The sequence below is a fragment of the Amycolatopsis sp. NPDC005961 genome, from assembly GCF_040629235.1.
Classification (GTDB): domain Bacteria; phylum Actinomycetota; class Actinomycetes; order Mycobacteriales; family Pseudonocardiaceae; genus Amycolatopsis; species Amycolatopsis camponoti.
The window spans coordinates 57,036-112,446 of the sequence record NZ_JBEXVF010000013.1; the positions used below are offsets into that span (position 1 = coordinate 57,036).

Here is a 55,411-nt window from a genome sequence, read left to right on the forward strand (position 1 = left end):
GTCGTCACGCAGAACGGCCAGGCCGTCGGGTCGTCGCTGATCGGCGTCGACCCGGTGCCCGCCGACCCCGCGCACGACCCGTGGTTCCACAACCGGCCCTCGGCGCTCTCGAAGGACGCGCTCGGCCCCGGCGACCCGTCGACGTCCGGCGCGTCCAACAAGGGCCCGTACAACGAGGACCTCGTGAAGACCATCGGCGAGCGCAAGGACGCCATCGCGAAGCGCGAAGGCGTGTCACCCGGCCAGGTACCGCCGGACGCCGTCACCGCGTCCGGCTCGGGCCTCGACCCGGCGATCAGCGTCGCCTACGCCGATCTTCAAGCACAGCGCGTCGCGCGCGTCACCGGCTTGCCGCTCGACCGGGTGAAGCAGCTGATCGAAGCGAACACGAGCGGCGCGGGAATCGGGGTCCCGGGCGTGAATGTGCTCCAGCTCAACTTGGCCGTGCAAGCCGCGGCCGGAGGGGCACACTGACAGCGTGACCACTGAAGACGCCCCGAAGCCGCGCCGCGGGGAGCTGAGGATCTACCTCGGCGCGGCTCCGGGGGTCGGCAAGACCTTCGCCATGCTCGGCGAGGCGCGGCGGCGGCTCGACCGCGGCACCGACGTCGTCGTCGGGCTGGTCGAGACGCACGGCCGCGAGAAGACCGCGGTGCTCCTGGACGGCTTGGAGACGGTGCCGCGGCGGCACGCCGATCACCGCGGCCGCGAGTTCGACGAGATGGACCTCGACGCGATCCTCGCGCGGGCCCCGGAGGTCGCCGTCGTCGACGAGCTGGCCCACACGAACGTGCCGGGCTCGCGCAACGCCAAGCGCTGGCAGGACGTCGAGCAGCTCCTGGAGGCCGGCATCGACGTGCTGTCCACGGTCAACGTGCAGCACCTGCAGAGCCTCAACGACGTCGTCGAGCGCATCACCGGCGTCACCCAGCAGGAGACCGTGCCGGACGAGGTCGTCCGCCGCGCCGAGCAGCTCGAGCTGGTCGACATCACCCCGGAGGCGCTGCGGCGGCGGCTCGCCCACGGCAACGTCTACCCGGCCGAGCGGATCGACGCCGCGCTCGGCAACTACTTCCGCCCCGGCAACCTCACCGCGCTGCGCGAGCTGGCGCTCCTCTGGGTGGCCGACCAGGTCGACGTCGCGCTGCAGCGCTACCGCGCCGAGCAGCGGATCACCGACACGTGGGAGGCGCGCGAACGCGTCGTCGTCTCCATCACCGGCGGCGCGGAGAGCGAGACGCTCATCCGCCGCGCCAGCCGGATCGCCACCCGGGCCGGCGCCGAGCTGCAGGTCGTCCACATCCTGCGCGGCGACGGCCTGTCCGGGCTCGGCCCGGCCGCGATCGCCCGCTGCCGGACGCTGGCCGAGGAGGTCGGCGCGACCTTCCACACCGTCGTCGGCGACGACGTGCCGACCGCGCTGCTGGACTTCGCCCGCGGCGTCAACGCGACCCAGCTGGTGATCGGCACCTCGCGGCGTTCGCGCGTGGCGCGGCTGTTCGACGAGGGCATCGGGGCCGGCGTGGTCCGGCAGTCGGGGCCGATCGACGTCCACATGGTCACCCACGCCGAGGCGGGCGGGCGCTTGCGGGCGCGGCTGAGCGCGAGCCCGCTGGGGTTCTCGCGGCTGGTCGCGGGCTGGGTGCTCAGCGTCGTCCTGCCGGTGCTGGTGACCGTCGTCGGCTTCTTCATCCCGTCCGGGCTGGACTTCGCCACCGACGTCATCTCCTACGTGCTGGCGACCGTGGTCGTGGCGCTGGTCGGCGGCCTCGGACCGGCGCTGGTCGCGGCCGTGCTCGGCGCCGGGCTGCTCAACTTCTTCTTCACACCACCGCTGTACACGCTCAACGTGCACACCCCGCAGAACCTCGTGACGCTGATCGCGATGGTCGTGGTCGCGGTGCTCGTCGCGCTGGTCGTCGACCAGGCCGCGCGCCGGGCCACCCAGGCGGCGCGGGCGCGGACCGAGGCGGCGCTGCTCGCCTCCTACGCCCGGACCGTGCTCACCCACACCGACCCCATCGAACGGTTGCTGGAGAAGGTCCGCGAGAACTTCGCGCTGACGTCGGTGACGCTGCTGGAGAAGCAGGAAGGCGACTGGCATCGCGTGGCGGTCGCGGGGGAGCATCCGTGCGCCGACCCGGACGAGGCCGACGTGGACATCGCCGTCACCGCCGACGTCCACCTGACCCTGCGCGGGCGTGCTCTGCCGGCGGCCGACCGGCGGGTGCTGGAAGCCGTGGCCGGGCAGGCGTTGCTCTCCCTGCGTCAGCAGCGGGCGGCCGCCGCCGCGGCGCGCGCCGAGCGCAAGGCGGAGGCGACCGAGCTGCGCACGACGCTGCTGTCGGCCGTCGGACACGACCTGCGCACGCCGCTGACGTCGATCAAGGCGTCGATCGGCAGCCTGCGCGCGCCGGATCTGCGGCTGTCCGAAGAGGACACCGCCGAGCTGATGGAGGCCATCGAGCTGTCGGCCGACCGGCTGGCCGGGCTGATCGACAACCTCCTCGACTCGTCACGCCTGGCCACCGGGGCGGTGCAGCCGCTCCTGCGTCCGGTCGGCTACGACGAGGTCGTCGCGCACGCTTTGTCCAATGTGGACTCCTCGGACGCGGTGCGGGTGGCCGTGGACGACCAGCTCCCGGCGGTCCTCGCCGACCCCGGCCTGCTGGAACGCGTGGTGGCGAACGTGCTGGACAACGCCCTGCGGCACGGCGGGGCGCCGGTGTCGGCGCGGGCCAGCGCGCACTCCGGGCACGTCGAGCTGCGGATCGTCGACCACGGCAAGGGCCTGCGCAAGGGGACCGCGGACTCGGCGTTCGCGCCGTTCCAGCGTCTCGGCGGTGACCGGGACACGACGCCGGGCGTCGGGCTCGGCCTGTCCGTGGCGAAGGGGTTCACCGAAGCGATGGGCGGGACGATCCGCGCCGAGGACACGCCGGGCGGCGGCCTCACGGTCGTGATCTCCTTGCCGGAGCACAGCGTCACGTTCGAGGAGGTGCGATGAACGACCTGGGCGCCACCGTGCTGGTGGTCGACGACGAGCCGCAGATCGTGCGGGCGCTGCGGATCAACCTGAACGCCCGCGGCTACAAGGTGATCACCGCGCACGACGGCACGGCCGCGTTGAAAGCGGTGGCCGAGACCAAGCCGGACGTCGTGGTGCTCGACCTGGGGCTGCCGGACCTGGACGGGACCGAGGTGATCGCCGGCTTGCGCGGCTGGACGACGGTCCCGATCATCGTGCTGTCCGCCCGCGGCGACTCGGCCGACAAGGTCCAGGCCCTGGACGCGGGCGCGGACGACTACGTCACCAAGCCGTTCGGCATGGACGAGCTGCTGGCCCGGTTGCGGGCGGCGGTCCGCCGCTCGGCGGTGACGGGCGCGGACGACGTGGACGCGGTGGTGGAGACGGCGTCGTTCAGCGTCGACCTGGCCGCGAAGAAGGTCCGCCTGAGCGACGGCGACGAAGTCCACCTGACGAAGACCGAGTGGGGCGTGCTGGAGCTGCTGGTGCGCAACCGCGGGCGGCTGGTGGCGCAGAAGCAGCTGCTGCACGAGGTGTGGGGGCCGTCGTACGAGCGGGAGTCCCACTACCTGCGGGTGTACCTGGCCCAGCTGCGGCGCAAGCTGGAGCCGGAGCCTTCGCGGCCCCGGCACCTGCTCACCGAACCGGGCATGGGTTACCGCTTCGAGGTCTGACCCGCTGGGTACCCCACGTCCATGGACGGGTCGAAGACGTGGCTGCTCGGCGGTGAGCGCATCCCGCCGGTGATCGTGCTGACGCTGGCGGTGGGGGCGACCTTCGGGGCGTTCGGCTGGATCCTCACGGCCTTCGACGGCGACGAGGTGGGCTGGGCGAGGTGGCTGCGCATCGCGGCCGCGGGCGCCGGAGTCCTGTTGACGGTGTACCTGTGGAGGTTGTTCGCCCACCGCCTCCGGCGCGACGGATAGTCCCGGTGACCGGGGGAAAGCGGCGCCCCGGCGGCCGCTTGCCCGCGAAAGCCGCACTGGGACTGGCGATCTGCTGGACGGTGTGCGCGCTGGGCTTCGGCTTGATCGCTTTCCTCGGGGGAGTGGAGCCGGGGTGGCGGGGGACGCTCCAGGTGGTGGTCGCAGCGGTCGGCGTGCTCGTGGCCGGGTGCTACTGGCTTCGGTACGCCCAGGCGAGCCGGAAGCGCGGATGAGCGAGCCGGAATCGCCGCGCCGCAGCCGGAAGGCGCGAGCGCTGGGGTTGCTCGTCCTGGTGGCGCTCGGTTACTTCGCGGGTGTGGGGGTGGCGGCTTTGTTCGGCCTCGAAGATCCGTGGACCCGCGGTGTCCTCGGGGCCGGGCCGGTGCTCGGAGCCGCCGCAGTGGAGGCGCTGCGGCGGCAAACCCCCAATGGCTAGAACCAGAAGGTCGGCTGCTCGATCCCGAACCGCAGCTTCGCGTACCGCTTCGAAGCCGCCGCCGAGAAGTAGATGTGCTGAGAAGCTGCGTGGAGGTCGCGGAAGCAGCGCTGCAGGGGCTGGTCCGCGTGCAGCGCCCCCGCGCCCGCGAAACCGAACGCCGTGGTCACCGCGCTCAGCGACGCCCGCATCGCCTGCTGGGTCGCCAGCAGGAACTGCCCCCGCGAAGCCACGTCCGGGACGTCGCCGGCGCACGCCGTCTCCCACAGCTCGCCGAGCGCGTCGAAGACGAACGCCCGTGCGGAGCGCAGCTGGCCTTCGGCACGGGTCAGGGCGACCTGGACGTCGCCGTCCTCGGCGATCGGGCCCGGGCCCGGCGGGCGGAACTTCGCCGGCGCGAACGTCGTGAACTCGTCCAGCGCCCGACGCGCGATGCCGAGCGGGACGCCCGCCATCATCGTGCCCACCAGGGTGAAGAACGGGAACCGCCACAGCGGCCCCTCGTGGCGCGCCGGGTTCGTGAACGGGGACGCGGTGTGCTCCGCGCGCACGACCGCCTCGATCTCGACGTCGTGGCTGCCGGTGCCGCACAGGCCGGTGACGTCCCAGTTGTCGAGCACCCGCACCCCGGCGGCGGGGACGAAGGCCAGCCGCCAGTCGCGGGGGTCGCCGTCGGCGAAGGCGCCGCCGAAGAACAGGTCCGCGTGCGGGCTGCCGCTGCAGAACGCCCAGCGTCCGGTGAGCCCGAATTTGCCGTCGCCATCGCTGGTCAGCCGGCCCATCGGCGCGAACACGCCACCGCCGATCGGGTCCGGGACGGCCGCGGTCAGCTCGGCCGCGGCGGCCGGATCGAGCCAGGCGAGGAACGCCGAGCCGTTGCCGATCATGATCGTCCAGCCGGCGGAGCCGTCCGCGCGGCAGAGCTCCTCGACCACTTCGACGATCTCGGCGGGCGGCAGCTCCAGTCCGCCGAGTGCCCGCGGTGTCGCGAGGCGGAAGAGCCCGGCGGCCCGCGCCCGCTCGACGAGGTCGCGCGGCAGCGTCCGCAGCTGTTCGGCTTCGACGGCCCGCGCGCTCAGCTCGGGCGCGAGCTCCCGCGCGGCGGTCACGGCGTCGGTGGTGGCTTGTCCCATCATGGTCAGCGCCCCCTCGGGGTGTCACGATAGATGGACGACTATTAGATAGAGGAGTCTCTACTCAAATGTCCGACCCTGTCAAGCGCCGGTACGACACGTCCCGGCGTCAGGAGCAGGCGCGGGAGAACCGCCGCCGGATCCTGACGGCGGCGTCGGGCCTCTTCCGCGAGAAGGGGTACGCGGGCACCGCGATGCCCGAGGTCGCGAAGGTCGCGGGGGTCGCGGTCCAGACCGTCTACAAGGCGTTCGCGAACAAGGCGACCCTGCTCAAGGCCGTCTTCGACGTCACCCTCGCCGGCGACGACGAGGACATCCCTATCGCCGGCCGCGACTTCATCGCCGCGATCCAGGCCGAGCCGGACGCCGCCCGGAAGATCGGGATGTACCTCGAGCACCTCGCCGCGGTGGCCCCGGCGGTGACGCCGGTGCAGCTGCTCGCCCGCGACGCGGCCGCCGCCGACCCCGCGGCCGCCGAGGTCTGGGCGCAGATGCGCCGCGAAACGCTGACGGCGATGACGTACTTCGCGGCGGACCTGCTCGCCACCGGACAGGTCAAGCCCGGGCTGGCCGCCGACGATGTCCGCGACGTCCTGTGGACCTACCACGGTCCGGAGCAGTACGAGCTGCTGTGCCTGGAGCGCGGGTGGCCGCCGGAGCGCTACGGGCAATTCCTGCGCGACGCGATCGTCGCCGCGGTCCTGGTCTAGACATGCCGGAGGCCACCGCCGCGGCGGTGGCCTCCGGGGGTTTCTCTTGTCGCTACTGCGCGTGCGTGGTGCTGCCGCCCGTCGTCGAGGACGTGCCGGTCCCGGTCGGCGACGGCGAACCCGCGGTGCTGGTCCCGCCTCCACCGGTCGTCGTGGTCGGCGGATCGGCCGTCGTGGTCGGCGGAGGAGTCGTCGACGTCGGCGGCTTCGGTGTCGTGCTGGTCGGCTTCGGCGTCGTCGAGGTCACCGGGGGCGGGTTGCCCGTGTCGTCGCGGGGCGGCGGGGGCGGGTCGGCGTGGGTGACCACCGTGGTCGTGGTCTTGCCGTCCGGGCTGACCGACACGACCGTGCTCGGCGCGATCGACGGGGCGGCCGGCGACGTCGGCGACGTCGGCGCGCCGACGGTCGACGGGCCCGCCGACGAGGGGGTGTTCGACGCCGTCTGCAGGCCGGCCTGCGAGGTGCCCTGGCCGCCGATGCCGCCGGGGCCGCCCGCGGTGGTGGCGGGGTCGGGGCCGGCGAGCTCGGCGACCGCGGCGAACGCGGTCGCGACGACCAGCCCGGCCACCCCGAGCACGACGTACCCGGTGCGGTTCGGTTTGCTGCTCTTCGGCGGGGCGGTGTCGATCCTGGTCACGTGCGAGCTCGATGCGGACCCGTCGGGGCGGGGCATTGCAGGCTCCTCGGGGGGTCGGGAGGCGCGGTGGGAGGTCGTGAATCGATCACTGCTTCCCCGGGCGGGGGAACCCGGGAGGACGACCTCGGCGGCGAGGCTATCACCGTCGGTGCCCTATTCGACCAGGTAGTGAGCCTGCGTGATCACTGTGCGCAGTCGATGTGTCCGGAAAGGATGAAAGCGTGAGTGAGCAACAAACGAACACACGATTGACGGCGTGGGTGCGCGGCCGGGTCCAGGGGGTCGGTTTCCGCTGGTGGACCCGCAGCAGGGCGCTCGAGCTCGGCCTGGTGGGCAGTGCCCGCAACATGCCCGACGGGCGTGTCGAGGTCATAGCGGAGGGTGATCGAGACCACTGTGAGCGGTTGCTGGCCGTCCTGCGGTCGGGAGAATCACCCGGAAGTGTGGAGACCGTCGTCGAGCGCTGGTCCGACCCGAAAGGGGGACTCAGCGGCTTCCTGGAACGCTGACGCGGGCCTTGGTACTTCCGGGGCGGGTGTGGCGCAGGAGGTTGCTGTGACCTCCGAGGATGTGCTAAGGCGCGCCGATGAGGGGGCGCGTCCGGCGGCCCGCGGGGACCCCCGGGTAGCCTGGGACGATTGAATCGCCAGTACCGGCAGCCAGAGGGGTCAGCACCCAGTGCACCTGAAAAGCCTGACGCTCAAGGGCTTCAAGTCCTTCGCCTCGGCCACCACGCTGCGCTTCGAGCCGGGCATCACCTGCGTGGTCGGGCCGAACGGCTCCGGCAAGTCCAACGTGCTGGACGCCCTGCGCTGGGTCATGGGCACCCAGGGCGCCAAGGACCTGCGCGGCGGCAAGATGGAGGACGTCATCTTCGCCGGCACCGCGGGCCGCGCCCCGCTCGGCCGCGCCGAGGTCACCCTCACCATCGACAACGCCGACGGCGCGCTCCCCATCGAGTACGCCGAGGTGTCGATCACCCGCCGGATGTTCCGCGACGGCGCCAGCGAGTACGAGATCAACGGCGACCGCTGCCGCCTGATGGACGTCCAGGAGCTGCTCTCGGACTCCGGCATCGGCCGCGAGATGCACGTCATCGTCGGGCAGGGCCAGCTCTCGGCGATCCTCGAATCCAAGCCCGAAGAGCGCCGCGCCTTCATCGAAGAGGCCGCCGGCGTCCTCAAGCACCGCAAGCGCAAGGAACAGACCCTGCGCAAGCTGGCCAACATGCAGGGCAACCTCGACCGCCTCGGCGACCTCACCACCGAGCTGCGCCGCCAGCTCAAGCCGCTGGGCAAGCAGGCCGAGATCGCCCGGCGGGCCCAGGCCGTCCAGTCCGAGCTGCGCGACTCCCGCCTGCGCCTGCTCGCCGACGACCTGGTCACCCAGCGCAGCGCGATCACCCGCGACGAGGCCGACGAGAAGACCGCCCGCCAGCGCCGCGCCGAGGTCGAGCAGACCCTCGAGATCGTCTCCGCCGAGGAGACCGAGCTGGAGTCGTCGCTCGCCGAGGACGCGCCGCTGCTGCAGACCGCCCAGGAGACCTGGTACAAGCTCTCCGCGCTGGCCGAGCGCCTTCGCGGCACCGTCCGGCTGGCCATCGAGCGGCAGCGCCACCTGTCGGCCGACGTCTCGACGTCGACCGGTGGCCGTGACCCCGAAGAGCTGCTCGAAGAGGCCGAGCGCGTCGCCGAGCAGGAAGAGGAGCTCAACGAGGCCGTCATGGAGGCCCGGGAGCTGCTCGCCCAGACCGTGCTGCGGCGCGAAGACCTCGAACAGCGCGTCCAGGCCGCCGAGCGCGCGCACTGGGCCGCCGTCCGCGCGATCGCCGACCGCCGCGAGGGCATGGCCAAGCTGACCGGCCAGGTCGAGGCGCTGCGCAGCAAGAACGGCGCCACCTCCGACGAGATCGACCGCCTCAGCGTCTCCCTCGAGGAGTCCGCGGAACGCGCGGAGATCGCCGTCGAAGAGCTCGAAGTGGCCAAGGCGGAAGGCGGCGTCGAGGAGTCCGACGATTCCGGCCTGATGGATCGCCACGACCGCGCGGTCGAGGCCAACAACGCGGCCAAGGCGCGTGTCGAAGAGCTGGTCAAGGCCGAACGCGCCGCCGAGCGCGAGATCGCGTCGGAGAAGGCCCGCGTCGAGGCGCTGTCGATGGGCCTGCGGCGCAAGGACGGCGCGGGCGCGCTGCTCGGCGCGTCCCACGAGCTGCCGGGCCTGCTCGGCTCGGTCGCCGCGCTGCTGACCGTCGAGCCCGGCTACGAGGTCGCGCTGGCCGCGGCGCTCGGCCCGGTGGCCGACGCGGTCGCCGTCGCCGGCGGCGAGGACGCCCTGCGCGCCCTGAAGTACTTGAAGGACACCGACTCCGGCCGCGCGGGCATCCTGCTCGGCGGGCCTGAGTCCACTGTGGACACGTACTCGTGGCCGTCGCTGCCGGACGGCGCGCGCTGGGCCCGCGAGGTCGTCACGGCGCCGGCGCAGCTGCGGCCCGCCGTCGAGCAGGCCCTCGACAAGCTCGCCCTGGTCCGCGACCTCGAGTCGGCGCGCCACCTGGTCGCCGTGCACCCGGAGGTCCGGGCGGTCACCGCCGAAGGCGACGTCTTCGGGTCCCGTTGGGCGATCGGCGGCTCGGGCAAGCGCGAGAGCGTCATCGAGGTCCAGGCGGCCGTCGACGAGGCCGGGGAGCGGCTGCGCACGGCCGAACGCTCGCTGGAGCGCTACGCGGCCGAGCTGGAAGGCGCCCGCGCCGAGCAGCAAGCGCGTCGCGAAGAGGTTTCCCAGGCCAAGGACGCCCTCGGCGAGGCCAAGGTGCGCAAGGCACGCTCGTCGGAGCGGCTCAGCCGGCTGCAGCAGGCGGCCCGCCAGGCCCAGGCCGAGGTCGAACGCTTCAGCGGCCAGCGCGCGAAGGTCGAGCAGAGCCGCGAGCAGGCCCTGGCCCAGCTCGCCGAGCTGGAGGAACGGCTCGCCGCCGTCGCCGAGCAGCCCGTCGAGGACGACCCGGACACCGCCGAGCGCGACGCCGCCGTCGAAGAGCTGGCCGTCGTCCGGCAGGAAGAGATGGAAGCGCGGCTCGCGCAGCGCACCGCCGAGGAGCGGGCGCGCAGCATCGCGGGCAAGGCCGAGGGCCTCCGCCGCGCCGCGCACGCCGAGCAGCAGGCCCGCGAACGCGCCGAGCGCGCCGCCGCGAACCGCAAGCGCGGCGCCGAGATCGCCAACGCCGTCGTCAACGGCGGCGAGATCGCCCTGGACCGCATCGAGCAGTCGGTCCAGCGCGCGGCCGCCGAGCGCGACCAGGTCCAGGCCCGCCGCCAGAGCCGCGAGGCCGCGCTGACCGGCGTCCGCGCCAAGGTCCGCGAGCTGACCGGCGAGCTGGAGAAGCTGACCGACGCCGTCCACCGCGACGAGGTCCTGCGCGCCGAGCAGCGGCTCCGGCTGGAGACCCTGGAAGCCAAGATCGCCGAGGACTTCGGCATCGGGCTCACGGAACTGGTGCAGGAGTACGGCCCGGACGTCCCGGTCCCGCCGAGCGCGGGCGAGATGGCCGAGTACGAGGCGGCCAAGGACCGCGGCGAGGACGTCACCCCGCCGCCGCCGATGCCCTACGACCGCGACACCCAGGCTCGCCGCGCCAAGCGCGCCGAGAAGGACTTGTCGTTGCTGGGCAAGGTGAACCCGCTGGCCCTCGAGGAGTTCGCGGCGCTGGAGGAGCGGTACAAGTTCCTCTCCACGCAGCTGGAGGACCTCAAGGACACCCGCAAGGACCTCGAGGCGGTCATCAAGCAGGTCGACGAGAAGATCCTCGAGGTCTTCGCCGGGGCGTACGCGGACGTGGCCCGCGAGTTCGAGACGGTGTTCAGCGTGCTGTTCCCCGGCGGCGAGGGCCGGATGGTCCTGACCGAGCCGGACGACCTGCTGAGCACCGGCGTCGACGTCGAAGCGCGCCCGCCGGGCAAGAAGGTCAAGCGGCTTTCGCTGCTCTCCGGTGGCGAGAAGTCGCTGGTCGCGGTGGGCATGCTGGTCGCGATCTTCCGCGCCCGGCCGTCACCCTTCTACGTGATGGACGAGGTCGAGGCCGCGCTGGACGACACCAACATGCGCCGGCTGATCGGGCTCCTGGAGCAGCTGCGCGACTCGTCACAGCTGATCATCATCACCCACCAGAAGCCGACGATGGAGATCGCCGACGCGCTCTACGGCGTGAGCATGCAGGGCGACGGCATCACGAAGGTGATCTCGCAGCGCCTGCGCACGGCCGATGACGAGCCGGTCGCGGTCGGCTGACGCGTCACATGTCGTCTTCGCGCGGCGCGCGGCGGTCGTCGCCCCGCACGCGCGGCTCGTAGGTGCTCAGGTCGTTGCCGACGCTGCCGGCGTCGCCGATGTTCGGGCGCCGCCCGCCGGGCCGGAGCATGCCGTGCTTGACCCCGCGCTTGCGGTCGAGCCGGTCCATGACCAGTCCGATGACGAGCAGCACGGCGAGGACCACGCCGATGCCGATGAAGAACCCCATGTGAGACCCCCTCTCCCGCTCCCAGGTTACGGGAGCGGGAGAGGGGGTCACATCCCCTTAGTCGGCGACCCAGAAGGCGTAGTCGGCCGAGTAGCGGGCCGCGGTCTGCGCGCCGTCGGTGCAGGTCCCGGCCGGGGCGAGGCCGCCGCGCGTGTTCAGGCGCTGGACGTAGGTCACCTTGCCGAAGATCCCGTCACCCGTGTTCAGGTTCGCCTTGAGCAGCACCTCCGGGATCGCGCCGTCCCGCGGGGAGGTGGCCACCGCGGCCGCGCCGACGGTACTGCCGTCCACAATGGACGTCCACACCGGACCCTTGCTGTGCAGGGCCACCGGCCTGCCGTGTTTCGACAGCACCGCCGCGGGCTGGATCAGCGTCCACGCGCCCGCGGTGCACCCGTAGATCTGCACGCCCTCGGCCGGGAACGTCGCCAGCGCGTGGTTGCCGGCCGGGACCTTGATCGCGTCCGGCACCTTCGGGCCCGCCGGGCTGGCCGAAGCCGTCGCCGCGCCGCCGGCCAGCAGGGCGCCGATCGCGAGCGCCACCGTCATCCGCTTCATGAACCCACCTTCGATTCCTCCCGCCGCTTCTCGGCGGGCTCCCGCACCTCGACACGGGAGCCCGCCGGAAACGGTTCAAAAGGATCAGGCGGCGGGAACCTCTTCCGCTTCACCGACCGCGTTGGCCTCGGCCGCCTTCGGGTCCGGCGTCCGGTGCCGCAGCGAAAGCAACCCGCCCACGACCAGCGTGATCACCACGCCCAGCAGCGTGTACCAGGGGTAGGCGAGAGCCACGCGGTCGCCGGCCGCCTTCGAGAAGTCGATCCCGATGAACCCGCCGGTCTTCGCGCTGAACTTCACCCCGAGGATCACGAACGCCATCACCACGACCGTGGCGACGAACGCGATGATCGCGTCCAGCTGCCGGGCCTTCTTGATCAGCAGGCCGAGCAGGAACGACCCGAGCAGCGCGCCGTAGGTGTACCCGGTGATGGCCAGGCCCAGCTCGATCACCGAGTTCTTCGTGGTGGAGAACAGCGACGCGAAGAGCGCGAACACGACCGCCCAGATCAGCGTCCACATGCGGCCGTGCTGGAGCAGCTTCGAATCCTCCGGCGAGCGCTTGGTGAACCGCTGGTAGAGGTCGGCCACGGTCGACGTCGAAAGGGCGTTGAGCGCCGAAGCCAAAGCGCCCATGGTCGACGCGAGCACGCCCGCGATGAGCAGGCCCGAGACGCCGACCGGCAGGTCGTCGATGATGAACCGCGAGAACACGTCGTCCGGGCTCTGCAGGCCGAGCTGCGCGACCGACTTGCGGCCGTCGAACACCCACAGCATCGCCCCGACCAGCAGGAACAGCGCGAACTGGATGGTGACGATGATGCCACTGCCGATGAGCGCCTTCTGGCCGTCGCGCAGGCTGCGCGTGGCCATCAGCCGCTGCGCGATCAGCTGGTCGGCACCGTGCGAGGCCATGGACAGCGCCGCGCCGCCGAGCACCGCCGTGATGAAGGCGTACGGGCTGGTCAGCAGGTTCTTCGAGAAGTCGACGAGCATGAACTTGCCGTCGTCGGACGCCTGGCTCATCCAGTCACCCGGCAGCTTGTTCAGCAGCACGATCGCGGCCACCGCCGCGCCGCCGAGGTAGAGCGTGAGCTGGATGACGTCGACCCACACGACGGCCTTGATCCCGCCGATGTAGGCGTAGATCAGCGTCAGCGCGGTCAGGATCACCACGATCACCCAGTAGTCCAGGTGGATGTTGTAGTGCCCGAGGATCACCTTGATCGGGATCGCGCCGGCGAACAGGCGGACACCTTCGGCGAGCAGCCGCGTGATCACGAACGTCACCGACGCGGTGCCCTGCAGCCCGGACCCGAACCGCTTGCCCAGGAACGCGTACGCGCTCACGAGGTTGCCCTTGAAGTACCGCGGCAGCAGCACGAACGCGGCGATCGTCCGGCCGATGATGTAGCCGAAAGCCAGCTGCAGGAACAGGAACGCGTTGCCGAAGACGAGACCCGGCGTGCTGATCACGGTGAGCGTCGAGGTCTCCGTGGCCACCACGGACAGCATCACCGCACCCCACGGGAGGCTGCGCTCGCCGACGAAGTAGTCGGCCGCCGACCGTTGCTTGCGGCCGACGAGCACGCCTATCAGCGGCATCGCCGCCAGGTAGACCACGATGATGGCGAGGTCAACACCGCGCATGGACTTCTCCTACTGTCATCTTCATCCGGCCTTCTCCGCGACTCGCAACCGCGTCACGGTGCCCCCCAGCGGGGCGGGAAGGTTCAGGGGCCCGGCGCCCGGGACGAGCGCGCCGAGCAGGCGCGGCCCGCGGGCACCGGTCGCGGACGGCACCGTACCGGGCACGCCGCACCAGGTGAGCCAGCCGAGCAGCGCGGTGAGGTACGCCTCCTTGCCGGCGCCGGGCAGGCCGAGGTCGTCGCTGGTCTTCAGCACGGCTTCCGGCAGGTTCCGCGCCAGCGCCGTCATCACGGCCGGGTTCGCGACGCCGCCACCGGAGGCGACGACCGTCGTGACGCCGTGGCGCCGGCACTCGCCGGCGACGCTCACCGCGGTGAGCTCCGTCAGCGTCGCCAGGAGGTCACCGGGGTCGACCGGCGGCAGCCCGGCGAGGGCGGCGTCGAGGTAGGGCGCGTTGAAGTACTCCTTGCCGGTGGACTTCGGCGGCGCGGCGGCGAAGTACGGGTCGTCGAGCAGCCGGGCGAGCAGGTCGGAGCGCACCGAACCGCCGAGCGCGAGCCGGCCGTCGACGTCGCTGCGCTGCCCGGTGACGCGGTGGGCCGCGACGTCGAGCAGCGCGTTGGCGGGCCCGGTGTCGTAGGCGATCGCCGGTTCGCCGTCGGTCACGACGGTGATGTTCGCGATGCCACCAAGGTTGAGCGCGGCGACCGGGCGACCGGCGTCCTGGGCGAGACCGCGCAGCCACAGCTGGTCGAACGTGCTCGCCAGGGGCGCGCCGTGGCCGCCCGCGGCGACGTCCCGGGCCCGCAGGTCGGCCAGGACCGGCAGCCCGGTGCGCTCGGCGATCCAGGCGGGCTGGCCGAGCTGCAGCGTGCCGTGGACGTGGCCGTCCTCGACCCAGTGGAACACCGTCTGGCCCAGCGACGCGACGAGGTCCGCGGTGCCGCCGGCGAGTTCTTCGGCACCACGCACGGCCGCGTCGGCGAACGCCTGGCCGACGCCGGTGTCGAGCCGCGTCAGCTCGCCGGCGGTGCAGGGGTTCGGCGGCAACGCGGCGAGCAGGCCCTCGCGCAGCGGTTCGGGGTAGGGGACGTCGAGCTCGCCGAGCGGGGTGAGGACCACCGTGCCGTCCTCGGCGTGCAGGTCGGCGGCGGCCACGTCGATGCCGTCGACCGAGGTGCCCGAAATGAGCCCGATCACCCGGAAGCTGTGGCTCGCGCTTTTCCCCATCCGGAGGGGTTTAGTGCAGGGTCTCCGGTGGCGCAACCCCACATCGTGAAGTCTTGGCCCAATCGGGACCTACGTCGTTATGAATTGCCTGTGCGGGCGGGGTGTCCGGGACGCCGCGGTGCGGATGAAAGGATGGGGCGGTGTCGAGCACCTGGTTCTTGTTCGTAGTCCTCGCTGTCGTCGTGCTGGTCGCCCTCCTGGTGACCGGCCTGCTGGTCGCGCGCCGGCGCCGGATCACCCTGGACGCCAAGCGGGAGGTCGAGGAGAAGCCGAAGGGCGGCTCCTACGCGGCCAGCGGGGGCATCGCGCTCGCGCCCGGCGGGACCGAGGTCGAGCACCCCGTCGAGGACCGGCCGGAGACCGAGGGGCAGCCCGCGGTGGGCGACGACGCGGCGGTGCCGCGCGACTCGGCGCAGCGCACGGTGCGCGACGTCAAGCTCCCCGAAGAGCCCGCCCCGGTGGCCGAGGAGATCGACCCCGCGACCGGCCGCCTCGAGCGGCTGCGCGGCCGGCTGTCGAAGTCGCGGTCGGTGTTCGGGACGAGCCTGCTGGGCCTGCTCGGCGCCGGTGACCTGGACGAGGACTCCTGGCAGGACGTCGAAGACACGCTGCTGATGGCCGACCTGGGCGCGGCCACCACGACCCAGATCGTCGAGCGGCTGCGCGACGAGCTGTCCCGGCGCGCGATCCGCTCGTCGGCCGAGGCGCGCGAGGTGCTGCACGAGGTGCTGACGGCGCAGCTGTCGACCGACAGCGAGCGCGCGGTGCGGGCGCTGCCGCACATCGTCGACGGCAAGAAGCAGCCCGCGGTGGTCCTGGTGGCGGGCGTCAACGGCACGGGCAAGACGACGACCACGGGCAAGCTCGCCCGGGTTCTCGTGGCCCAGGACAAGACGGTGGTGCTGGGCGCGGCGGACACGTTCCGCGCGGCGGCGGCCGACCAGCTCCAGACGTGGGCCGAGCGCGTGGGCGCGGAGGTCGTCCGCGGCAAGGAAGGCGCGGACCCGGCGGCGGTGGCGTTCGACGCGGTGAAGCGCGGCATCGACACCGGGGTCGACGCGGTCCTGGTCGACACGGCGGGCCGGCTCCACACGAAGACGGGCCTGATGGACGAGCTGGGCAAGGTCAAGCGCGTCGTCGAGAAGCAGGCGAAGGTCGACGAGGTCCTGCTGGTCCTCGACGCGACGACGGGCCAGAACGGCCTGATGCAGGCGCGGGTGTTCGCCGAGCTCATCGACGTGACGGGGATCGTCCTGACGAAGCTGGACGGCACCGCCAAGGGCGGCATCGTGTTCCAGGTCCAGCGCGAGCTGGGCGTGCCGGTGAAGCTGGTCGGGCTCGGCGAGGGCCCGGACGACCTGGCGCCGTTCGAGCCGGGTGCCTTCGTGGACGCCCTGCTCGGCTAGGTGATCGGTTTCCCGCTCGACCACTCGTACACGGTCTCGCCCAGTGTCACCGCGGAATGGTGGAACTGGCACAGCCCGTTCTTGCCGTGAACGCGGGCCCGGGCGGTGCAGCGGGGGCCGAGGTCGGAAGCCGCGGCTCGGCACTGCGGGGCCGCACCGGTTTTCGCCTGGGCGAGCAGTCGCGAAACCGCCTCTCGTCGCGCCTGGAGTTCCGGTGCGGCCGTGAGCTGCCGGGGAGGGGCGGCCGCCTTCGGTGGCGCCGGCCGGAAGGGGCCGGAGCCGTCGGGCATCTGCAGCCCGAGCCGCTCGAGCAGCTCCGTCGTCGGCTCGGTGGTCTCGATGGTCAGCTGGTCGGTGTCGGTGCCGGCCACCCAGTGGCGGACCGCGCCGACGCCGCGCAGCACCGGTTTGCCGCGGAGATCCTCCGGAGGATCGAGCACCAGGGCGCCGATCAGGTAGTCGCCGCGGTGCAGCGTCAGGTGCGCGGTCTCGCCGAGCACCATCGGCACCGTCGTGCCCGACGTCCGCTCGCCGGCCGGCGGGGTCGGCTGGAAGGTCAGCAGCACCCACTGCCTGCTCGACGGCTCGTGCCGCACGTCGATGTCGATGTCGCTGGTCACGTTCCCGAGCAGGTGCCGGGTGGGCGCGGCCGGCGTCTCGGGAACGACGACCGTCTTCCGCCGCGAGTCGCCGAACCGGTCGGTGAGCCGGTCCACGCCCTTCTCGACGAGCTGGCCGACGATGACGTCGGCCGCCTTCTGACCCAGCCAGGCGAGCGGCGCCGCGAACAGTTCGAGCATTCCTCCCCCTCCGGAACCCGGACCCCGATTTTACCGGGGTCAGAGCCGGAAGAGCGGTGTCCCGTCCGCCTTGCGCAGGCCCAGCTGCAGCAGCACCGGCGCCGTCGGGCGGTTCGCCGGGATGAGGCACGGGGACGTCCGGTGAGCCGCCACGGTCAGCCGCGACCAGCCGATGCCCTGCAGGGTGCGGCGGCGCGGGTCGACCACCATCGCCGCGCCGAAGTAGTCGCCGCCCGGGACCGCGATGCGGGCCGTGTTCCCCAGGACGACCGAGAACACCGTGCCCGTGCGGCTGCCGTTCTCCTGCAGCGTCAGGATCACCGGCGTGCGCCCCTTCGCGGCGGCGTGGTGCCGCACGGTGATTTCGACCGTCCCCGCCGCGGTCTTGGGCGGGCGTGGCCACGCGGGCGTCGGCGGCGAGCCGTCGAGCGCGCGGTCGACCAGGCGGTCCAGCAGGTTCGAAGCGGCACCCTGTGCGAGCCAGGTCAGAGCGCCGGTGTGCGTGTCCATGCGGCCTCCGGCGATATTCAGGTGACGGGCGCCCGCGCGACGGCGCACACTCCCGGCATGCCCGGTTGACGCAGCGCGCTTTTCGCCCGTGCCCCTCCTCGTAACAGACGCCCCGAAGCCGTCATTCGCTACGAGAGAGGACCCATCATGACCGTCATCACCGGCGAACGGGTGCGGTTGCGCCCGATCGTCGCAGCGGACCGCGCCCGTTTGCGCGAGATCCTGGCCACCCCGGAGGTGGCCCGCTGGTGGGGCGACCCCGACCACGAGACCGAAGGCCTGTACACCGTCGAGGACGGGTTCACGTGCTACGCCATCGAACTCGACGGCGTGGTCGTCGGGCTGATCCAGAGCTGTGAGGAACTCGACCCGCAGTACAAGCACGCGGGCATCGACATCTCGGTGCACCCGGGCTTCCACGGCCGCGGCGTCGGCACGGACGCCCTGCGCGCCCTGGCCCGCCACCTGCTGGAGCAGGGGCACCACCGCCTGACGATCGACCCGGCGGCGTCCAATGAGACGGCGATCCGGGTGTACACGAAGGTGGGGTTCCGCCCGGTCGGCCTGCTGCGCGACTACGAGCGCGCCCCGGACGGCACCTGGCACGACGGCCTGCTCATGGACCTGCTGAAGGGTGAGCTGACCTAGACCGTGACGGTCGCCTGGGAGAGGCTCGCGCCCAGGGCGTCCGCCACCCGCTGCACCGCCGGGGCGATGTGCGCCACCGCCTCGGCGGTCAGCCGCCCGGACGGCCCGGACACCGACACCGCGGCCGGCACCGGCGCGCCCGGCACCGCCACCGCGACGCACCGGACGCCCAGCTCCTGCTCCGCTTCGTCGAGCGCGTACCCCTGCGAAGCGATCCGGGCCAGCTCGACGGCCAGGGCATCCGCGTCGGTGAACGTGTGCTCGGTGTACGCCGGCATGCCGGTCCGCTCCAGCAGCGAGCGCACGTCGGACTCCGGCAGGTGGGCCAGCATCGCCTTGCCCACCCCGGTGCCGTGCGGCAGCAGCCGCCGGCCGACCTCGGTGAACATCCGCATCGAGTGCTTCGAGGGCACCTGGGCCACGTACACGACCTCGTCGCGCTCCAGGACCGCAAGGTTCGCCGTCTCGCCGACCTCCTCGACCAGCTCCGCCAGCAACGGTCGCGCCCACGCGCCGAACTGCATGCTCGCGTTCTCGCCCAGCCGGATCAGCCGCGCGCCCAGCGCGTACCGGCGGTTCGTGTTCTGCCGGACGTACCCCAGGTCGACCAGGGTGCGGATGAGCCGGTGGATCGTCGGCATCGGCAGCCCGGACAGCGTCGCGAGCTCCGAGAGGCTGGCCTCCCCGCCGGTGTCGGCGAGGTGTTCCAGCAGCTCGAAGGCGCGCTGCAGGGACTGGACGCCGCCGTCGCGCCCGTTCTTCTCCGCTGCCACCGGTGGCCCTCCTTACGTCGGCGTTGAGGTTCCGCTATGCAGAAACTATAGTCCGGCTGGTAGAAAACCGTAGGGCCGTTATCCAAAGATCCGAACCTTCGAGGTGTTTCCCCATGTCTTCTGAAGTCCAGGTGCTGGGCGAGCCGGTCGAGCGCGGCGACGAGATCCTCACCCCGGAAGCGCTCGACTTCCTCGCCGGCCTGCACGACGCGTTCGCCGGCCGTCGCGACGAGCTGCTCCAGGCGCGGAGCAAGCGTCGCGAGGAGGCCCGGACCACCGGCAGGCTCGACTTCCTGCCGGAGACGAAGGAGATCCGCGACGGCGACTGGCAGGTCGCCGCCGCCCCGCCCGCGCTGCGGGACCGCCGCGTCGAGATCACCGGGCCGACCAGCCGCAAGATGACCATCAACGCGCTCAACTCCGGCGCGAAGGTCTGGCTCGCCGACCTCGAGGACGCCAACACGCCGCACTGGGCGAACGTCGTGTCCGGCCAGGTCAACCTGTACGACGCCGTCCGCGAGACGATCTCGCTGGAGAGCGGCGGCAAGAGCTACGCGCTCAAGGAAGACGTCGAGCACGCCACGATCGTGGTCCGCCCGCGTGGCTGGCACCTGCCCGAGCGCGGGCTGTCCTTCGGCCGCCGCGAAGCGGTCGGCGCGCTCGTCGACTTCGGCCTGTACTTCTTCCACAACGCGGCGGAGCTGCTGAAGCGCGGCAAGGGTCCGTACTTCTACCTGCCGAAGATGGAGAGCCACCTCGAAGCGCGGCTCTGGAACGACGTCTTCACCCACTCGGAGAAGGCGCTCGGCATCGAGCACGGCACCGTCCGGGCGACCGTGCTGATCGAGACCATCCCGGCCGCGTTCGAGATGGAGGAGATCCTCTACGAGCTGCGCGAGCACGCGTCGGGCCTCAACGCGGGCCGCTGGGACTACCTGTTCAGCGTGATCAAGTACTTCCGCGACGCGGGCGAGAAGTTCGTGCTGCCGGACCGCAACTCCGTCACCATGACCGCGCCGTTCATGCGCGCCTACACCGAGCTGCTGGTGCGCACCTGCCACAAGCGCGGCGCGTTCGCGATCGGCGGCATGGCCGCGTTCATCCCGAGCAAGGACCCCGAGGTCAACAAGGGTGCCTTCGAGAAGGTCCACGCGGACAAGTCCCGCGAGGCCGGCGACGGCTTCGACGGCTCCTGGGTCGCGCACCCGGGCATGGTCGAGCTCTGCAAGGAGGAGTTCGACAAGGTCCTCGGCGACGAGCCGAACCAGCTCGGGCGCACCCGCGACGAGGTGAGCGTCACCGCCGACCAGTTGCTGGACGTCGCCTCGACGCCGGGCGGCGCGACGGCGGGCGGCCTGCGCGCCGCGGTCGACGTGGGCGTCCGCTACATCGCGTCCTGGCTGAGCGGCAACGGCGCGGCGGCGATCCACAACCTGATGGAGGACGCGGCCACGGCGGAGATCTCGCGGTCGCAGATCTGGCAGTGGGTCAAGAACGGGACCACGCTGGACACCGGCGACGTCGTGACGTCGGAGCTGGTGCGCGGCGTGCTGGCCGACGTCCGCGGCGAGCTCGCCCGCGAGCTGCCCGCCGACCGGCTGCTGCCGGCGATCGAGCTGTTCGAGCAGGTCGCGCTGGCCGACGAGTTCCCCGACTTCCTGACGCTGCCCGCCTACGAGCGGATCAAGTAGTGCGTCTTCCCGAAGACGTCTACGACGCCGCCGACGCGCGCTTGGCCGAGGCCGACGCGCGCGTCGCGGCGTCGTACCCGGGGGAGCGGCCGGGACGCCAGCCGGTGCACACGGTCTACGTCCCCGCGTCGCAGTACCGGACTCGCCTGGTCGCCGACTGGGGCAAGCGGGCGATGCGCGTCTTCATCGAGCACGCCGAGCTTCTGGGCGTCGAGGACGCCGTGTACGAACGCGTCCGCGCGAAGCTGCTGACCGAGCCGATCGAGGACCTGCGGATCGACTTCGAGGACGGCTTCGGCCGCGTGCCCGACGACGTCGAGGACGCGGCCGCGCGGGCGGCGGGCCAGACCCTGGCCACCACCGGCGGGACGCCGTTCTGCGGCATCCGCTTCAAGAGCTTCGAAGCGGCGACGCGCCGGCGGGGCATCCGCACCCTCGACCTGTTCCTGGGTGCGCTGCTCGAGAACGGGCCGCTGCCGCCGGGGTTCGTCGTCACGCTGCCGAAGGTGACGGCGGTCGAGCAGGTGGCGGTGGCCGCGGAAGTCCTGGCGCGCTTGGAAACCGCGTACGGGCTCGCCGAGGGGACCCTGCGGTTCGAGGTCCAGGTCGAGACGGCCCAGTCCATTGTGGACCTCGACGGGACCCTCTCCGTGGCGCGGATCGTGCGGGCCGCGGCGGGCCGGTGCTCGGGCCTGCACTACGGAACGTACGACTACAGCGCGGGCCTGGGCATCGCGGCGGCGTACCAGAGCATGGAGCACCCGGCGGCCGACCTGGCCAAGGGCCTGATGCAGGTCGCGGCGGCGGGCACCGGCGTCCGGCTGTCGGACGGGTCGACCAACAAGCTCCCGATCGGGGACGCGCTCCCGGACGCGTGGGCCGAGCACCTCAGGCTGGTCCGTCGGTCGCTGGAACGGGGCTTCTACCAGGGCTGGGACCTGCACCCGCACCAGCTGCCGACGCGCTTCGCGGCGACGTACGCGTTCTACCGCTCGGGCTTTGCCACCGCCGGGGAGCGGCTGCGGGCGTACGCGGACAAGCGGGCCGGGGGAGTCCTGGACGAGCCGGCGACGGCGCAGGCGCTGGCGGTGTACCTGCTGCGGGGCCTCGACTGCGGGGCGCTGGACGAGAGCGAGCTGCCGTTCGGGCGGCCCGAGCTGGAGAAGTACGCGCTGCGGCTCGCGTGAGGGGTCACTCACCGAGCCGGGCGCGGTCGGCGGCCTCGCGGCCCGCGCCCCAGCCTTCGTGGCTGCGCACGGTCACCGATTTGTGCACCACCTCGGGGAAGAGCTTGGTGAAGGCCGACTCCACGGCCCGTTCGTGCGACGCCAGCACCGGCAGCAGCCGGTCCGGGTCCGCCGACTTCGCGATCGTCGCCGCGGCGGCCTGGTCGAGGCGCTCGCCGATCCGGGTCGCGTAGGAGACCAGGAACGACTTCCGGAACGCCCGGTCCCGGCCGGCCGGGTCGGCGATCATCGCCCGCGTCGCCTGGACGAGCAGGGACGTCGTCAGCAGCGCGACGGCGTCCAGGTCGTCCTCGTCGCCGACGACGGTGACGAAGTCCCAGCGCGAGTCGTAGACGGCCCGGCAGCGGTTCGCCGTCGCGACCACGTGGACCAGCAGCGACTTGGCGTCGGCGTACGGGGTGTCGAGCCAGATCCGGCGGGACGCGGGCACGTCGGGCCCGGCGTCGGCGGCCTCGACCAGCACGCGGTCGAGGGCGTAGCGGGTCATGAGCTCCTGCGCCTTCGCCGAAAGGGCTTCGGCCTCCTCCGGGAACGAGCTGGACTCGGCCTTGGCCAGCAGCGCGCGGACCCGGCTCAGCTTCTTCTCGTCGACGTGGTGTGCCGGGCGGTCCGGCGTCGCGGTTCCGGGCGGGGTCAGGACCGGCAAGGTCATCAGGAAGCCGAGGGCCTCGATCACGGAGGTCAGCGCTTCGGCCGGGGTCAGGATGTGCTTCGCCGTCCACTGCGGCAGGTGCGGTTCGGACGCCGTCCACCAGCGGACGGCACCCTCGTCGCGCTGCCCGTCGTACGCGGCCAGGGTGTCGAGCACGAAGGACCGGGCGAAGTCGTCGACCCGTCGCCGTGCCGCCTGGTCGAGGTCTTCGGGCAGCCAGCCGCTCCGGCAGGCACGCGAGATCAGGAGGTGCCCGGCCTGGCGGGCACCTTCGGCCGCCTCGGCCGGCAGCTCGAGGTCCGGCGCCAGCCGGTGCGCACGCTTCCCGGCCGCGCCGCGGACTCCCCGCGCGGTCTCGGAGGCGGCGGCCAGCAGGGCATCGCCGAACTCTTCGGCGGTCCGGGGCCGCGCGGTCTCTTCGGCCGGAGCACGGCGCTTCTGCTTGCCCACGGACCGAGTGTGCCCCAGCCCGGTCACCTTCCCGGCGGCCGCCCCGTCGGGAAGGCATGCACACCGCCGTCGTCATCATCGTGATCGTCCTGAACGCCGGAATCGGCGTCGCCGACCTGTTCAAGGCGCCGTTCGTCCTGGCCACCTCGCAAGCGGTCGACGTCCCGCCGAGCCGGCTGCCCCTGCTGGGCACGCTCAAGCTCGCCGGCGCGGCGGGTCTGCTCGCCGGCCTGCTGGGGTTCGAGCCGCTGGGCGTGGCCGCCGCGGTCGGCTTGGTCCTCTTCTACGCCGGTGCGATCGTCGCGCACCTGAAAGCCGGCAAGCTCGCCACCGGCGCCGCCCCGCTGGTCTTCCTCGGGCTGGCCGCGGCGACGCTGCTCTAACGCAGCCGCGGGAGGGCGTCGCGCGCGGAGTGGCTGAGTCGGGCTTGGTGCTGTCGTCGACGGCGCCGGCGCGACCATGCCGGACATGGTCGGTGGTGTCGGCGACACGCAGGATGAGTTTGGCGAGCAAGCGCCGGATCTCCGGTGGCGTGAACCCGATCATGCCCGCCTCGGCGGCACTGGTTCCCCTTTCGCGACAAGCGATCGCGAGACGGCGAGTGGCGAGGTCCGGAGCAGACGATGATCTACTACGACACCGCTAACCGCCGTCGCGGTGCTAACGCAGCCGCGGGAGGGCGTCGCGCGCGGAGTGGCTCAACGTTCGCAGGTCCTCGGCGAACCGGTCGCGGTGGTCCGGCGGCAACGGCCGGAAGAACAGCTGCTCGATGTTCTCGACGTGCAGCCGGCTCGCTCGCACCGTGGTCTCCTCGCCCAGCGGAGTCAGCCGCACGAGCTGGACGCGCCGGTCGTGCGGGGACGCCGTCCGCGTCACCAGGCCGAGCGACTCCATCCGGTCGACCAGCCGGGTCGCCCCGCCCGTCGTGAGCACCTGCTCCTGCGCGATCGCGCGCATGGTCAGCCCGTCCGCGCCGGTGCGGCCCACGATCAGCAGCACCTCGTACATCAGGTGCGTGATTCCGCATTCGCGTTCCAGGGCCCGCCCGAGCAGGTACTCCAGCCGGTTCGCCGCCCCCTGCAGCCGCCCGAAGGCCAGCACGCGGGGGTCGTACGCCGCCTGCCGGGCCGAAGTGATTTCGGGTTCCACGTCGCCCATCATCCTGCCTGGTCGCCGGCGCGCAACGCGAGGTAGACGTCGAGCTGGTCGGTGAACTCGGTCAGGTCCGCGCCGAGCAGCTCGCCCGCCCGGCCGATGCGGTAGCGCAGCGTGTTGACGTGGACGTGCAGCGCCTTCGCCGCCCGCGTCGGCGAGCCCGAGCATTCCAGGAACACCCGCACCGTGTGCACCAGGTCCGTGTGCTGCTCCGCGTCGTACTCGAGCAGCGGTCCGAGCACCCGGCGGCGAAGCGCCGCGCGGAGCCTGTCCGGGGCTCCGGCCAGCAGCAGTTCGTGCGCGTCCACCTCGCCGGCCGGCACGACCACGACGCGTCCCGTCCGGCGGGCCGCCACGGCCAGCGCGTAACCCGCGACCTCACGTGCCTCCTCGCGGGGCGCGGGATCGCTGACGCCACACAGGATCCGCGAGGCCCGCAGCAGCGGTTCCACAGTGGACAGTTCGGCCGGTGACGGCGACGAGGTGGTCGCCGCGAAGGAAGTGTCCCCTGTGGACTTGAGCAGGAGCCCGTCCGGCAGCAGCTCGCGCAGGACGTCCCGGCTCTCGTCGCTGCCTTCGGTCCGCAACGCGACGACGCGCGCTTCGCCGGGCAACTCGGGTTCGGGGTCGGCCATGCGGGCCCGGGTGACCCCCACGAGCCCGGAAAGCTCCTCGGCCAGCTCGGCCTGCGCCGTGCTCAGGGGACCGCCGACGGCGATCAGCCACGGCACGGCGTGCCGCCCCTCGACCGGGACCACCGTCAGCGACCCGGACTCCTTCGCCGCGTACCGGCGGACGACGTCCGGCGCCGGCACCGGGAGCGGCGCCGCCCCGGCGACCACCCGGCCGAGCCCCGACAGCACCCAGCACGGCAGCCCGAGCTCCGCCGACGCGCTCTCGAGCAACGTCTCCACGGGCGCGTCCGCGGCGGCCTGCAAACGTTTGCGCGCGCTCTCCGACGCAGCCGCGAGCGCCAGCACCACCTGCTCGGTGATCACCGAGAACGACAGGTCGGTGGGCACTTCCAGCAGCGGGATCCGGTGCCGTTCGCAGGCCTCGACGACCTCGGCGGGGATGCCGCCGGAGTCGGCGCCGGACGCGGCCAGCGCCGCGGCGCCCGCCCTGGCCAGCGCGGCCACGAACGGCTCGGCGTCACCCGGGCGCCGCCACCAGAGCAGGCCGGACAGCACCAGCTCGCCCGCCGACAGGTACCGTCCGGGATCGGGCAGCTCCGTGACGTAGATGCGCGTCACCGGCCGGTCGAGCAGGTCGGCCCCGGCCAGCGGGCGCAGCCGCAGCCCCGGCAGGCCCAGCAGAGTTTTCACGGTCGTCATGAGGGTTGTAGGAAAGCACAAACGACCCGGGTTTCGCTCCTGTGCGTTTCATGGTCGGTGCCGTTGCCGCCCACCCCCGGTCCGGCGTCTACTGGTCTATCGCCCTTCACGAAGGAGCAAGAGTGGAGTTCCTGCGTCCCGCGACGCTCGCCGAGGCACTGGCCCTCAAGGCCGAGCGGCCCGGCGCCGTGCCGATCGCCGGCGGCACCGACGTCATGGTCGAGCTGAACTTCGACCACCGGCGTCCCGAGGCCCTGCTCGACCTGACCCGCGTGGCCGAGCTGACTAAGTGGTCTACATCGGACGGCACCGTCCGGCTCGGCGCGGGAGTCCCGTACAGCCGCGTCATCGCTGAACTGGGTGAATCCGTCCCGGCGCTGGCCATGGCGTCACGCACGGTCGGGTCGCCCCAGATCCGCAACCGCGGCACGGTCGGCGGCAACCTCGGCGCGGCGTCACCCGCCGGGGACACCCACCCGGTGCTGCTGGCCCTGGACGCGCGAGTCGAGGTGGCCTCCGTCCGGGGGACCCGGGTCCTCCGCGCGGAGGAGTTCTACGTCGGGGTGAAACGCCACGCGCTCGAGCCGGACGAGCTGATCACCGCCGTCCACCTGCCCGCGCACGCCGGGCCGCAGCAGTTCGCCAAGGTCGGGACGCGCAACGCCATGGTCATCGCGGTCTGCTCGTTTGCACTGGCCCTGCGCGACGGCCAGGTCGGTGCCGCGATCGGATCCGCCGCGCCGACCCCACGCCACGCCCGTGACGCCGAGGCGTTCCTCGCCGCGGAACTGCCGTGGGGCTCGTCCGAGCCGCTGACGGACTCGCTGAAGCGCCGCTTCGGCGAGCTGGTCGCCGAAGCGGCGTCGCCGATCGACGACGTCCGCGGCAGCGCCGCGTATCGGAAGCACGCGTTGGGGGTACTAGCCCGGCGTACGTTGACTTGGGCCTGGGACGAACACCGGACGGGGGAGCGCGCATGCGCCTGAATGTCGAGATCAACGGCGAGCAACGGCAGGCGGACGACGTCTGGGAAGGGGAAAGCCTGCTCTACGTGCTGCGGGAGCGGCTCGGCCTGCCGGGCTCGAAGAACGCCTGTGAGCAGGGCGAATGCGGGTCCTGCACGGTCTACCTCGACAGCGTCCCGGTGTGCGCCTGCCTGGTCGCGGCCGGGCAGGCCGAGGGACGCGCGGTGCGCACGGTCGAGGGGCTGGCCGACGGCGACACGCTCGACCCCGTCCAGCAGTCCTTTGTGGACGCCGGTGCGGTCCAGTGCGGGTTCTGCACGCCCGGCCTGGTCGTCGCCGCGCACGACCTGCTGGACCGCGTGCCCGACCCGAGCGACGAGGAGATCCGCGAAGCCCTGGCCGGCAACCTGTGCCGCTGCACCGGCTACGAGAAGATCCTCGACGCGGTGCGCGCGGTCGCGAAGGGCCCTCTTGGAAAGGACACAGTCGCGTGAGGACGCTCATCTCCGGTGGCGCGGTCGCCACGGTCAGCGGTGAGGAATACGCGAGCGGTCACGTCGTCGTCGAGAACGACCGGATCGCCGAAGTCGGCGAAGGCGTCTACACCGGCGAGTTCGACGAGCGCGTCGACGCCTCGGGCTGCCTGGTCACGCCCGGCCTGATCAACACCCACCACCACCTCTACCAGTGGGCCACCCGCGGGATGGCCGCCGACCACACGCTCTTCGAGTGGCTGGTCGCGCTGTACCCGGTCTGGGGCCGGCTCGACGCGGAGATCACGCACGCCGCGGGCACCGCCGGGATGGCCCGGCTCGCCCTGACCGGGTGCACGACCGTCGCCGACCACCACTACGTCTTCCCCCGCGACGGCGGCGACCAGGTCGCGGCGCTGGCCGCGGCCCGGCAGCGGATCGGCGTCCGGCTGCACGTCGTACGCGGGTCCATGGACCGCGGCGAGTCCGACGGCGGGCTGCCACCGGACAACCTCGTCGAGTCGACCGAAGAAGCGCTGACCGGCACCGAAGCCGCGATCGACCGCTTCCACGACTCCGCTCCGGAAGCCCACCTGCAGATCGCCGCGGGCCCGTGCTCGCCGTTCTCGGTCACCGAGCGGCTGATGTCCGGCGCGGCCGAGCTGGCCCGCCGCAAGGGCGTCCGCCTGCACACGCACCTCGCCGAGACCCTCGACGAGGAGAAGCAGTGCCTCGCCGAGGTCGGCTGCACGCCCGCCGAGTACGCCGACAAGCTGGGCTGGCTCGCGGAAGACGTCTGGCTCGCGCACACCATCCACCTCGCGCCCGAGGCGATCCGCCGCTTCGGCGCGACCGGCACCGGCTCGGCGCACTGCCCGACGTCCAACGGCCGCATCGGCGCCGGCATCGCCCCCGTCCGCGACCTGCTCGACGCGGGCGTGGCGGTCGGCCTCGGCGCCGACGGGGCCGCGTCCAACGAGTCCGGCGGCCTCGGCGAGGAACTGCACCAGGCGTTGCTGCAGGCCCGTCAGCGCGGCGGCCCGCGCGGCCTCACCACGCGTGAGGCGTTGTGGATGGGCACCATGGGCGGCGCCCGCTGCCTGGGCCGGGCCGCCGACCTCGGGTCGATCGAACCCGGCAAGCTCGCCGACCTCGCCGTCTGGGACCTGACCGGCCTGAACTACGCGGGGATCACCGACCCGGTCGCGGCGCTCGTGCTCGGCACGACGCCGCCGGTGCGGCGCCTGTTCGTCGGCGGCAAGGCCGTCGTCGAGGACGGGACTCTGCGCGAGGCGGACGAGGCCGGGATCGCGTCGGAGCTGGCGGCCGCGAGCGCCCGGTTGAGGGAGGGCAGATGACCACCACGGTCAGCACGCAGACGGTCAACGGCGTCGGCACGTCGCCGCAGCGCCCCGACGGCACGGTCAAGGTCCGCGGCGAGTTCGCCTACTCCTCCGACCTGTGGCACGAGGACATGGTGTGGGGCGTGACCCTGCGCAGCCCGCACCCGTACGCGCGGATCACGGCGATCGACATCACCGACGCCCTCACCGTGCCCGGTGTGTACGCGGTGCTGACGCACGAGGACGTCCCCGGCGTCAACCACTACGGCCTGGAGCACTCCGACCAGCCGGTGCTCGCGTCCGACGTCGTGCGCTACCAGGGCGAGCCGGTGGCGCTGGTCGCCGCCGACCACCCGGAGACGGCGCGTCGCGCGATGAAGCGGATCGTCGTTTCCTTCGAAGAGCTTGCTCCGGTGACGGACTCCGAAGCGGCTGTCGCGGGCGAAGGGCCTTCGCTGCACTCCGGGGGCAACGTCGTCCGGCACGTCAAGATCCGCCACGGTGCCCAGGACGTCTCGGCCGACGTCGTCGTCTCGGGCGTCTACGAGGTCGGCATGCAGGACCAGGCGTTCCTCGGCCCGGAGTCCGGGCTCGCGGTGCCGGATACCGAAGGCGGCGTCGACCTGTACGTCGCGACGCAGTGGCTGCACGTCGACCAGCAGCAGATCGTCGCCGCGCTGGGGCTGCCGGCCGAGAAGGTGCGGCTGACCCTCGGTGGCGTCGGCGGGGCGTTCGGCGGTCGCGAGGACCTGTCGATGCAGGTGCACGCGTGCTTGCTGGCCTTGCACACCGGCAAGCCGGTGAAGATGGTCTACAACCGCGAAGAGTCCTTCTACGGCCACGTGCACCGTCACCCGGCGAAGATGTACTACGAGCACGGCGCCACCCGCGACGGCCGTCTCGTGTACGTGCGGACGCGCCTGTACCTCGACGGCGGCGCGTACGCGTCCTCGACGGGCGCGGTCGTCGCGAACGCGGCCACGCTGGGCGTCGGACCGTACAAAGTGGACAGTGTGTCGGTCGACTGCTGGGGCACCTACACGAACAACCCGCCGTGCGGCGCGATGCGCGGGTTCGGCGCGGTGCAGGCCGCCTTCGGGTACGAGTCGCAGATGGACAAGCTCGCCGCGGCCTGCGGGCTGGACCCGGTCGAGATCCGCGTCCGCAACGCGATGAGCGAGGGCGACCTGATGCCGACCGGCCAGGTCGTCGACTCGGCCGCCCCGGTCGCGGAGCTGCTCGGGCTGGTGCGGGACAAGCCGATGCCGCCGGAGCGGCCGTTCGACCTGCGGCACATGCCCGGCGGGGTCTCGAACACGACGCACGGCGAAGGTGTCGTCCGCGGGGTCGGGTACGCCGTCGGGATCAAGAACGTCTGCTTCTCCGAAGGCTTCGACGACTACTCGACGGCCCGCGTGCGCCTGCAGGTCGTCGGCGGCGAACCGGCCGCCACGGTGCACACCGCGGCCTGCGAAGTCGGCCAGGGGCTCGTCACGATCATGCAGCAGATCGTCCGGACCGAGCTGGGCGTCGACCGGGTGACGATCCTGCCGATGGACACCTCGATCGGCAACGGCGGCTCGACGTCGGCGTCACGCCAGACCTACGTCACCGGCGGCGCGGTCCAGGCCGCCTGCGGCGCGGTGCGGTCGCGGCTGCTTTCCCGGTTCGGCCGGAAGGCGCGCATCGTCGGCGGCAAGCTCGTCGCGGAGGACGGTCAGGTGCTCGCCGACCTGGTGGACGTCCTCGGCGACGACGTCTACGACGAGACGACGGAATGGCGGCACCGGCCTACTTCTCCCTTGGATCCGGAGACGGGGCAGGGCACCGCGCACGTGCAGTACGCGTTCGCCGCGCACCGGGCGGTCGTGGACGTCGACACCGAGCTGGGTCTGGTGAAGGTGGTCGCGCTGGACTGCGCCCAGGACGTCGGCAAGGCGCTGAACCCGCAGGCCGTGCTGGGCCAGATCCAGGGCGGTTCGGCGCAGGGGCTCGGGCTCGCGGTGATGGAGGAGATCCAGACCTCCGGCGGGAAGATCCGGAACCCCTCCTTCACCGACTACCTGATCCCGACGGTCCTGGACATGCCGCCGATGAGCATCGACGTCCTGGAGCGCCCGGACCCGCACGCGCCGTACGGCCTGCGCGGGGTGGGGGAGCCGCCGACGATCTCGTCGACCCCGGCGATCGTCGCGGCGATCCGCGCCGCGACCGGGCTCGCGCTCGCGCGCGTCCCGGTGCGGCCGGAGCACCTGACCGCTACTTGAGCTGCCAGTTCTGGTTGGCGTCGTCGTTGCAGCCCCAGAGCTCGAGCTGAGTGCCGTTGACGTTGCCGGCGGGCTTGTCGCCGCCGGTGACGTCGACGCACAGGCCGGTCTGCGTGCCGGTGATCGAGCCGTCGGGGTTCAGCTTGAACTTCTGGTTCGCGCCGCCGTGACAGGTCCAGACGATCAGCTTGGTCCCGGCCGCCGTGCCGCCCTCGTTGGCGTCGAGGCAGAGGCCGTTGGCCTTCAGCTCGCCGGCACTCGTGAACGTCCAGGACTGGTTCGGGCCGCCGTCGCAGTCCCAGATGTCGACCTTGGTGCCGGGCGTGGTGACGTTGCCGTTGATGTCTACGCAGCGCGACGACGACGCGCCCTGCAGCGGCTGGGCGGTGGAGCTGCCGGCGGCACCGGCCTTGACGCGGTAGATGACGGTGCCGTGCGACGGCACGTCCGCGCTGATCGCGCCGGTGCTCGTGGTCTGCTCCTTCGTCCACAGGTTGGTCAGCCGGTAGCTCGACGCGGCGGGCAGCCCGGCCGCGGCGGCCGTCGTCGAGACGGTCTTCGTGGTGCCGTTTTCGTTGAACAGCACGACGGCGACGTCCCCGCCCTGGAGCGGTTTCGTGAGGACGTCGAGGCCGCCGCTCGACGAGATCCGCGTCGCCTGCTTGCCGAGCGGGTCCTGGTCGACGGCGATGACGTCGCCGTTGAGGTAGGTCGAGAAGGTGGCGACGCCGGCGGAGCGGAGGTCGGCGCCCGCGATCAGCGGCGCGGCCATCGCGGCCCAGAGCGTGAAGTGGGCGCGGTCCTCCTGGAAGTCCATGCCGTCGCCGACTTCGAGCATGTCGGGGTCGTTCCAGGCGCCGGGTTTCGCGGCGGAGGCGAGCCCGACGTTCTGGCGGTAGATCGAGTCGATGCTGCCCCAGTTGTTGGTGATGTCACCGGTGGTGCGCCACAGGTTGCCGACGTCCGGCGCCCAGGTCGACGGGCTGAAGTTGCCCCATTCGCAGATGCTGTAGGCGATCGGGCGGCCGGTGGCCTTCAGGGCGTCGCGCATCGCGGAGTAGCGGCGGACGTAGTCCTGCTGGGTTTCCCCGCCGGGGCTGCCGCAGTTGTCGTACTTGAGGTAGTCGACGCCCCAGCTCGCGAAGCTGTTCGCGTCGGTCTGCTCGTGGCCGAGGCTGCCGGGGTAGTGCTGGCAGGTCTCGCTGCCGGCGCTCTCGTAGATCCCGAACTTCATCCCGCGCGCGTGGATGTAGTCGCCGAGGGCCTTGAGGCCGCTGGGGAACTTCCCGGGGTCGGCGACGAGGTGGCCCGTGGCGTCACGGGTCTTGGTCATCCAGCAGTCGTCGAGGTTGACGTAGGTGTAGCCGCGGTCGCGCATCCCGGAGCTGACCATCAGGTCGGTGGTCTGCTTGACCAGGGTTTCGTTGATGTCGCATTCGAACGTGTTCCAGGTGTTCCACCCCATCGGGGGTGTTCGAGCGAGCCCGTTTTCGAGGGCGCGGGCGGGTGTGCTGACGAGGGTCACCGCCGCGAGGGCGGTGGCGAGGACGGCGAGGACTCGGCGCATGGCGGCTCCAACCGGACGGCGTTGTAGGCAGGAGGACTAGACCACTGCGTAGCTTCGATGTCCGTTGCTGCGCGGTCAAGCGCCATGTTGAGTATTCTTGTTGGATTCCCGACTAAAGTTGCGTGTTTTCTTGAAGCAGTCGCCGGGCGACGTCCACGGTCGCGGCTCCGGCGACGGCCATGGCCTCGGTGTCCCGCAGCGAGCGGCAGAGGACGAAGGCGCCTTCGAGGTTGTTGACGGCGGTGATGGTGAGCGTCCGGGCGGCCTCGGTGCCGATGCCGAACTTGGCGAACCGCTCGGTCCCGGCGTCGATCCAGGCGGTGAAGACATCGGCGGTGGCCTGCCGCAGAGGTTCATTGGTGGCGGCGACCTCCAAGGCGACGGTCGCGATCGGGCACCCTTCGACGTAGTCGGTGGCTTCGAGCGTCGCGATCCCGGCGGCGAAGAAGGCCTCGACCCCACTGACCAGATCGGGGGCGGGCGCGATGAAGAGGTCGAAGAGCTGGATGTAGGCGAGGCCGGAGGTCCGGATGACCTCCTGGCCGAGCTGCTCCTTGCCCCCGGGGAAGAAGTGGTAGAGCGACCCGAAGGGAGCATTCGCCTCCGAGACGATCTGCTTCAGCCCGGTACCGCTGTAGCCGTTGCGCCGGAACAGCTCGGCGCCGGCGGCCATGATGCGTTCCTTGGTCCCTGCCACGGGTTCGAGGATACGCGCTCAGTAGAGCGTTCTACCGACTCTGGCGGTTCGTGGGCCGGGGTTGTCCACAGGGGTTCGGGGATGTGGACAAACCAGCGCCGACCACGGCTTTTCCCGGGTTCCGTCGGCCACCCCCGATACACTGGAAGCGGGGCCGGTCCCCCGGAGAGGGTGGGGGCTGCGTTGGGGACGGCGACTGGGCCTCCGCTAGTGGATGTCCCAGGCCGGGCCCGGGTCCTCGGCGTCGTCGCGCAGGATCGTGCCCTCGATCAGGCCGTACGGCCTGTCCGCCGCGTAGAACACTTCGTTGTCGTTCTTCAGACCGAACGGGCTCAGGTCCACCAGGAAGTGGTGCTTGTTCGGCAGCGACAGCCGCACCTCGGCTACCTCCGGCCGCGCCTCCAGTACCGCCGCTCCCATCGCGTAGAGCGTCTGCTGCAGCGAAAGGCTGTGCTTCGTCGCGAACGTCTCGAGCATCAGCCGCCGGATCTCGCGGTGGCTCTCGGCCCAGTCGATGCCCTCGCCCTCGTAGCGCCACTTCGCCGTGACAGCCGTCGCGAGAATCCGGTCGTCGGTCTCGGCGAGCGTCGTGTACTCGTCGCGCGGGAAGCCGTGGAACTCCGAGCCGGTCGACTTGAGCAGGGTCAGGCCGTCGATGCCGGACACCACCCACGCCCGGCCGTTGCGGATCGTCACCGCGGTCGTGCGCCGTTCGTCGCCGGAACGGCTGAACGCGTGGTCGTGCGGCTCGCCGCCGACGGCGATCCGGTCCCAGCCGTGCTCGTCGACCTTGACCCGCGCGCCGGTGATGTTCCCCTGCGTGCCGGTGAAGTGCCGCGCCAGGCGCAGCGCGAAGTCCTCGATCTCGCCGACCGGCGCTTCCTTCGCGAAGGCGTACACGGTGTTCTTCTGCGTGTCGGTCGCGAGCACGCCCGCGTTGTCGCCGGTGAGGTGCGTCGCGGCGAGCTCGCCGCGCAGCGACGTCGAGACGGTGAGGTCCTTCAGGTGGTGCACGGGGCCGTCGCGGCGCACCGTCACCAGGCGGACCTCCGCCTTGCCGTACTGGTTGGGGCCCAGGGTGATGGCCACGGTTCAGCTCCCTCGGTAGGTCGAATAGGCGAACGGGCTGAGCAGGAGCGGCACGTGGTGGTGCGCGGTGCCGTCGGAGATCCGGAAGGTGAGGGTCACCTCCGGGAAGAAGGCGTCCGGCCCCAGGTAGGCGCCGGTGTCGAAGACCAACCGGTAGGCGCCGGGGTCCAGGGTTTCGGGGCCGAGGTCGCGGATGCGGCCGTCGTCGTCGGTGCGACCGTCGGCGATCGGCTTCCCCTCGACGGTTTCGAAGCGGACGGCGATCCCCGGCGCGGGGCGCCCGCTCGCCGTGTCCAGGACGTGGGTGGTCACGAGGCTCACGCGGTCACCGCTTTCGCGAGTCGGAGTTCGGCGATCTTCAGCAGCTCCCGACCGGCGACGGCCAGTTCGGTCGCGGGGTCGTTGTCCAGCCGGCTTTCGAGGATCTTCAACAGCTCTTCCCCGCTGCGGCCGCTCGCGCAGACGAGGTAGACGTGGTCGAACTTGGCTTCGTACTCGGCATTCGCGGCGGCGAAGGCGTCGGCGTTGTCCACACCGGACTGTTCCGAGCGCGACCAGTCGCCCTCGGTGCCTTGCTGCTTCGGCTTTTCCCCGATCCGGGGGTGGGCGGCCATGGCCTGCCGGATTTCGTCGCTGCTTAGGGGCAGCTGGGCGGCAGCTCGCAGCGCATCTCGGCTTTCGTAGGGCCGATGGCCGAGAATCGCGTCCACCCATCGGGGGACGGCGAGGCAGGCGGTCAACGCCGGACGCACGTCATCGGCGTCGGCGGCGTTGAAGTCGGTGAGGGTGAGCGGCACGGGGAACTCCTCGTGAGTGGCGTCCCGCTGACCGTACGTCGGCGCCGGAGTTCCGTCAACATTTTGTTGAAAGCGCTGGTCAGTCCACTTCGCGGTTGAGGTAGTTGTAGACGGTGAACCGCGTGACCCCCAGCGCGTCGGCCACCGACGAGACGGATTTCCGCAGGCCGAAGGCCCCGCGTTCACGCAGCAACCGGACGGCGCGCTGCTTGCCGGGCCGGTCGAGGTCGCCGAGCTTGGCGCCCACTTCGCGTTCGACATCGGCGATGAGCCGGGCGAGGGCGTCGGTCAGTTCGACCGGCGCGGCGCCTCCGGATGCGGGCTTCGCGACGGCAGGCGCGTCGGTCCGCGGATCGACTCGGCGCACCTGCAGGGTGACCTGCGTGGCACCCCCTTCCATCGCCGCCTTCGCGATCGCCGGGAGTGCCTCGAAAAGCTCCTTCGCCTCGCCCCTTGCGAGCGTCCCGAGCGGTCCGAAGTCCGTCTCCAGTCCCGCTTCCGCGGCGGCGTCCCGCGCGGCGAGCGCGTGCTCGGGCGGCGAACCCTCGCCGTGGAACGGTTCGCTCGTGAACTCCGCTTCAAGCCGCACGAGGATGACCGTACTGGGTCACGGGCGCCGATTCGACCGACAGCCACAGCGGAACGGGTGTCGGTGCCGGGCCGTTTCCGCCTGCTTTCGCTCGGATCGGCGACGTGCCGCGTCCGTCGTTGACGAGCGGCGCGCGCCGTGGTTACTGTCGTTGTGCGAAACCGTCTTTCCGTACTGTGAAATCGGCGGTGGTTCATTCCTCCCGGAGAAGGGCTTTCGGATGGAACTTGTGGTGCGCGCGGCCCGGGCTGTCACGGCCGAGGGCGAGGTTCCGGCGACTCTCGGCGTCGACGGCGGCCGGATCGTCGCCGTCGAACCCGGCGGCGCTTCGCTGTCCGGCGACCGCGAAATCGACCTCGGCGACGACGTCGTGCTGCTGCCGGGACTCGTCGACACGCACGTCCACGTCAACGATCCCGGCCGCGCCGAGTGGGAGGGCTTCGAGACGGCGACCCGCGCGGCGGCCGCGGGCGGGGTGACCACGTTCGTGGACATGCCGCTCAACAGCCTGCCGCCGACGGTCGACGTCGCGGCGCTGGAGGTCAAGCGCAAGGCGGCGACCGGACGCGTGCACGTCGACGTCGGCTTCTGGGGCGGCGCGATCCCCGGCAACGTCGGGGATCTGCGTGGCCTGCACGACGCCGGAGTGTTCGGCTTCAAGTGCTTCCTGCTCCACTCGGGCGTCGACGAGTTCCCGCCGCTCGACCCGGCGGGACTCGACGAAGCGTTGCGGGAGCTGAGTTCCTTCGACGCGCTGATGATCGTCCACGCCGAGGACGCGCACGAGATCGACGAAGCACCGGAGCCGCACGGCGGTCGCTATGTCGACTTCCTGCGGTCCCGGCCACGCGCGGCGGAGAACCTCGCGATCACGCACGTCATCGAAGCGGCCCGCCGCAACGACGCCCGCGCGCACATCCTGCACCTGTCCTCGGCGGAGGCTCTGCCGCTGGTCGCTTCGGCGCGCCGCGACGGGGTTGCGCTGACGGCCGAGACCTGCCCGCACTACCTGAGCTTCATCGCGGAGGAGATCCGCGACGGCGCGACGCAGTTCAAGTGCTGCCCGCCGATCCGGGAGGCGGCCAACCGCGAGCTGCTCTGGAGCGGGCTCGCCGACGGCGTGATCGACACCGTCGTCAGCGACCATTCACCGTGCACGCCGGAGCTGAAACGCTTCGACAGCGGCGATTTCGGGCTCGCCTGGGGCGGGATCTCCAGCTTGCAGCTGGGGCTGCCGGCGATCTGGACGCAGGCGCGGCAGCGCGGGTTCGCGCTCACCGACGTCGTCCGCTGGATGGCCGAGCGGACGGCCGCGCAGGCCGGGATGCGCCGCAAGGGCCACCTCGCGGTGGGCTACGACGCCGACTTCTGCGTGTTCGCGCCGGAGGAGGCGTTCGTGGTCGACGTCGCGAAGCTGAAGCACCGCAACCCGGTCAGCGCGTACGACCGGCGGCCGCTCGCCGGCGTCGTGCGCTCGACCTGGTTGCGGGGCACCGAAATCACCGGTGACGAGCCTCGCGGCGCGTTGCTGACCCGGGGGGACTGCTGAGATGGAGGCTGCCTTGTCCGACCGCCCTGACCGTCCTGTGTGGACGGATTTGCCCGACCTCGCGTCACGCCGCTTCGGCGGGACGGTGATGTGGGCGACCGACGAGCTGTTCGCCGAGAAGGAGAACCTGGTCAACCCGTGGACGCCGGCGCACCGCGCCGAGACGTTCGGCCCGAAGGGCCAGGTCTACGACGGCTGGGAGACCCGCCGCCACCGCGAGCCGGGCGACGACCAGGCCGTGGTGAGGCTCGGCCTGGCCGGTACGGTCACCGGCGTCGTCGTCGACACGGCGTTCTTCAAGGGCAACTACCCGCCGTTCGTCTCGGTCGAGGCGGCATCGGTACCGGGCTACCCGTCGGCGGCCGAACTGTCCGAAGCGGACTGGGACGTCCTGGTCGACCGCGCCCCCGCGGCCGGCCACACGGAGAACTTCTACGCGATCAACGGTTCGCGTCGCTACACGCACGTCAGGTTGACCCAGCACCCGGACGGCGGAGTGGCGCGCCTGCGCGTGCACGGCACCCCGATCCCGGACCCGGAACTGCTGGACCTGGACGCGCTCGACCTGGCGGCCCTGGAGAACGGTGCCCTGGTCACCGGCTGCAGCAACAAGTTCTATTCGTCGCCGAACAACGTGCTCTCGCCGGGACTGGCAGCGCACCAGGCCGAGGGCTGGGAGACAGCCCGCCGCCGCGACGACGGCAACGACTGGCTGACGCTGCGCCTGGCGGGCGCGGGCATCGTCCGGTTCGCCGAGCTGGACACGAGCAACCTCAAGGGCAACGCCCCGGGCTGGGCGTCGGTCAGCGGCCGCGACACGTACGGCGAGTGGGTCACGCTGTTGCCGAAGACCCGCCTGCAGCCGGACACCCGCCACCGCTTCGCGCTGAAGGACGGCCCGGAGGTCACGGAGGCCCGCCTGGACATCTACCCGGACGGCGGGCTGGCCCGCCTCCGCCTGTTCGGCCGGCTCACCGAAGCGGGCCGGACGAACGTGAAGGCCCGGTTCGCCAAGACGCGGTGAGGGGTCGCGAGCCCCGTCCGTGGCCGGCGGCTCGCGATCGACCCCTGGCCGGGTCGCGGTCGGCCTGCGGCCGATCCGCGATCAGCCGGCGTTCGGCCGGTTGAGGTAGGCGGAGGCCAGCGACAGGACACAAGCGCAGCCGATGATCGCGCTCACCCACCACTCCAGCCCGGCCACGACGCTCCAGACGAAGGCCGCCGCCGCCAGCACGGCGACGAGGATGTTCCGGAACTGCAGCGGGGTGGGTTTGGCCATGTCACCAGCTTCTCACGGGCGCGAAGGGAAGCCCCGCGCGCCTCGAACTCGCTATTTTCGCGGTCGAGTCAGCAGTCCACCCGCAACCGGACAGACGTCGACCGAACCGACGTCGACCGGCGATGCCTCCGGCGTCAGACCTCCGCGCGCCCGCCAGGCTCGAGCAGCACGAGCCGGTCGGCGAGGTCGGCCGCCTCGAACTCCTTCCGGAGCGCGTCCGGCCCTTCGCTGAAGTGCTGCCAGCCGCGGAAGTGCAGTGGCACCACCTTCGCTGCGCCGAGCACCTTCGCTGCCTCGGCGGCGTTCGCGCTGGTCAACGTGAGCGGAGCGCCGTCGAAGAAGGCCGTCCGTGCCGCGCCGGCGAACAGCACCGCGATGTCGACCCGGAACCGCGACGCGATCTCCCGCACCAGTTCGACCGACGCGTTGTCCCCGCTGACGTACACCGTCGGCAGGCCGTCGCCGCCGAGCACGAACCCGGTGACCTCGCCGGTCGTCGCCTCGGCGCCCTCCGGCCCGTGCAACGCCGGGACCGCGGTCACGGTCAACCGTCCGACCTGAACCTCCTCCCACGGCTCGAGCCCCCGCGCGGTCCCGCCCAGCCGCTCGGCCCCGCTGGGGGTCACCAGAGTCAGCGGCACCGTTCCGAGGTAGGCCCGGCCGCGATCATCCAGGTTGTCGGGATGCTGGTCGTGCGACAGCAACACGGCGTCCACCACACCGACCGCGTCTTCGGTCAGCACCGAGTCCTCGGTTTTGACCAGCACGCGGTTGCCGACCGGGTGGTCGCCGGGTGCGTCGAAGGTCGGGTCGGTGAGCAGCCGGACACCGCCCAGCTCCAGGAGCGCGGTCGGGCCACCGGACAAGGTGATCGCCAGGTTCTCGGTCATACCCGGGCCAACAGCGGGGACGGGTGTCCTCTTCCCCTAGGGTGCCGATTGCCTCCGTGAGCTGATCACGCCGGTGTTGAACCCGGCCAGGTGGAGCCCGCCGGCGAAGCGCGCGTGTTCGATCTTGACGCACCGGTTCATGACGACATCCAGCCCGGCCGCCCGCGCCCGGTCGGCCGCCGGCTCGTGCCAGAGCCCGAGCTGCAGCCACAGCGTCCGCGCGCCGGCGTCGATCACTTCTTCGGCCACCTGCGGCAGGTCATCGTGCTTCCGGAACACGCTGACCAGGTCCGGTTCTCCCGGTACGTCCTTGAGCGAGGCGTACACCGGTTTCCCGAACAACGTGTCCAGCCGCGGGTTCACGAAGTTGACCTCGTAGCGCGTCGACGAGAGCAGGTACGTCGCCACGAAGTAACTGGGCCGCGCCGGGTTCGCGGACGCGCCCACCAGTGTCACCGATTTCGTCCGGTCGAGGATCGCCCGCCGCTCGACGGCTCCCACCGCGTACGTCATCCGGCCACCGCCTTGCCCAGTGCCTGGTCGAGGTCCCAGAGGATGTCGTCGACGTCTTCCAGGCCGATCGACAGCCGGATGAGGTCGGGCCCGACCCCCGCGGCCGCGAGCTGCTCCTCCGACAGCTGCGCGTGCGTGGTCGACGCCGGGTGGATCACGAGGGTCCGCGCGTCCCCGACGTTCGCCAGGTGCGACAGCAGCTCCACCGATTCGACGAACGTCTCACCCGCCGCCCGGCCACCGTCGATGCCGAACGAGAACACCGCGCCCGGCCCGGCGGGCAGGTACTTCTTCGCCAGGTCGTGGTGCGGGTGGGCCGGCAATCCGGCGTAGGACACCCAGGCCACCCGTGGGTCCGCTTCGAGGTACTCGGCGACCGCCCTGGCGTTGGCCACGTGCGCGTCCATCCGCTGCGGGAGCGTCTCGACCCCTTGCAGCAACAGGAAAGCCGAGTGCGGCGACAGGGCCGCGCCGATGTCCCGCAGCTGCTCGGCACGCAGCCGCGTGCAGAACGCGTACTCGCCGAAGTTCTCCCAGTACCTCAGGCCGCCGTAGCTCTCCACGGTCTCGGTCATCCGCGGGAACTTCCCGTTGCCCCAGTCGAACTTCCCGGACTCGACGACGATCCCGCCGAGCGTCGTCCCGTGACCGCCGAGGAACTTCGTCGCCGAGTGCAGCACGATGTCGGCGCCGTGCTCGATCGGGCGGCACAGGTACGGCGTCGCCAGCGTCGCGTCCACCACCAGCGGGATGTCGTGGGAGTGCGCGAGATCCGCCAGTGCCGCGAGGTCGGCGATGCCGCCACCGGGGTTGCCGATCACCTCGGTGTAGAGCAGCCGGGTCCGGTCGGTGATCGCGGCCGCGTAGTCGTCGATGCCGCCGCTGACGAAGGTCGTCTCCACGCCGAACCGCCGGAGCGTGCCGGTCAGCTGGGTCACCGTGCCGCCGTAGAGACCGCTCGCCGACACGATGTGGTCACCCGCCTCGGCGAGCGCGCTGAAGGTGAGGAATTCCGCGGCCTGCCCGCTCGCGGTGGCGACGCCGCCGATGGCGCCCTCGAGGCTGGCGATCCGCTCCTCGAACGCGGCGACGGTCGGGTTCCCGATGCGGCTGTAGATGTTGCCGTACTTCTGCAGCGCGAAGAGGTTCGCCGCGTCGGCGGCGTCCTCGAAGACGAAGCTCGTGGTCTGGTAGATCGGCACGGCCCGCGCGCCGGTCGCCGGATCGGGGGTGCCGCCCGCGTGCAGTGCTCGGGTGCGGAAGCCCCAGGTGCGTTCACTCATCGGTTCTCACCGTAACCGTCCTCCCCATCGGATGGCCACGCCTCCCAGGTGATGGGCGGGACCATTTCGTGCTGCCGAGCGTAGCACGTAATAGGATTCCGTGCGCTACACTCGAAAGCATGAAATGCGCCGCGTGTGGCAAGCCGCTGCCACCTCGCCAGGGATCAGGGCGAAATCGCCAGTACTGTGACGCCACTTGTCGGAGTGCTGCCCGCCGGCAGCGCGAACACGTAAAGAGTGACTTGACAAACCCGGGTCGTCAATTCATTCTTGACAGCGTGCCGAAGCACGGGCCACTGGCCGAAGTCGGCGAGGCGTTGCGGAAAGTTCGCGCCGCCGAGGCGACGTTGCGGGAAGCCGTGGAAGCGGCCAGGGAGGCCGGGCACACCTGGCAAGAGATCGGCGATCTGCTGGGGACCAGCCGGCAGGCCGCCTTCCAGCGGTTCGGCCGGCCGGTCGACCCGGCGACGGGGGTGTCCATGGTGGAGCTGAACCCGCCCGACGCCATCCACCGCGCCGAAGAGCTCGTGGCGGAGCTCGTCAGTTGTCAGTGGCACGAAGTGCGCCGGGACTTCGACGACCGCATGCAGGCAGCGGTCGGTGAGGACGAGTTGCGGCTCGCCTGGGCCCAGCTGGCCGGGTCGGTCGGACGGTACGAGCGGATGGGGGAGCCGTATGCGCGGTCCACGGGTGACTACACGGTCGTCCACATGCCGCTGGCCTTCGAGGCCGGAGAGCGGACGGTGCAGGTGACTTACCGCGGCGACGGCCAGGTGGCCGGGCTGTGGATCCGGCCGCCCGAAGAGTAGCCGGTGACCGAGGGGGAACGATGGAAACGCAGGGGGAGAGATGAAGACAGCGATAGCGGGCGTGCTCGCGGTCCTGGTGCCGCTGGCGCCGCTGGTGGCCCCGGTGGCCCAGGCCGCCGAAGTACCCACGGCGACGCACCAGCTCGAGTGGGTGGTCGACGCGACCGGGCGAGTCCCGGTGTCCGACGCCGAGGTGCGCGAGCACGTCGCCGAAGCACTGCTGACCGCCGCGGGCGGCACGGCGGGCGTCAACGGCGCGTTCGCCCGGCTCGGCCCGATCGAGGTGAAACGGATCGTCACGGAGGCCCCGGACCACGTGGCGGCCGCGGTCCACGGGCCGGCCGACGACTACCTGCTCGACCTCCACGTCGACCCGGCCGGGCTGATCGACGGGCTGGCGGTGACCCCGGACGATCCGGTGCCGGCGTCCTGGTCGGAGGTCGACGCGCAGCTCGCGGCGCTCGGCGCCCGGGTGTCGTTCGGCGCGTCGGAGATCCTCCCGGACGGGCGTTGCCAGGTCGTGCACGGCGTGCGCGACGACGTGCAGCGGCCGCTGGGTTCGGCCTTCAAGCTCTACGTCCTGGGCGCGCTCGGCAAGGCGGTCGCCGAGCACAAAGCGTCGTGGAGCGAGCAGCTGGCGATCCGTGACGACTGGAAGAGCCTGCCGTCCGGGGTGCTGCAGAACGAACCGGCCGGCACACGGCTCCCGTTGTCCGCGTACGCCGACAAGATGATCTCGATCAGCGACAACACCGCGACCGACCACCTGATCCACCGCCTCGGCCGGGACGCCGTGCAACGGCAGGTCACCGCGTTCGGCAACCAGCGGCCGTCGGCGAACATCCCGTTCCTGACAACGAAGGCGCTGTTCGAGCTCAAGGCCACGCAGTACCCGGCCCGGGCGGACGCCTACCTGGCGCTGCCCCGCTGGGCGCGGCCCGCGGCGGTCGCCGGGCTGGAACGCCTCCCGCTCACCGGGCTCCAGGGCTGGCAGGCGCCCGAGAAGATCGACGACATCGAGTGGTTCGGTTCGCCGGGCGACATCTGCCGTGCGTTCTCGGGGCTGCGGAAGGAGAACCAGCCGGAGATCGGGCACGCGTTGTCGCTGAACGACGGTGGCCTGGGACTCGACCGGGCGAAGTTCCCGGAGGTCTGGTTCAAGGGCGGCAGCGAACCCGGCGTGCTCACCTTGAACTACCTGGCGTGCACGGCGGACGGCCGTTCGCTGGTCACCAGCGTCATGGTGTCGGACCCGGTCGCGCCGCTGGACGAAAACCACGTCGCGGCCCGGGGAATCGCCGTCGCGAAGGGTGCGGTGGCGCTTCTCGCGGCTACGCTTCGCCCGTGACGGTGCGGTGGACTCTGACGGTGGACTGCGCGGAGCCCCGCGTGCTGGCGAGGTTCTGGGCGGTAGCCCTCGGCTACATCGAGCGGCCGCCGCCGGCCGGGTTCGCCCGCTGGGAAGACTGGTTCTCCCACCACGGTGTGCCCGAGTCGGAATGGGACGACGGCGCGTACCTCAGCGATCCCGAAGGCGTGCTGCCGAACCTCAGCTTCCTGAAGGTGCCCGAGGGAAAGACCGTGAAGAACCGCTTGCACCTGGACATCCAGGCCGGCGGCGGGCGCGAGGTTCCGTGGGACACGCGGTGGGAGCGGGTCGTCGAAGCGGTCGCCCGGCTCACCGCGGCGGGCGCGACGGTGGTGCGGGAGTACGAGCTGGACGGCCGCCCGGACCACTTCCTGATGGCCGATCCGGAGGGCAACGAGTTCTGCGTGCTCTGAGCTGCCGATCCGGGTGACCGCCGGAGTGGCGACGCTCGGCGCGCAGGAGCCGCCGGAAGGTCGCCCTGCTGGCGGCCGACCTGGTGTCACTGCGGCCGTCCGGGATGACTCAGATCACTCACGGGGTCGTGCGTTCTCGTCACATCGGCCGCTGTCGCGGGGTCTACTCCTACGACGGCGACGCGGAAGGAACGGGACACGGTGGACACGCTGACCGAGCGGTTCGAGCAGGAGCGGGCGCGGCTGCGGGCGGTCGCCTACCGGATGCTCGGTTCGGCGAGCGAAGCCGACGACGCCCTCCAGGAGGCCTGGCTGCGGTTCGACCGCACCGACACCGGCGAGGTCGAGAACATCGGGGCGTGGCTGACGACCGTCGTCGCGCGGGTGTGCCTGTCCATGCTTCGCACGCGTCGCAATCACCGTGAGGAGCCTCTGGACGGCCGGCCCGAGCAGGGCGAGGACCGCCGGGACCCCGAGCAGGAAGCGGAGCTGGCCGACACGGTCGGGCTGGCGCTGCTGGTGGTGCTCGACGCGCTGGCGCCCGCCGAGCGGGTCGCGTTCGTGCTGCACGACATGTTCGCCGTGCCGTTCGACGAGATCGCGCCGATGATCGACAAGACCCCGGCGGCCGCCCGGCAGCTCGCGAGCCGGGCCCGGCGGCGGGTCAAGGGCGGCACCGCGGCGGACGCGGGCCTGCCCCGGCGGCGCAAGGTCGTCGAGGCGTTCCTGGCCGCGTCGCGGGGTGGCGACTTCGACGCGTTGCTCGCGCTCCTCGACCCGGAGGTGGTGTTGCACGCGGACCGGTTCGTCGGCCCGAGCCCGGCGCCGGTCGTACTGCGCGGCGTCGAGAACGTGCGCAAGGGCGCGGTGCTGGCGTCCGAGCGGGCGCGCACCAGCGAGCTGGCCCTCGTCGACGGCTCGCCCGGGCTGCTGTGGGTGCGCGAGGGGCGGCTGTCGGTCGTCCTGGCGTTCCAGGTCGACGGCGACCGGATCACCGGCATCGAGGTCATCGCCGACCCGGAGCGGCTGCGCGGGCTGGAGCTGGCCGTCCTCGACTGAGGTGCGTCAGCCCAGGGCGGCGCGAAGCCGCGCGCCACGCTCGGACGGCGTCTGGCGCGGGCAGCTCACGCACTTCGGGTTGCCGACCTCGTAGATCAGGCAGCACGACGCACGGCGCACGGCAGGGGTCCGGCCGACACGCACGAATCGCGGCTTCGGCAGGCCCAGGCCGATCGCGGCCACGAGCGGCTCGGCCAGGGCCATCGCGCGCTCGGGATCGGGCGTCCACAGCAGCCGGTTGCCGATCGAGTCGGTGGCGATGGCCCCGAGGGCGCGCGCCCGGGCGCCGGTGACGGCGGCGATCGTGGCGATGGCGGCCCCGAGCGCCTCCCCGAGCGCGGCGCCCAGTTCGGGCAGCCCGCCGGACAGGGAGCGGGTGGACCGGGCGCCGAGGAACCGGCCGTCGGCGAGGAGGTCGATCTCCACGGCGTCGAGCGACGGGTCGGCCAGCGTGAGCCGAGGGGAACGGCCTGCGGGCGGTGCCGAGGCAGCCCGCACGCTCGTCGAGTGGTCCGCCCCGCCGTACGGCACCGGGCTCGCGACACTCTCCGTCGCGGCGACCAGGCTCTCGAGCGCCGGGGCCACCAGCACCGAGGAGAGCGAGTACCACCAGATCGTGCCGAGGATCTCCGGCGCGGCGCAGCCGTAGAGCTTGGCCGCGCCGCCGATGCGGGCGCGTACCCACTCGGCGTCCGCGAGCAGGGTCGCGGGCGCGGTCCAGTCGGGCTTCACGTCACCCAGCCTTCCAGACCTCGGCGACGTGAGCCGGTGGGATCGCTTCCGGGAGCCGAGAGCGGGAGCGTCTCACAGCCGCCGGTAGGTGGAGACCGTGAAGGACACCGTCACCGCCTGGGGCTCGGCCAGCGCGTCCAGGCGGGCGCGGCGGTCGCCGCGGTCGAGGTGGAAGGCCGTCGGGCCCATCTCCACCGCCTGGCGGATCTGCCGCGGGGCCAGCCGCGCCGTCCGGTGGACCTCCGTCCGCCCGGTGCGGGCGAAGTACTCGCCGAGCGTGCCGTCCAGGCGCTCCTCCTTGCGGTCGTCCACCGACAGCACGAGGTCGCCCAGCTCGCGGAGGTGGTCCGGGGCCGGGGACGCGACCGTCAGCAGACCCCCGGGCCGCAGGACGCGGTGGAACTCCGGCCCGTTGCGCGGCGCGAAGACGTTCAGCACCGCCGACGCCACCTCGTCGCCCACCGGCCACGGCTCCCACAGGTTCCATACCGCCGCACCCAGCCGGGGGTGGGCGCGGGCCGCGCGCCGCAGGGCCACCGCGGAAACGTCCAGCGCCAGGCCGAACGCCGCCGGTGCCGCCTCCAGGACGTGCGCCAGGTAGTAGCCCGTGCCGGCGCCCGCGTCGATCACGAGATCGCCGGCGCCTTCGCACACACGGGCCAGCTCGTCCGCGAGCGGCCGGTACGCGCCCGACGCCAGGAAGTCCGCGCGGGCCGCGACCATCGGTGCCGTGTCCGCCGTCCCCGCCGGGATTCGCGCGTGCAACAGGTTCACGTAACCCTGTCGAGCTAGATCGAATGAGTGACCGTCCTGGCAACGCAGTGTGCGATCTACGGCCCCCAACCGGGTTCCGCACACCGAACAGCGCAACGCTTCCACGACCCGAGGTGGCAGTGGGTCATTCTCGCGGTCGCTGGCAGTCATGGGGATATTCGACCACGACGTAACGCAAGCGGACACTCCAGGACACGTCCGGGGAAACCTGGCCGTAACAACCGGGCACGGACAGTTCACGCGGGCGAAACCTCTCGCGCCGCCCCGTGAAACACCGCGCGCCAAAACTGCCTTCGCAGAACACCCAGGGCACGGGAGGACGATGTGCTGAACGCAGGAGACACCGCATGGGTACTGGCCAGCGCCGCGCTGGTCATGCTCATGACCCCAGGATTGGCGTTCTTCTACGGCGGCATGGTCCGCGCGAAGAGCGTCTTGAACATGCTGATGATGAACTTCATCGCGCTGGCCGTGGTGGGGGTGCTCTGGGCCCTGTACGGCTTCTCGATGTCGTTCGGCGACGACGCCTTCGGCGGCTTCGTCGGTAACTTCCACTTCGCGGGCTTGGAAAACACCTTCGGGAAGCTGGCCGGCTTCGCGGTCGCCGCCACCGACTCGGCACCCGCCGTGGCCTGGCCCGGCACGGACGCGCTGCCGGTGCTCGCGTTCGTCATGTTCCAGCTGATGTTCGCCATCATCACGCCCGCGCTGATCTCCGGCGCCATCGCCGACCGCGCGAAGTTCTGGGGCTGGACGCTGTTCGTCGTCATCTGGGTGACGGTCGTGTACTTCCCGGTCGCGCACTGGGTGTTCTCGTTCAACGGTTTCGTCGGCGAGAACGCGGTCGGCGGCTGGATCGCCAACAACCTCAAGGCACTCGACTTCGCCGGTGGTACCGCGGTCCACATCAACGCCGGTGCCGCGGGTCTCGCGCTGGCGATCGTGCTCGGCAAGCGCAAGGGCTGGCCGAAGGACACCGGCCGCCCGCACAACGTGCCGTTCGTCCTGCTCGGCGCGAGCCTGCTGTGGTTCGGCTGGTACGGCTTCAACGCCGGTTCGGCGCTGGCCGCCAACGACCTCGCGGCCGTCGCGTTCACCAACACGACCGTCGCCACCGCCGCCGCCGTTCTCGGCTGGCTGATCGTGGAGCAGCTCAAGTTCGGCAAGCCGACCACGCTCGGTGCGGCGTCCGGCGCGGTCGCCGGCCTGGTCGCCATCACCCCGGCGTGTGGTTTCGTGAGCCCGCTCGGGGCCATCGCGATCGGCCTGATCGCCGGTGTCCTCTGCGCGCTGGCCATCTCGCTCAAGTTCAAGTTCGGCTTCGACGACTCGCTCGACGTCGTGGGCGTCCACCTGGTCGGCGGCATCGTCGGCACGCTGCTGATCGGCTTCTTCGGCACCACGAGCGTCAACGCGCTCGGTGCTGACGGTCTCTTCTACGGCGGCGGGTTCACCCAGCTGGGTCGTCAGGCGGCGGCCGCCGGTGCGGTGCTCGCGTACTCCTTCGTCCTGTCCTTCATCATCGGTTTCGCGATCAAGAAGGCGGGCGGCTTCCGCGTCAGCACCGAGGACGAGGTCACCGGTATCGACGAGGCTCAGCACGCGGAGAGCGCGTACGACTTCACCGGGTTGTCCGGCGGTGGCGCACCGTCCACCATCCCGGTCAAGACCGCCCCGGCCGCGAAACTCGAGGAGAGCAAGGCATGAAGCTCATCACGGCGATTGTGAAGCCGTTCACGCTGGACGACGTCCGCTCCGCGCTGGAGCAGCTGGGCGTGCTGGGCATGACGGTCAGCGAGGTCCAGGGTTACGGCCGCCAGAAGGGCCACACCGAGGTCTACCGCGGCGCCGAGTACTCGGTCGACTTCGTGGCCAAGCTGAAGATCGAGGTCGTCACCGACGACACCAACGTGGAGAAGGTCCTCGAGGCCATCACCACGGCCGCCCACACCGGCAAGATCGGCGACGGCAAGCTGTGGGTGACCCCGGTCGAGACGGTGATCCGCGTACGGACCGGCGAGCGCGGCACGGACGCTCTCTAGGGCGTCCGGGATGGCCGACGGGGGCGAACTGGTCAAGGCCACCGAGCGTTTGCTCGAGGGCAGGCACGGGAGGCTGGGGGCGTCCGCACTGCGGGCGGCCCTGGTCGACCTCTACGAGTTCTGGCTGGGCAGGGGAGCCTCGGCGGCCGGCGTCGACACCGCGGAACCGGGTGTCGCGCTGGTCGCCGTGGGCGGGCTCGGCCGCCGGGAGCTGGTGCCGTTCTCCGATCTCGACCTGGTGCTGGTGCACAACGGCAACAGCAACGTCGGGGAGATCGCGGACGCGCTCTGGTATCCCTTGTGGGACGCGAAAGTCGGGTTGGACCACTCGGTCCGCACACCCGGCGAAGCGCTGAAGGTCGCTTCGGAGGACCTTCGGACGGCGATGGGCCTGCTCGACGCCCGGCACCTTTCCGGGGACGCCGAGCTGACCGGCCGCCTGGTTTCCGCGGCGCGCGACCAGTGGCGCCGCACCGCGCGCAAGCAGATCCCGGACATGACGGCGTCGGTCCGGCAGCGCTGGGCCCGCAGCGGCGAGATCGCGCAGTCCGCCGAACCCGACCTCAAGCACGGGCGGGGCGGGCTGCGGGACTTCGCCGTCCTGGAAGCACTGGCCGCGGCGCAGCTCACCGCGCGGCCCGGCGAAGAACTTCTGGCCGCCAAGGAGCTGCTGCTCGACGTCCGCACCGAGCTGCGTCGCGAGATCCGGCGCGAACGGGACATCTTGTCCGCGCCGGAGGCCGAGCTGGTGGCCGCCGAGCTCGGCTTCGGCGACCGTTTCACGTTGGCCCGCAAGCTTTCCGGTGCGGGCCGCACGATCGCGTACGCGCTGGACGTCGCGCTCCGGTCCACTGTGGAGCCGCCGAAGCAGCGCTTCGGACGGCGTCCGGCACGGACCCCGCTGGCCGAAAACGTCGTCCTGCACGGGAACGAGGTCGCGCTGGCCCGCGACGCCGTCCCGGCGAAGGACCCGGCGTTGCTGCTGCGGGTCGCCGCGGCGTCGGCGCGCACGGGCAAGCCCATCGCGCTCGGCACGCTCAAGGCGCTGGCGGAGTCGGCGCCGGAGCTGCGGGCGCCGTGGCCGCCCGAGGCGTTGAACGCCCTGGTGGAGCTGCTCGGCGCGGGGGAGGGCCTGGTCGACGCGGTCGAGTCGCTCGACCGGACCGGCCTGTGGGCCCGGCTGTTCCCCGAGTGGGGCGCGGTCCGCGACCTGCCGCCGCGCTCTCCGGTGCACCAGTGGACGGTCGACCGGCACCTCGTACGCACCTGCGTCGAGGCCGCCAAGCTGACCACCACGGTGCCGCGGCCCGACCTGCTGCTGATCGGCGCGCTGCTGCACGACATCGGCAAGGGCCGCGACGCCGACCACTCGGAGCTGGGCGCCAAGATCTCCGCCCAGGTCGCGACGCGGCTCGGGCTGAGCCCGGCGGACGCGGCGACGGTGTCGGCGATGGTCCGCCACCACCTGCTGCTGCCGCACACCGCGACGCGCCGTGACATCAGCGAGCCGGACACGGTCTCGCGAGTGGTGAAGACCCTGGACGGCGACATCGTCCTGGTCGAGCTGCTGCACGCGCTGACGCAGGCCGACTCGCTGGCGACCGGTCCCGGCGTCTGGACGGACTGGAAGGCGCGGCTGCTCGCCGAGCTCGTCACGGGCTGCGAGGAAGTGTTGCGCGGCAAGGGGTTCACCGCGCCCGAGCCGATGGACAGCGAACAGCGCGAGCTCGTCGCCCTGGCCGTGGCTTCGGGCACCGGCGAGATCCGGGTCAGCGCGCACGGCAAGGTCGTCACGGTGCTGCTGGCCGTCCCGGCCCGCGCGGAGCTGCTGGCGCCGGCCGCGGGTGTGCTGGCGCTGAACTCGATGGAGGTGCATTCGGCGGTCCTGCGCGGCCACGACGGCGGGCGCGCGGGGGTGTTCACGGCGTCCCCGAAGTTCGGTTCCCTGCCGGACCCGACGCTGCTGCGCGAGCAGTTCGCCCGCGCGGTCGCCGGCACCCTGCCGCTCACCCAGCGCCTGGCGGCGAAGGAACGTGACTACGGCTCGCCGGACGCGGCCCCGGTCGCGCCGAAGGTCCTCTGGTTCGACGACGAGACGAGCGGCCCCGACACGGTGGTCCTCGAGCTGCGCGCCGCCGACCGGATCGGCCTGCTGTTCCGGGTCGCGGGCGCCCTGCGCCGCTGCGACGCGGAGGTCCGCTGGGCGAAGGTCTCGACCCTGGGCGGTGCGGTGGTGGACTCGTTCGCGGTGACGCCTCGCAGCGGCCGCATCGAGCCGGGCTGGCGGCGCGAGGTGGAGCAGGCGATCCTGGCGGCGGCTTCCTGAGCGGACCCCGGCCGTCCGATGCGATGTGACCGGGCCCGCGGTTCGGGTGACCCGACTCGCGGGCCCGCGTCAGATCGCCGGGCGAGCCGTGCCGGCGACGGTCGCGGACGCCGTCCGGCCGGCCTCGGGCGACCCGAACCAGCGGTGCAGTGCGTCTTCCAGGCCCGGGCCGCCGGACCACACCACGTAGCCGTCGGGCCGGACGAGCCGCTGCTCGGCGCCGGACCGCTGCTCGACCCGGCCGGACCACCCCTCCGGCAGCGTCGCACCGATCAGCACCGCGCGGCCGTCGGGTGCCACCGGGACCTCCGCGCGGCCGGAGATCCCCGGGTACGTCACCCCGATGCCCGAAAGCTCCAGGGCGACGGCGTGGCGGGCCTCGGGGACGGCCAGCAGCCCCGTGACGACCTCGCGCACGGCCGCCGCGTCCGGGTCGGGCACGCCGAGCACCGCCTGGGCGCGGGTGCTGACCAGCACGCGGGCCGCGATCGGGTGGCGTTCGTCGTGGTAGCTGTCGATCAACGCGGAAGGCGCCGTGCCGCGGACCGTCGCGGCCAGCTTCCAGCCGAGGTTCGCCGCGTCCTGCAGACCCAGGTTGAGGCCCTGGCCGCCGACCGGGAGGTGGACGTGCGCGGCGTCGCCGGCGAACAGCACCCGGCCGTGGCGGTACCGCTCCAGCTGCCGGGCCGCGTCGCCGAAGCGCGACGCCCACAGCACCTCGCCGACGAGGATCCCCGGTCCGTGGGCGGCGGTCAGCGCCCGCTGCACCTCCTCGGCCGTGACCGGTTCACCGCGGCCGAGCCGCTGCTGCTCCTCGCCGAAGACGATCGTGCGGTAGCGGCCGCCCGACAGCGGGACCAGGTAGCCCGACGCGCCGGCCGGCAGTGCCCAGGCGTCGGCCAGGCCGGCGGGCTTGGCCGCCAGCAGGATGTCGGCGACGACCAGCGAGATCCGCGCCGGGCTGCCGGGGAACGCGACGTCCAGCAGCGTGCGCACCGTGCTGTGCCCGCCGTCGGCGGCGACGAGCCAGCCGGCCCGGTGCTCGCGTCCGCCCGCCGTGACGGTGACGCCGCCGTCGTCCTGCCGCACGGCGGTGACGGCCGCATCGCGCAGCACCCGGGTGCGCAGCCGCGCCTCGATCGCCGCCGTGACGTGGGCCTGTTCGACGCCGAGCTGGTACGGGAAGCGCGTCGGAAGGTCGGTGTAGTCGATCGGAAGACCCGAGAAGTGCCCGGCAGGCAGCTTCGCCCGCACGTGCGGCTCGATCGCCGCGAGCAGGCCGCGATCGGCCAGCACCTCGACCGACCGGGGCTGCAGGCCGAGGGCTTTCGACTGCGAGGTGGGCCGGGCGTCCCGCTCGAGGACCAGCACGTCGAGCCCGGCGCGCTCCAGCTCGAACGCGGTCAGCAGGCCGGTCGGCCCGGCGCCCGCGACCAGGACGTCAGGCATCGAGGTTCTCCTTGCGGAGGTACCAGACGTGCCAGACGATCAGCAGGGCCAGCGCGCCGAACCACGCCACGTTGGTGACCAGCGCGATCAGGTCGATCGGCAGCGTGTAGACGAGCACGATGTGCAGCACCGCGCCGGCCAGCAGGACCGCGCCCCAGGCGGCCGTGTTGATCCGCAGGCCACGCCGGAACCGGGCGTCGGTCTCCCAGCGGCCCGCCCACGCTTCCGCGCCCTCGGCACCGCGTTTGACCTCGGCGATCGTGCGGCCCAGCGTCAGCTGCGCCGGACGGCCGACGAACACCGAGACCAGCATCCACGCGCCGAACACCCCGCCCAGCGCCGCGGTCCAGCCTTCGCGGATCACCAGCGTGCGCGGGTCGTCCGAGAGCAGGCCCAGCACCACCGACAGCACCAGGACGCTCAGCGTGACCAGGGCGACGAGGTCGACCTTGCGGTTGCGCACGATCGTCCACACCACGTACGGCGCGGCCACCAGGACACCGGCCATCAGCGCCCACCACTGGCTCACGCCGGCGCCGCGCAGGCCGTAGAACAGCGCCATCGGCACGAGCACTTCGAACACCACGGTCAGCACGTTGGCGCGGACCAGCCGGCGCAGGCCGGCGTCGGGCACGGTCTTCTCTTCGATCATCATGCGGATCCCCCAGCGGATTCGGGTGCGGTCGCCCGCACGTAGAGGTCGGCGAGCTCACGGCCGATGCGCGTGAGCTCGGTGGGTTCCAGCCCGGCGGCGGCCGCCGTGGCGACGACGGCGTCGAGGCCGGAGGTGAAGGCGAGCGCCGTGGTCCGGGGGTCGAGCGGGCCGAACGCGCCCGCCGCCTGCCCGGTGCGGAAGTGCTCCTCGAACAGCGCGAGCCGCCCGTTCACGCCGGCGCTCTGCGAGCCGGCGTTCTTCACCAGGTCGATCAGCGCGCGGATTTCGGCCGGGTGCTCGCCGACGAGCTCGACGTTCGCTTCGACGAAGGCGCGCAGCTGCGCGACGTGCCCGACGGCGGCGTCGATGCGCGGCTGCATGAACGCCCCGGTGATCTCCTCGATCTCCGTGACGCACGCGGCGAGCAGGTCGTCCTTGCCCGCGAAGTGGTAACTGATCATGCCGGTGCTCGACAGGCCCGCGTGCTTCGCGATCCGGCTGAACGACGCCTTGGCGTAGCCGGCCTCGGCGATGACTTCGATCGCCGCCCGCACGATCTGCGCCCGCCTGCCGGACTCGGTGAACGTTCTTGCTCGCATGAGCAAAATTTAGCTCAGCTGAGCAAAAATGACAAGTTGCCTGGTCGAAGTCGGGAATGGGGGGAGTGCTTTAGGCCGTGGCGGTGCCGTCGACGACCCGGTTGCGGCCCGCGTCCTTGGCCCGGTACAGCGCCTTGTCCGCGGCCTGCAGCAGCCGCTCGACGGCCGTGCCGCCGTCCGGGTAGGTCGCGACGCCGATCGACGCCGACAGGGCGTCGATCACGCGGAGGTGGCTGCCGTCCTCGTACTCCACCTTCAGCGACTCGATCGCCGACCGGACGCGCTCGGCCACCGCGAGCACCGCCGCCGGGCCGATGTCCGGCAGCAGGACCACGAACTCCTCGCCGCCGAACCGGCCGACCGAGTCGTAGTCGCGGACCGCGCTCTTGATCGTCGCCGCGACCGCGCGCAGCACCGTGTCGCCCGCCAGGTGACCGTGCTGGTCGTTGATCAGCTTGAAGTAGTCGAGGTCGATCATCAGCACGCCGAACGTGCTGCGCGAGCTGCGCTGGGCGCGGGCCAGTTCGCGGGAAGCGAGCAGATGCCACCCGGTCGTGTTGAACAGGCCGGTTTTCTCGTCAGTCGTCGCGGCGATCTCCAGCTGCTTGATCAGCACCGCCCGGTGCAGCACCAGCAGCGGCGGCACGATCGCGACGGCGAGCGCGGGCAGCGTCGCCAGCGTCAACGCCGTGAGCAGGCCCAGGCAGAGCGTCGCGACCTCGAGGAGGTTGTCGCCGAGGCCGCCGAAGAACGCCTTGATCGTGCGCTTCGTGATCGTCAGCGCCGGGACGATCGTGATCGCCGAGACCAGGAAGTACGTCACCGCGGCCAGCGCGATCGCCGTGATGCCGCGCCAGCCCGCCGTCAGCGCCGCGTACATGTCGCCGACGCCGAGCCGGGCGAGCACGAGCTCGGCCGAGTAGCAGGTGATGACGACCAGCGTGGCGTTCAGCGTGGTCCGGAACGGCGGGACGCGCTTCATCCGCGCGAGGCTGCGCGTCGCCAGGTGCAGGTAGAGGACGGCGATCAGGGCCGTGACGAGCGCGGGCGGGAGGAGCAGCACGCCGGCGAACGTCCAGACCGACGTCAGGTTGATGTGCGGGGTGTCGGACACCAGCCGCCGGACGCGCTCGATCTGCCGGCCGAGCTCCGCCTGCAGCACGCCGAGGGCGACGAGGACGCCGAAGACGACGAGATCCCACCCGTGGACGGGCACCACGGCGGCGGTCCAGACGGTGGCGACGAGCGCCACGGACTCGACGAGGAAGCAGTAGAAGATCAGCGACCCGCGCTGCCGCCAGAGGGTCCAGTGAGCAGGGTTCAGCGCCCCACGGATCCGGCCCACGCGGGGTTCGGCCGGACGGGCGCCGTCCATACTCAAGGCGGGTGCAACTCCCCTGGGTGATCCGACGATCCGCGTCCACTTCACCACATCGGGCGACCTCGATCGACGATTGCCACACGTTCGGAGCAGCGAAGGGAGGTCGCCATGCGCAACCGCGAGTCCTGACGCCCCGACCGCCGTCCGCGCCGACGCCGGAGGGAGGCCGTCATGCGCAACCGCGAGTCCTGAGCCGCCGCAGTCCACCGGAACGCCCGAGAGGAGATGCGCCGTGCGCAACCGCGAGTCGTGAACCAGTCGCTGTCCGCCCCCGCGCCCGAGAGGAGACGTGCTGTGCGCAATCGCGAGTCCTGAACCAGTGTCCATTCGCACCCACGTCCGGAAGGAGACGCGCCATGCGCAACCGCGAGTCCTGAACCAGCGCCCGAACGAGCCCTACGCGCGAGAGGAGAGCCCCGTGCGTAACCGCGAGTCGTGAACCCAAGCCCGCCCGCATCTACGTCCGGAAGGAGACGCGCCGTGCGCAACCGCGAGTCCTGAACCAGTGTCCATTCGCCCCCGCGCCCGAGAGGAGGTGCGCCGTGCGTAACCGCGAGTCCTGAACCCCCATGCCCATCCGCCCCCCGTGCCCGGAAGGAGACGTGCTGTGCGCAACCGCGAGTCCTGACCACGCCGAACACCCGGTCCGTCCAGCAGGAGAGGGGAAACGCCACCATGCGCAACCGTGAGTCGTGAACGGCCGCCGGAAGAGCTCCGGCCTGCCCAGTACCCGCGGGCCCGGGTGGGGCCGCTCAGGCGGTCGCGCCGCCGTCGACCACCAGGTCGTGCCCCACGGTGAAGGCCGCTTCGTCCGAAGCCAGCCACAGCACCGCGGCGGCCACCTCGGCGGTGGCTCCCACCCGGCCCAGCGGGATCGCGTCCTTCAGCCGCGCGGCGCGGTCCGCGTCCGTCTCGCCGGGACGCAGCGACATGTCCGTGTCGGTCGCCCCCGGGCTGACCGCGTTGATGCGGACTCCGTCGGCGATGTGGTCGCGCGCCGCCGTGCGGGTCAGCACGC

At 71.9% G+C, this 55,411-nt stretch carries 56 protein-coding genes (2 of these 56 only partly in view); 27 read left to right on the plus strand and 29 right to left on the minus strand.

Translation table 11 applies throughout. The annotated features are described in order from the left end of the window. The 6 genes in view from ABZ342_RS14585 to ABZ342_RS14610 are tightly spaced (at most 21 nt apart) and all read left to right on the plus strand, a layout consistent with a single transcriptional unit that may run on beyond the window. Positions 1–474, plus strand: the 3' portion of a protein-coding gene (locus ABZ342_RS14585) for a potassium-transporting ATPase subunit C (RefSeq protein ID WP_155545262.1). It extends 138 nt beyond the left edge of the window; only the last 474 of its 612 coding nucleotides appear in the window; the start codon falls outside the window, past its left edge; the stop codon is at positions 472–474. Positions 475–478: 4 nt separating this feature from the next. Next, complete coding sequence (locus ABZ342_RS14590) at positions 479–3,007, plus strand: DUF4118 domain-containing protein (RefSeq protein ID WP_360472868.1); 2,529 nt, start codon at positions 479–481, stop codon at positions 3,005–3,007. Continuing rightward, the gene (locus tag ABZ342_RS14595; protein ID WP_155545264.1) at positions 3,004–3,702 is read left to right on the plus strand and encodes a response regulator; all 699 of its coding nucleotides are present in this window, start codon (positions 3,004–3,006) and stop codon (positions 3,700–3,702) included. Before ABZ342_RS14590 ends, ABZ342_RS14595 begins: the two co-directional genes overlap by 4 nt. A gap of 21 nt (positions 3,703–3,723) precedes the next feature. After that, positions 3,724–3,954: a hypothetical protein gene (locus ABZ342_RS14600; protein WP_360472870.1), complete on the plus strand. Its 231-nt coding sequence runs from the start codon at positions 3,724–3,726 to the stop codon at positions 3,952–3,954. A 5-nt stretch (positions 3,955–3,959) separates the two neighbouring features. Continuing rightward, positions 3,960–4,187, plus strand: a complete 228-nt coding sequence (locus ABZ342_RS14605) for a hypothetical protein (protein ID WP_360472873.1) — start codon at positions 3,960–3,962, stop codon at positions 4,185–4,187. Beyond that, on the plus strand, positions 4,184–4,390 hold the full coding sequence (locus tag ABZ342_RS14610) for a hypothetical protein (protein WP_360472876.1): 207 nt from the start codon (positions 4,184–4,186) through the stop codon (positions 4,388–4,390). Before ABZ342_RS14605 ends, ABZ342_RS14610 begins: the two co-directional genes overlap by 4 nt. Here the strand turns inward: ABZ342_RS14610 and ABZ342_RS14615 are convergent. Then, positions 4,387–5,526, minus strand: a complete 1,140-nt coding sequence (locus ABZ342_RS14615; protein ID WP_360472879.1) for an acyl-CoA dehydrogenase family protein — start codon at positions 5,524–5,526, stop codon at positions 4,387–4,389. The genes ABZ342_RS14610 and ABZ342_RS14615 overlap by 4 nt on opposite strands. A 65-nt stretch (positions 5,527–5,591) precedes the next feature. Here ABZ342_RS14615 and ABZ342_RS14620 point away from each other — a divergent pair, with 65 nt between their 5' ends. After that, positions 5,592–6,233, plus strand: coding sequence for a helix-turn-helix domain-containing protein (locus ABZ342_RS14620; protein ID WP_360472882.1), 642 nt, complete (start codon positions 5,592–5,594; stop codon positions 6,231–6,233). A gap of 52 nt (positions 6,234–6,285) precedes the next feature. Here the strand turns inward: ABZ342_RS14620 and ABZ342_RS14625 are convergent, their stop codons facing one another. Then, positions 6,286–6,870: a hypothetical protein gene (locus ABZ342_RS14625; protein ID WP_360472885.1), complete on the minus strand. Its 585-nt coding sequence runs from the start codon at positions 6,868–6,870 to the stop codon at positions 6,286–6,288. A 221-nt stretch (positions 6,871–7,091) separates the two neighbouring features. Here ABZ342_RS14625 and ABZ342_RS14630 point away from each other — a divergent pair, with 221 nt between their 5' ends. Together ABZ342_RS14630 and smc are read left to right on the plus strand one after the other, a co-directional pair. Then, on the plus strand, positions 7,092–7,379 hold the full coding sequence (locus tag ABZ342_RS14630; protein WP_360472888.1) for an acylphosphatase: 288 nt from the start codon (positions 7,092–7,094) through the stop codon (positions 7,377–7,379). A gap of 169 nt (positions 7,380–7,548) precedes the next feature. After that, complete coding sequence (gene smc / locus ABZ342_RS14635; RefSeq protein ID WP_360472891.1) at positions 7,549–11,151, plus strand: chromosome segregation protein SMC; 3,603 nt, start codon at positions 7,549–7,551, stop codon at positions 11,149–11,151. 4 nt (positions 11,152–11,155) lie between these two features. Here the strand turns inward: smc and ABZ342_RS14640 are convergent, their stop codons facing one another. The 4 genes from ABZ342_RS14640 to ABZ342_RS14655 form a co-directional block, all read right to left on the minus strand. Continuing rightward, positions 11,156–11,380: a hypothetical protein gene (locus ABZ342_RS14640; RefSeq protein ID WP_155545270.1), complete on the minus strand. Its 225-nt coding sequence runs from the start codon at positions 11,378–11,380 to the stop codon at positions 11,156–11,158. A 57-nt stretch (positions 11,381–11,437) separates the two neighbouring features. Beyond that, positions 11,438–11,938, minus strand: a complete 501-nt coding sequence (locus tag ABZ342_RS14645) for a DUF3455 domain-containing protein (RefSeq protein ID WP_360472894.1) — start codon at positions 11,936–11,938, stop codon at positions 11,438–11,440. A gap of 84 nt (positions 11,939–12,022) precedes the next feature. Further along, positions 12,023–13,588, minus strand: a complete 1,566-nt coding sequence (locus ABZ342_RS14650) for a sodium:solute symporter (protein WP_360472897.1) — start codon at positions 13,586–13,588, stop codon at positions 12,023–12,025. A 21-nt stretch (positions 13,589–13,609) separates the two neighbouring features. Beyond that, positions 13,610–14,818 (minus strand): anhydro-N-acetylmuramic acid kinase, encoded by a 1,209-nt coding sequence (locus ABZ342_RS14655; protein ID WP_360472900.1) that lies wholly within the window; start codon positions 14,816–14,818, stop codon positions 13,610–13,612. A gap of 140 nt (positions 14,819–14,958) precedes the next feature. Here ABZ342_RS14655 and ftsY point away from each other — a divergent pair, with 140 nt between their 5' ends. Beyond that, entirely contained in the window at positions 14,959–16,224 is a 1,266-nt protein-coding gene (ftsY, locus tag ABZ342_RS14660; RefSeq protein WP_360472902.1) for a signal recognition particle-docking protein FtsY, read from the plus strand. Here the strand turns inward: ftsY and ABZ342_RS14665 are convergent. Further along, positions 16,221–17,024, minus strand: a complete 804-nt coding sequence (locus tag ABZ342_RS14665) for a hypothetical protein (protein WP_360472905.1) — start codon at positions 17,022–17,024, stop codon at positions 16,221–16,223. The genes ftsY and ABZ342_RS14665 overlap by 4 nt on opposite strands. A gap of 39 nt (positions 17,025–17,063) precedes the next feature. Then, the gene (locus tag ABZ342_RS14670; protein ID WP_155545275.1) at positions 17,064–17,534 is read right to left on the minus strand and encodes a hypothetical protein; all 471 of its coding nucleotides are present in this window, start codon (positions 17,532–17,534) and stop codon (positions 17,064–17,066) included. 147 nt (positions 17,535–17,681) lie between these two features. Here ABZ342_RS14670 and ABZ342_RS14675 point away from each other — a divergent pair, with 147 nt between their 5' ends. Beyond that, the gene (locus ABZ342_RS14675; protein WP_155545276.1) at positions 17,682–18,182 is read left to right on the plus strand and encodes a GNAT family protein; all 501 of its coding nucleotides are present in this window, start codon (positions 17,682–17,684) and stop codon (positions 18,180–18,182) included. On the opposite strand, the gene ABZ342_RS14680 is transcribed toward ABZ342_RS14675, so the two are convergent. Next, on the minus strand, positions 18,179–18,955 hold the full coding sequence (locus ABZ342_RS14680) for an IclR family transcriptional regulator (protein WP_360472908.1): 777 nt from the start codon (positions 18,953–18,955) through the stop codon (positions 18,179–18,181). The two genes, ABZ342_RS14675 and ABZ342_RS14680, sit on opposite strands and share 4 nt — an antisense overlap. A 113-nt stretch (positions 18,956–19,068) precedes the next feature. Between ABZ342_RS14680 and aceB the strand changes: the two genes are divergently transcribed. Further along, positions 19,069–20,646 carry a malate synthase A gene (aceB, locus tag ABZ342_RS14685; RefSeq protein WP_360472911.1) on the plus strand — a complete coding sequence of 526 codons (1,578 nt, stop codon included), beginning with the start codon at positions 19,069–19,071 and terminating at the stop codon, positions 20,644–20,646. Continuing rightward, complete coding sequence (locus tag ABZ342_RS14690) at positions 20,646–21,833, plus strand: aldolase (protein WP_360472914.1); 1,188 nt, start codon at positions 20,646–20,648, stop codon at positions 21,831–21,833. Before aceB ends, ABZ342_RS14690 begins: the two co-directional genes overlap by 1 nt. Before the next feature lie 4 nt (positions 21,834–21,837). On the opposite strand, the gene ABZ342_RS14695 is transcribed toward ABZ342_RS14690, so the two are convergent. Further along, complete coding sequence (locus ABZ342_RS14695; RefSeq protein WP_360472917.1) at positions 21,838–22,995, minus strand: DUF2786 domain-containing protein; 1,158 nt, start codon at positions 22,993–22,995, stop codon at positions 21,838–21,840. A 56-nt stretch (positions 22,996–23,051) separates the two neighbouring features. Here ABZ342_RS14695 and ABZ342_RS14700 point away from each other — a divergent pair, with 56 nt between their 5' ends. Next, complete coding sequence (locus ABZ342_RS14700) at positions 23,052–23,378, plus strand: DoxX family protein (protein ID WP_360472920.1); 327 nt, start codon at positions 23,052–23,054, stop codon at positions 23,376–23,378. 277 nt (positions 23,379–23,655) lie between these two features. On the opposite strand, the gene ABZ342_RS14705 is transcribed toward ABZ342_RS14700, so the two are convergent. Next, positions 23,656–24,144 (minus strand): MarR family transcriptional regulator, encoded by a 489-nt coding sequence (locus tag ABZ342_RS14705; RefSeq protein ID WP_360472923.1) that lies wholly within the window; start codon positions 24,142–24,144, stop codon positions 23,656–23,658. 8 nt (positions 24,145–24,152) lie between these two features. Then, positions 24,153–25,484, minus strand: coding sequence for a PucR family transcriptional regulator (locus ABZ342_RS14710; RefSeq protein ID WP_360472927.1), 1,332 nt, complete (start codon positions 25,482–25,484; stop codon positions 24,153–24,155). Positions 25,485–25,606: 122 nt separating this feature from the next. Between ABZ342_RS14710 and ABZ342_RS14715 the strand changes: the two genes are divergently transcribed. From ABZ342_RS14715 to pucD, 4 genes are read left to right on the plus strand one after another with little or no spacing between them, the layout of a single operon-like run. Further along, positions 25,607–26,470, plus strand: coding sequence for a xanthine dehydrogenase family protein subunit M (locus ABZ342_RS14715; protein WP_360472930.1), 864 nt, complete (start codon positions 25,607–25,609; stop codon positions 26,468–26,470). Next, positions 26,461–26,943, plus strand: coding sequence for a (2Fe-2S)-binding protein (locus ABZ342_RS14720; protein WP_360472933.1), 483 nt, complete (start codon positions 26,461–26,463; stop codon positions 26,941–26,943). The genes ABZ342_RS14715 and ABZ342_RS14720 overlap by 10 nt, the downstream gene beginning before the upstream one ends. Beyond that, positions 26,940–28,280, plus strand: coding sequence for an 8-oxoguanine deaminase (locus ABZ342_RS14725; RefSeq protein WP_360472936.1), 1,341 nt, complete (start codon positions 26,940–26,942; stop codon positions 28,278–28,280). The genes ABZ342_RS14720 and ABZ342_RS14725 overlap by 4 nt, the downstream gene beginning before the upstream one ends. Continuing rightward, a complete protein-coding gene (gene pucD / locus ABZ342_RS14730; RefSeq protein WP_360472938.1) occupies positions 28,277–30,532 on the plus strand; it encodes a xanthine dehydrogenase subunit D in 2,256 nt (751 codons plus the stop codon). Before ABZ342_RS14725 ends, pucD begins: the two co-directional genes overlap by 4 nt. Here pucD and ABZ342_RS14735 read toward each other — a convergent pair. The 6 genes from ABZ342_RS14735 to ABZ342_RS14760 form a co-directional block, all read right to left on the minus strand. Then, complete coding sequence (locus tag ABZ342_RS14735; protein ID WP_360472941.1) at positions 30,525–32,099, minus strand: alpha-galactosidase; 1,575 nt, start codon at positions 32,097–32,099, stop codon at positions 30,525–30,527. The two genes, pucD and ABZ342_RS14735, sit on opposite strands and share 8 nt — an antisense overlap. Before the next feature lie 112 nt (positions 32,100–32,211). Then, positions 32,212–32,772 (minus strand): TetR/AcrR family transcriptional regulator, encoded by a 561-nt coding sequence (locus ABZ342_RS14740; protein WP_155547286.1) that lies wholly within the window; start codon positions 32,770–32,772, stop codon positions 32,212–32,214. A 231-nt stretch (positions 32,773–33,003) separates the two neighbouring features. Beyond that, complete coding sequence (gene pucL / locus ABZ342_RS14745; RefSeq protein ID WP_360472944.1) at positions 33,004–33,885, minus strand: factor-independent urate hydroxylase; 882 nt, start codon at positions 33,883–33,885, stop codon at positions 33,004–33,006. A gap of 3 nt (positions 33,886–33,888) precedes the next feature. Further along, positions 33,889–34,206 carry a hydroxyisourate hydrolase gene (gene uraH / locus ABZ342_RS14750; RefSeq protein WP_360472947.1) on the minus strand — a complete coding sequence of 106 codons (318 nt, stop codon included), beginning with the start codon at positions 34,204–34,206 and terminating at the stop codon, positions 33,889–33,891. Continuing rightward, entirely contained in the window at positions 34,203–34,682 is a 480-nt protein-coding gene (gene uraD, locus ABZ342_RS14755; protein ID WP_360472950.1) for a 2-oxo-4-hydroxy-4-carboxy-5-ureidoimidazoline decarboxylase, read from the minus strand. Before uraD ends, uraH begins: the two co-directional genes overlap by 4 nt. Positions 34,683–34,761: 79 nt before the next feature. After that, positions 34,762–35,271, minus strand: coding sequence for a helix-turn-helix domain-containing protein (locus ABZ342_RS14760; protein WP_360472953.1), 510 nt, complete (start codon positions 35,269–35,271; stop codon positions 34,762–34,764). Positions 35,272–35,491: 220 nt separating this feature from the next. Between ABZ342_RS14760 and allB the strand changes: the two genes are divergently transcribed. After that, the gene (gene allB, locus ABZ342_RS14765; RefSeq protein ID WP_360472955.1) at positions 35,492–36,820 is read left to right on the plus strand and encodes an allantoinase AllB; all 1,329 of its coding nucleotides are present in this window, start codon (positions 35,492–35,494) and stop codon (positions 36,818–36,820) included. A 1-nt stretch (position 36,821) separates the two neighbouring features. After that, on the plus strand, positions 36,822–37,844 hold the full coding sequence (alc, locus tag ABZ342_RS14770) for an allantoicase (protein ID WP_155545294.1): 1,023 nt from the start codon (positions 36,822–36,824) through the stop codon (positions 37,842–37,844). A gap of 81 nt (positions 37,845–37,925) precedes the next feature. Here alc and ABZ342_RS14775 read toward each other — a convergent pair whose 3' ends face one another. The 4 genes from ABZ342_RS14775 to ABZ342_RS14790 form a co-directional block, all read right to left on the minus strand. Then, positions 37,926–38,099: a hypothetical protein gene (locus ABZ342_RS14775; protein ID WP_196425520.1), complete on the minus strand. Its 174-nt coding sequence runs from the start codon at positions 38,097–38,099 to the stop codon at positions 37,926–37,928. A 134-nt stretch (positions 38,100–38,233) separates the two neighbouring features. Further along, positions 38,234–38,989, minus strand: a complete 756-nt coding sequence (locus ABZ342_RS14780; protein WP_360472959.1) for an MBL fold metallo-hydrolase — start codon at positions 38,987–38,989, stop codon at positions 38,234–38,236. A gap of 36 nt (positions 38,990–39,025) precedes the next feature. Next, positions 39,026–39,502: a CoA-binding protein gene (locus tag ABZ342_RS14785; protein WP_360472962.1), complete on the minus strand. Its 477-nt coding sequence runs from the start codon at positions 39,500–39,502 to the stop codon at positions 39,026–39,028. Further along, positions 39,499–40,785, minus strand: coding sequence for an O-acetylhomoserine aminocarboxypropyltransferase/cysteine synthase family protein (locus ABZ342_RS14790; protein ID WP_360472964.1), 1,287 nt, complete (start codon positions 40,783–40,785; stop codon positions 39,499–39,501). Before ABZ342_RS14790 ends, ABZ342_RS14785 begins: the two co-directional genes overlap by 4 nt. 278 nt (positions 40,786–41,063) lie before the next feature. On the opposite strand from ABZ342_RS14790, the gene ABZ342_RS14795 reads away from it, so the two are divergent. The 4 genes from ABZ342_RS14795 to ABZ342_RS14810 all read left to right on the plus strand — a co-directional run bounded on the left by ABZ342_RS14795 (position 41,064) and on the right by ABZ342_RS14810 (position 44,435). Beyond that, entirely contained in the window at positions 41,064–41,594 is a 531-nt protein-coding gene (locus ABZ342_RS14795; protein ID WP_360472967.1) for a DUF3887 domain-containing protein, read from the plus strand. Positions 41,595–41,634: 40 nt separating this feature from the next. Next, the gene (locus ABZ342_RS14800) at positions 41,635–42,942 is read left to right on the plus strand and encodes a serine hydrolase (protein WP_360472970.1); all 1,308 of its coding nucleotides are present in this window, start codon (positions 41,635–41,637) and stop codon (positions 42,940–42,942) included. After that, positions 42,939–43,376 (plus strand): VOC family protein, encoded by a 438-nt coding sequence (locus tag ABZ342_RS14805; protein WP_196425522.1) that lies wholly within the window; start codon positions 42,939–42,941, stop codon positions 43,374–43,376. The genes ABZ342_RS14800 and ABZ342_RS14805 overlap by 4 nt, the downstream gene beginning before the upstream one ends. 201 nt (positions 43,377–43,577) lie before the next feature. After that, a complete protein-coding gene (locus ABZ342_RS14810; RefSeq protein WP_360472973.1) occupies positions 43,578–44,435 on the plus strand; it encodes a sigma-70 family RNA polymerase sigma factor in 858 nt (285 codons plus the stop codon). A gap of 6 nt (positions 44,436–44,441) precedes the next feature. On the opposite strand, the gene ABZ342_RS14815 is transcribed toward ABZ342_RS14810, so the two are convergent. Beyond that, positions 44,442–45,167 (minus strand): (2Fe-2S)-binding protein, encoded by a 726-nt coding sequence (locus ABZ342_RS14815; protein WP_360472976.1) that lies wholly within the window; start codon positions 45,165–45,167, stop codon positions 44,442–44,444. A gap of 72 nt (positions 45,168–45,239) precedes the next feature. Then, entirely contained in the window at positions 45,240–46,091 is an 852-nt protein-coding gene (locus tag ABZ342_RS14820; RefSeq protein WP_360472979.1) for a putative RNA methyltransferase, read from the minus strand. Between the two features lie 174 nt (positions 46,092–46,265). Between ABZ342_RS14820 and ABZ342_RS14825 the strand changes: the two genes are divergently transcribed. From ABZ342_RS14825 to ABZ342_RS14835, 3 genes are read left to right on the plus strand one after another with little or no spacing between them, the layout of a single operon-like run. Continuing rightward, on the plus strand, positions 46,266–47,648 hold the full coding sequence (locus ABZ342_RS14825) for an ammonium transporter (protein WP_196425523.1): 1,383 nt from the start codon (positions 46,266–46,268) through the stop codon (positions 47,646–47,648). Then, positions 47,645–47,983 carry a P-II family nitrogen regulator gene (locus ABZ342_RS14830; protein ID WP_086855863.1) on the plus strand — a complete coding sequence of 113 codons (339 nt, stop codon included), beginning with the start codon at positions 47,645–47,647 and terminating at the stop codon, positions 47,981–47,983. Before ABZ342_RS14825 ends, ABZ342_RS14830 begins: the two co-directional genes overlap by 4 nt. Positions 47,984–47,993: 10 nt before the next feature. Beyond that, complete coding sequence (locus ABZ342_RS14835; RefSeq protein ID WP_360472984.1) at positions 47,994–50,309, plus strand: [protein-PII] uridylyltransferase; 2,316 nt, start codon at positions 47,994–47,996, stop codon at positions 50,307–50,309. A 69-nt stretch (positions 50,310–50,378) separates the two neighbouring features. Here ABZ342_RS14835 and ABZ342_RS14840 read toward each other — a convergent pair whose 3' ends face one another. The 5 genes from ABZ342_RS14840 to ABZ342_RS14860 form a co-directional block, all read right to left on the minus strand. Next, the gene (locus ABZ342_RS14840) at positions 50,379–51,758 is read right to left on the minus strand and encodes an FAD-dependent oxidoreductase (RefSeq protein WP_360472987.1); all 1,380 of its coding nucleotides are present in this window, start codon (positions 51,756–51,758) and stop codon (positions 50,379–50,381) included. Then, a complete protein-coding gene (locus ABZ342_RS14845) occupies positions 51,751–52,413 on the minus strand; it encodes a VC0807 family protein (RefSeq protein WP_155545305.1) in 663 nt (220 codons plus the stop codon). The genes ABZ342_RS14840 and ABZ342_RS14845 overlap by 8 nt, the downstream gene beginning before the upstream one ends. Next, entirely contained in the window at positions 52,410–53,012 is a 603-nt protein-coding gene (locus tag ABZ342_RS14850; RefSeq protein ID WP_360472992.1) for a TetR/AcrR family transcriptional regulator, read from the minus strand. The genes ABZ342_RS14845 and ABZ342_RS14850 overlap by 4 nt, the downstream gene beginning before the upstream one ends. A 70-nt stretch (positions 53,013–53,082) precedes the next feature. Next, positions 53,083–54,387, minus strand: a complete 1,305-nt coding sequence (locus tag ABZ342_RS14855) for a GGDEF domain-containing protein (protein ID WP_360473164.1) — start codon at positions 54,385–54,387, stop codon at positions 53,083–53,085. 758 nt (positions 54,388–55,145) lie between these two features. Then, a protein-coding gene (locus ABZ342_RS14860) for a glucose 1-dehydrogenase (RefSeq protein WP_360472995.1) crosses the window boundary here: on the minus strand, positions 55,146–55,411 show its 3' portion. It continues 487 nt past the right edge of the window; only the last 266 of its 753 coding nucleotides appear in the window; its start codon lies beyond the right edge, outside the window; its stop codon occupies positions 55,146–55,148.

Excerpts from the sequence above, each read along its gene's own strand:
- ABZ342_RS14790 (WP_360472964.1), bottom strand. The coding sequence starts at position 40,785 with ATGAGTGAACGCACCTGGGGCTTCCGCACCCGAGCACTGCACGCGGGC.
- aceB (WP_360472911.1), top strand. The coding sequence starts at position 19,069 with ATGTCTTCTGAAGTCCAGGTGCTGGGCGAGCCGGTCGAGCGCGGCGAC.
- ABZ342_RS14840 (WP_360472987.1), bottom strand. The coding sequence starts at position 51,758 with ATGCCTGACGTCCTGGTCGCGGGCGCCGGGCCGACCGGCCTGCTGACC.
- ABZ342_RS14655 (WP_360472900.1), bottom strand. The coding sequence starts at position 14,818 with ATGGGGAAAAGCGCGAGCCACAGCTTCCGGGTGATCGGGCTCATTTCG.
- ABZ342_RS14775 (WP_196425520.1), bottom strand. The coding sequence starts at position 38,099 with ATGGCCAAACCCACCCCGCTGCAGTTCCGGAACATCCTCGTCGCCGTG.
- ABZ342_RS14720 (WP_360472933.1), top strand. The coding sequence starts at position 26,461 with ATGCGCCTGAATGTCGAGATCAACGGCGAGCAACGGCAGGCGGACGAC.
- ABZ342_RS14820 (WP_360472979.1), bottom strand. The coding sequence starts at position 46,091 with ATGACTGCCAGCGACCGCGAGAATGACCCACTGCCACCTCGGGTCGTG.
- ABZ342_RS14610 (WP_360472876.1), top strand. The coding sequence starts at position 4,184 with ATGAGCGAGCCGGAATCGCCGCGCCGCAGCCGGAAGGCGCGAGCGCTG.
- ABZ342_RS14740 (WP_155547286.1), bottom strand. The coding sequence starts at position 32,772 with ATGGCCGCCGGCGCCGAGCTGTTCCGGCGCAACGGCTACAGCGGTACC.
- ABZ342_RS14845 (WP_155545305.1), bottom strand. The coding sequence starts at position 52,413 with ATGATGATCGAAGAGAAGACCGTGCCCGACGCCGGCCTGCGCCGGCTG.
- ABZ342_RS14600 (WP_360472870.1), top strand. The coding sequence starts at position 3,724 with ATGGACGGGTCGAAGACGTGGCTGCTCGGCGGTGAGCGCATCCCGCCG.
- ABZ342_RS14620 (WP_360472882.1), top strand. The coding sequence starts at position 5,592 with ATGTCCGACCCTGTCAAGCGCCGGTACGACACGTCCCGGCGTCAGGAG.
- pucD (WP_360472938.1), top strand. The coding sequence starts at position 28,277 with ATGACCACCACGGTCAGCACGCAGACGGTCAACGGCGTCGGCACGTCG.
- ABZ342_RS14645 (WP_360472894.1), bottom strand. The coding sequence starts at position 11,938 with ATGAAGCGGATGACGGTGGCGCTCGCGATCGGCGCCCTGCTGGCCGGC.
- ABZ342_RS14855 (WP_360473164.1), bottom strand. The coding sequence starts at position 54,387 with ATGGACGGCGCCCGTCCGGCCGAACCCCGCGTGGGCCGGATCCGTGGG.
- allB (WP_360472955.1), top strand. The coding sequence starts at position 35,492 with ATGGAACTTGTGGTGCGCGCGGCCCGGGCTGTCACGGCCGAGGGCGAG.
- ABZ342_RS14800 (WP_360472970.1), top strand. The coding sequence starts at position 41,635 with ATGAAGACAGCGATAGCGGGCGTGCTCGCGGTCCTGGTGCCGCTGGCG.
- ABZ342_RS14595 (WP_155545264.1), top strand. The coding sequence starts at position 3,004 with ATGAACGACCTGGGCGCCACCGTGCTGGTGGTCGACGACGAGCCGCAG.
- ABZ342_RS14700 (WP_360472920.1), top strand. The coding sequence starts at position 23,052 with ATGCACACCGCCGTCGTCATCATCGTGATCGTCCTGAACGCCGGAATC.
- ABZ342_RS14710 (WP_360472927.1), bottom strand. The coding sequence starts at position 25,484 with ATGACGACCGTGAAAACTCTGCTGGGCCTGCCGGGGCTGCGGCTGCGC.
- ABZ342_RS14670 (WP_155545275.1), bottom strand. The coding sequence starts at position 17,534 with ATGGACACGCACACCGGCGCTCTGACCTGGCTCGCACAGGGTGCCGCT.
- ABZ342_RS14675 (WP_155545276.1), top strand. The coding sequence starts at position 17,682 with ATGACCGTCATCACCGGCGAACGGGTGCGGTTGCGCCCGATCGTCGCA.
- alc (WP_155545294.1), top strand. The coding sequence starts at position 36,822 with ATGGAGGCTGCCTTGTCCGACCGCCCTGACCGTCCTGTGTGGACGGAT.
- ABZ342_RS14785 (WP_360472962.1), bottom strand. The coding sequence starts at position 39,502 with ATGACGTACGCGGTGGGAGCCGTCGAGCGGCGGGCGATCCTCGACCGG.
- ABZ342_RS14640 (WP_155545270.1), bottom strand. The coding sequence starts at position 11,380 with ATGGGGTTCTTCATCGGCATCGGCGTGGTCCTCGCCGTGCTGCTCGTC.
- ABZ342_RS14615 (WP_360472879.1), bottom strand. The coding sequence starts at position 5,526 with ATGATGGGACAAGCCACCACCGACGCCGTGACCGCCGCGCGGGAGCTC.
- ABZ342_RS14665 (WP_360472905.1), bottom strand. The coding sequence starts at position 17,024 with ATGCTCGAACTGTTCGCGGCGCCGCTCGCCTGGCTGGGTCAGAAGGCG.
- ABZ342_RS14835 (WP_360472984.1), top strand. The coding sequence starts at position 47,994 with ATGGCCGACGGGGGCGAACTGGTCAAGGCCACCGAGCGTTTGCTCGAG.
- ABZ342_RS14735 (WP_360472941.1), bottom strand. The coding sequence starts at position 32,099 with ATGCGCCGAGTCCTCGCCGTCCTCGCCACCGCCCTCGCGGCGGTGACC.
- ABZ342_RS14850 (WP_360472992.1), bottom strand. The coding sequence starts at position 53,012 with ATGCGAGCAAGAACGTTCACCGAGTCCGGCAGGCGGGCGCAGATCGTG.
- ABZ342_RS14650 (WP_360472897.1), bottom strand. The coding sequence starts at position 13,588 with ATGCGCGGTGTTGACCTCGCCATCATCGTGGTCTACCTGGCGGCGATG.
- ABZ342_RS14780 (WP_360472959.1), bottom strand. The coding sequence starts at position 38,989 with ATGACCGAGAACCTGGCGATCACCTTGTCCGGTGGCCCGACCGCGCTC.
- ABZ342_RS14830 (WP_086855863.1), top strand. The coding sequence starts at position 47,645 with ATGAAGCTCATCACGGCGATTGTGAAGCCGTTCACGCTGGACGACGTC.